The sequence below is a fragment of the Treponema sp. JC4 genome (assembly GCF_000260795.1).
Taxonomy (GTDB): domain Bacteria; phylum Spirochaetota; class Spirochaetia; order Treponematales; family Treponemataceae; genus Treponema_D.
Map to the genome: position 1 here is coordinate 1 of NZ_AJGU01000012.1, position 55,378 is coordinate 55,378.

Genomic DNA, 55,378 nt, shown 5'->3' on the forward strand with positions numbered 1-55,378 from the left:
AGCATAATTCAATACGGTTTTTCCACAATAGGCACCTTCCCTAATAAGAAGCTTTACAATATCGTATGCATTTGCCTCTACCGCTTTTGTAAGCAGTCCGCCTATTTTAACTCTTCCCATCGAGATTATTAGTTCAACTACATCTTTAGAATTATTTTTTACCGCAAAAGAAAGGGCTGTCTCACGAGAATATACGAGTTTGGAATCTATGTTTACACCTTTTGAAATTAAAAAAATTTGCAACATCTATAGAATTATATATAGCTGCTACCATCAATGGTGTTTTATTATTTACATAACAAACCCTTGTAGATGAAAAAGTCATTGCCTCTGCATCTATCACCGCGCCAGCTTCATATAATACCTTAGCAGCTTCAATACTATTATACCTTGCTGCTATCATCATCAATGTTTCGTCGTTCTCATATTGCTTATTAACATCATTTCCCTCTTCAATATATTTTCTGATAATATCGATTGTGTTTTCTTTTACAGCTGCAGCAAGAGGGATCAATAGATTTCTATAATGCGGTAAGTTTTTTCTTGCCACTTCATTTCTATTTTCTGCAGCTTTTTCAAACCATTCAAGTGCCTTTTCATAATTTTTTTCAACGCCATCGCCATTCAAATACATTTTTCCAAGAAGGTATTGTGCAGATGCAACATTATTTTCTGCAGATGCTTCCAGATATTTTTTTGCAGTCAGAGGGTCGTAATTTTCGAACTTTTTATTGTAATACAAGTTTCCAAGAAAATATTTTGCCTTAGGACTACCCTGTTCAGCAGCCTTCATATACCATTCGAATGCTTTTCTATAAGCCTGCGGATATCCCTGCTGATAAAGAAATTGAGCAATTTCTAATTGTGATTCTAAGTCATTTTTTTCAAGAGCATCTGATAAAACTGGTTTAAACAAACTGTCACCAAGAATACTATAAAAAAACTGAAACTCTTTGTTATTACCTGAGAAACCTTTTTTGTACAATTCTTTAGCTTTTGAAATATCCTGTTTTACACCTTCACCATAATAATACATTAAAGCTAAACATTGTTTCGCATATACGTTTCCTTTATCACTGGCTAATTTATAACACGCAAACGCTTTTGAATAATTCTGTTCGATTTCGTAACCATATTTGTACATATGTCCAAGTTCACATAAAGCTGCAGAATTACCCTCAAATGCTTTTATGTACCTGTTATATAAATCTGCTTTTATATCTACAGTTTTGTTATCATTTAGCACTGTATCTGACATAGAAAAACTCCCGTGGATAATTGTAACACAGTAATTGGAAAATGTTTAGCAATCCAGCTTCCCCTATATATTCCAGCTTTTCGGATTTTGCAATCTGACTTGGATTTGTTCCAGGCTTATCCAATGGAAGCGGAACTTTTGCAGTAAAGTTCATTGAACTGCTCGGCGCAAACTTCAAACGCCAGTTCGATTTTGAATCCTACAAGCAGTTCTTTGCCGACATGGGCTATTCCAACATCACTTACGAAATTGTTGATGGAAGAATGCCATGTGCTCTGGCGATTATTAAAAACTGATTTTATTCCGTTCTCTCAACCTGATTGCCTTCAATAGCCACGATACAGTTTTCTTACATTTCAGCAATCTTCCTCAAAGTATTTGCAGTTCTGATGGTAATCATTTCCCCAATTCCTGCCGCAGCCGTCTTTTTCCACCAGTTTGCCTTTGCATATAGCTTTCGGTCAAATGACCAGAATGCAGCATTCCCGCAGATTCCAACCTTTTCCAGTTCCGCTGTCGGTTCCCCGATTTTTTCTGCTACAGTTTCTATCCGGTGTGGTGGAATTACAAAAATCAGATTATCGTAAATGTCTTTGTTATCAGTTCCCCACCAGCCCGGAGCTTTGGTCAGTAGTGTTTTAAGTTCGCTCTGGGCAATTACAAAAACAGGAATATCAAGGGTAAACTTTTCCTGAATCAGAGTTTTGATTTTCTCGGACAGAACGATTGTATCAGCTTCATCATCCGAAAAAATGATGTTGCCACTGTTGAGATAAGTAGAAACTTCTGAAAAGCCCTTCTCTATCAAAGCAGCTTTCAGTTCCGGCATTGAGATTTTGTTTTTTCCGCTGATATTTATTCCGCGCAGGAGTGCGATGTGTCTGGTCATATTTTCCCCGTCCTTATCAAATGCCCTTCCTGAATTGCAGCAAAAGTTGTCACTGCACACACAGAAATTGCTGTATATTTGACTTCAACAAAAGGCAAAGTCATCGGTAAAATAAAAAGCAGAAAGCCTGCCACCTTATTCATGATTGTATGAAGCATAATAATCCGCTTCTGCATTATATAACCCGAGACGATATTGATTATGCGGATCAGCGCAATAATTCCAATCCACACATACAGCCATACCGGAATGTTTATGACAGGAAGCAATTTAATGAGGCAGACACCAACAAATACGATATCAGCAATAGAATCCAGCTTTGCTCCAAAATCACTCGCTTTTCCAGTCTTCCGCGCAACCGTTCCGTCTAGCATATCCGTTATACCAGCTGCAAGATACAGTGCATAAAACTCAGGCGAAAGAGCTGGAAAGAAAAGAAGTGCAATGCTGATTATGATTCTGCTTGCAGTTATGATGTTTGCCATTTTTTCATTTTTTTTCTTTATAAGCGTAGCCAAAGTTGATCGGCGGAGCGGTTACAGAAACGTAAATGAATTCTCCGTCGCCGTCATTTAAAAGACCGTGAACGTCTTTGTCGGCGAATCGTGCCACGTCTCCTGCCTTGAATTCCTTTTCTTCGTCGTCGGCAAGAAGAAGTTTTCCGCTGCCCTTGATGGCGTACCATATTTGCTCCGATGCATCGTGAGTGTGGCGGGGCTGGCTGGCTCCTGGAACAAGGTGAACTTCCGTAATCGTCACGCGTTTGCTTGTTGAATTTTCCGGGTTCAAAAGCTGTCGTGAAACAACGCCTGGATTGGATAATTCTTTAATTTCGTTTGCTTTTATAAATTCCATATATATTATTATAACTCGCGGTTATATGTAAGAAAACTATAAAATTTCCATATTATAATAACTGTATGGATCAGCAATTTATGAACGTAAAACGCGGCATCATCATAAAACGAAAGGACTCTGATTCAATTTTTAGTTTATCCTATAACCTACACCGCGTACAGTTTCGATGATTTTTTGATTATTTAATTTCTGTCTCAAAAGTCTGATATGCACGTCCAGGGTCCGGCTTTCGATTTCTTTGTCATAATTCCATACTGATTCAAGAATCTGTTCTCTGGTAACGAGCTCCCCTTTATTTTTCATCAGCAATTCCAGTAGTTCATATTCTTTTGCAGCCAGCTGGATTTCATTACCGGAGACAAAAACTTTCCTGCTTTTTTGATTAATGATTACATTCTGAGCACTTAAAAGATATTTTTCTGAACCATCAGACAAAACTGAATCGCTTAAATTAGGTTGAATTGCCTGTATTACACCAAAAACACAGTCGCCGGCTTTTTCAATTTTTCGGACGATGTCCATATAGCTGAGTTCCGCTTTAACATTGCTGCCGTTTTCAATTCTTTTACGGCTTTCTTTTTTAAGTTCTTTCTTTGATTTGTCAATCTGGTCTTCAACATCTGATAGAAGAACCTTATCAATTTCTGAAAGTCCCAGAACAATATAAGTACAGGTCTGCTCATAAAAAAAGTGAACTGTATCAAAATATGAAATCAGTTCTTTGCTCTGTTTTTTAAGCAGGGATTTGTCTGCTTCGTTTCTGAACTTGCATATTGCATGCATAAGTGAACAGCATTCGTCACTTAATTCTTCAAGATTCTGAACAATAGAAATCATGCGGGCAAAATTGTTGCGGTCATTATGATTTGCAGTTGGAAGACGGGAACATTTTTGCAGAAAAGAACTGATTTCGTGATTCATTTCATCAATATATTCTTCATGAAAATTAATTTGTTCAACAAAAGCGTCGAATCTGTCTGATTTTTGCCTGAAACTTTCTCCAAGTGCGTCCATCATTTCCATTACACGGCCGGACATTTTAGTAATTTCTTTTTGAATCTGAAATGTATACAGGTCTGCACTGATATGATTTGAAGGAAGAATAACCGGCATTTTGTAATGAGCATCCTTTTCCTTCTGACTTTCGGGAATAAATTTTTCTGCAAGAGCGGCTATCTGTTTTACAAACGGAAGGAATAAAAGTGTTGCAGAAATATTGAAAACTGTATGAAGCATCGCGATGTGCGTTGTGATATTTTCTGCAGGTGATCCCGGGACAATAATATCTATTAGGTGCAAAAACGGATGGAAAAAAATCAGTGCTAAAACAGAGCCTGCTATATTGAATGCAACGTGAACCGCGGCTGTCCGTCTTGCATTTACACTTGCTCCAATAGATGACATAACAGCATCAACTGTTGAACCGATGTTACTTCCAAGAACCATTGCCGCTCCCAAATTCCAGGGAAGACTGCCGTTTGCAGACATTGTTAATACGATTGCAGTTGTAGCTGATGAAGAATGAATCAGGGCCGTAAAAAAGATACCGATTAAAACACCAAGCAGAAGTCCTGTAACTCCAAGGTTCTGGAAGTTCTGCAAAAAGGCAACCGATTCTGGCTTAAGATTCATGGAAGTTTTCAGAAGTCCCAATGCCATAAACAGAAGTGCAAAACCCATAAAGCAATCTGAAAAATTGTGGACTTTCAGTTTCTTAAAATATTTCAGAATGAAGCCCAAGCCAAACAAGGGAATTGCGGCAGCTTCCATGCTGAATGAAAAACCAAAGAGCGAAACAATCCAGGCAGTTACTGTAGTACCAATATTTGCACCAAAAATAATTCCTATGGCCTGGGTAAGATTTATGATTTCTGCATTAACAAAACTTACAACCATTACAGTTGTTGCCCCCGAAGACTGAATGATTGCAGTTACAGCAAGACCGGTAAGCACCGCAGTAAATCTATTTCCGGAGATTTTTCGCAATAAAGACTGAAGACTGTTTCCAGCTCCTTTTTGAATACCATTGGAAAGCATTTCCATTCCAAAAAGCAGAAGACAAAGAGATCCGACAAAACCGAATATTTGACCAATTGCAGATATCATGATTTTTACTATAACTACGGACAAGGAAAAATGGTAGAGAATTTATGTTAATTGTATGTAAATTTTCAATTTCATTTGACAATTCAATTTTCCTGTCTTAAAATAAATTTATTATGTGGAAAACACCGGTTTTATTTTTGTCAATGGGATCCTTCTCTATCGCGCGATAGGGGTAGTGGGCCTTTTTCAGAAAACTGTGGTTTTTTAAGTCCTTTTTTCTAAAATCCAATTACATTTATATACTCACTTTCCCCTTTTTTACGTTTTTATTTTAAATTTTTTACCGTAAAAAGGTGGCATATTATGTTAAACATTAAAAAACAGATAGGACGATTATATTCATCTGCAATTTTAGGACAGATTTCGCTTTCTGGAGCATGGGTTGCGATTCTTGCTTCTCGCGGATTTTCGCTTGCTCAGATTGGCTTTGCCGAAACAATTTTTCACATCGTAAGCATTATGTTTGAGATTCCTTCGGGAGTTCTGGCAGATGTATTTGGTCGAAAAAAGACGCTCGTTATTTCCTGCCTCATGAGAATGGCCGGGGATATCGTTATGATTTTCTCCAACAATTTTGCCATGGTGTGTATTTCGATTGGACTTCATGCCCTGTGCTACAATTTTTCTTCCGGTTCCGGCGATGCACTTGCCTATGATTCATTAAAATCTGTGGGCGAAGAACAGCGTTTTGAAAAATATGCTTCGAATCAGCTTGTGATTTACCGTGCGTGCGAAGGTCTTTCGACTTTGACCGCAGGTTTTGCCCTGATTCTAGGCTACAAAATCGCTTATTCAACCGGCGTTTTTGCATCTTTCATTCAGCTTTTCCTGCTCGCAGGTCTTGTTGAAGTGCGGCTTGAAGCTCCGGCAACAGAATTCCACATCTGGAAGGAAATCTGCAGGTGTTTTAAGCAAAGCCTTTTTTTCTTGAAGGATGCCCGAAAAGCACTCGCGATGATGTTCATCAATTCCTTTGTGGGCGCCATGGATATTCTGCTGTTGTTTTTCTTACAGGCAAAGCTCCCGATGGCAGGAATTCCAAACTGGGCACTCGGAATTGCACTTCTGGTGCTGCAGGCAGGCGGTGTTATAGGTGCAAAAATGATTCTTTTTGCAAGGAATTTCCGTTACCGCACTGTTTTTGCACTTTCTACCATTATAATTCTTTCGGGAATTGCGCTTGAACATTCAGGTCTTTATGTCCTTATGACTTTGGGCGGATTTCTGGCAGCACTTGCAGACGATGCGCTCCAGGTTAGAACGAACACACGTCTTCAGGATATGTTCCCGTCCGAGCAGAGAGCGACTTTGATTTCCGTTGAGTCGTTCACATTCTCCTGCATCATGATTGTGCTTTCTCCGCTCGCAGGATTATTCTTTGAGTGGTGGTAATATGTTATAATGTATTTGAAATGAAACTTAAAGGCTTTTATTCTTCTCTTATAGCTATTGCAATCCCAATTTCTCTCCAGGCTCTTTTACAGAACTTTGTAAACATGCTCGATACCGTTATGATCGGGCGGCTTGGAAGTGTTGAGATTGCGGCCGTGGGGCTGGGAAATCAGATTTTCTTTATCCTCACTATGATTCTTTTTGGAATCACTTCTGGTGGCGGAGTTTTTATTGCGCAGTTCTGGGGTAAAAAGGATTTTGGCGGAATCAGAAGGTCTTTAGGTTTGATGACTTTGATTGCCACTTTTGTTGCTGTGGTTTTTACTGTACTCGGACTTTTTATTCCTCATCAGCTGATAAGAATTTATTCTCCAGATCCTGAGGTTGTGCGTGTTGGAGGAGAATACCTTCGTCTTGCCTGCTTGAGTTATATTCCTACAGCAATAAGTTTTTCTATTACCCTTGCTATGCGAAGTACCGAACGGGTAAAGCTTCCGCTTGTCTGTACATCAGTTTCGCTTCTTACAAATGCCGGTGCAAATTATCTTTTGATTTTTGTAGCAGGGCTTGGTGTAAAAGGAGCCGCAATTGCAACTGTTTTCTCCCGTGCTGTTGAACTTGCCATTCTTTTGAGCTGGTCTTATTCTCACAATTATGAAATCTGCGGAAAGCTTCGCCAGCTGCTCGGCTTTGACTGGAGTTTTGTTTTCAAATATCTGAAGATTGCCTTCCCGGTTATTATCAACGAAACTTTCTGGGGACTTGGAACTTCTGTTTATAATGGAATCTATGCGCATGCGGGAACAGATTCTTTTACCGCCTACAGTATTACAAGTACAATCAGTCAGCTTACCTGGGTATTCTGCATGGGCTTTGGAAATGGAATGTGCGTTCTGATTGGCAAGCGAATCGGCGAAAAGAAGCTTGATGAGGCCCGAGCTTATGCCCTGCGTTCTATGTGGTTTATGCCTCTGATAGGTGCCTGCGTTGGAATCTTCCTGCTGCCACTTTCTAAACTGCTGCCATTCCTCTTTAACGTTGAACCGGAAATCATAAAGATGGCAACTCAGATTCTTATGATTTTGATTTTAATTTATCCCTTTAATTCCTTCTGTATGGACTGGATTGTCGGAGTGTGCAGAGCTGGCGGAGATACTGTCTTTTCTGCGGCGGGAGAACTGATTGTTTTGTGGTGTGTTGCAATTCCTTTAGGCTACCTTGCAGCCTTTGTACTCCATCTTCCCGCCCCAATGATTTTCCTATTCCTTTCAAGCGAATCGATAGTAAAATCAATCGTCGGCGTAATAAGAGTTTTGAGCGGAAAGTGGCTGCACGAGGTTACATGATTTTTTTAGACTAGTCGTAAGCATAAAGCTGATATTACTATGCTTGCCTGCAAGTAATATCAGCTTTATACTTAAAAAAACACGTTTACCGGTATTAAATGAAGTCAAATATTTTATTAAACGGCGACCTGCTTTTTATGCGGGATCAGTCAGAATTCTCAAAGGCAATTGTTGAAGCCACAGAAACTTACAGTCATGTAGGAATATATTTTGACGGCTTTATTTATCATGCTTCCAGAAAGCTTGGCGTTGCAAAACAGAAACTTGCTGAATTTCTGATTGAAGAAAATCGTGATATCTTTATTTACCGTTATCCTCTGATTGCTGCCGAAATCATCAAGGAACGTGCTGAGCGCTATTTAGGCTGTGAATATAATCACACTTTTTATCCCGAAAACGGAAAGTTTTATTGTTCTCAATATATAGCTGAAATCCTCCCGATTTTTGATACAATCCCAATGAAGTTTGGCAATAGAGAAAATGAAGTTTCTGACTACTGGAAGCAATACTATGAAAAACTCGGGCTGCCGGTACCAGTAGGGCAGGCGGGTACAAATCCTGGTCAGCTTGCAAAATGTGAAAAATTGAAATACATTGGGAAGCTCGATTATTAAAAGGAATGAAAATGAATGACCTGACTCCAATCCAAAAAGAAATAACAAGCGCTCTTGAGCAGATGAAAGAAAAGGCTTTGATAACAGAAGCTGTCCTTGCAAAAAAAGTTCGTGAAAACGCAAAAATACAGGGAAAGAATAAGGCTGGTATCTGCCTGAAAGATCTGGAAATCTGCATTGAATATCTGGCAGAGAACAAGGATTTACCATTCGCTCTTCATCTGAACAGCGCAAATGATATTCTGATAAAAAAAGAAGATATCTTTAAGCTGCTTGATGCGGATGCCAAAAAGCGCCGCCAGTCCAGCGAAAAATCTATTTCAGTTTTAACCAACGGCGATTTAAGACAAAAAGCTTCCGGCGGCAAATTACCAAAAAAACGCAGCGACCGGAAGAAAATGAACGTTCGTGACCTTGATACAGATTTTAATCCAGAATTATAGGATCCATCTTGATTTCAGCTCCAATTACCTTACCATGACTCTTAATTACCTTTGAAATTTTTCCTTTATCTTGAGGGAACATTTCTTCGGCTTGTGCTACTGATTTATTCTGCCGAACCTTGTATATTCCATAACCTATACCAACTACCGCAATTGCCGCTACTGGTATGAGCCAGGCCTTGTTTTTGTTTAGCCAGCTGCCTACGCTTCCACCTGCAACAGCTTCAAGATCTTCATCTGAAAGATCCTGAGCCTCGTCTTCTGTTTTTTCATTTTCGGCAATGGCCTTTTTGAATTCAGCTTCATTAAAATCAGGGTAGTTTTCTTTTAAAACTTTGCAGAGTTCTTCTATACTGTTTGCGCTGTTGAAAATATTTTCCATCTTTGCAAAATCAACTTTGGCAATCTGCTCTTCGCTTGCACCTGCCGCAAGCAACTGATTTTTAAGTTCCTCTTCATTCATAATACGACTCCTTTGCCTTTGGTTTACACTTATTTATACTACTGAAATGGAAAAATGGCTAAAAAATCACATCTGAAATGATTATTTTATTGCCCCATGTGGACAGCCAGATTTGCAGTCGCCGCAACGGATACAGTCCATGCTGTTGGGATTTTTCCATACAGGAATGTTTAATTTGCAGATTTTCTGGCAGGTACCGCATTCCGTACATTTATCGCTGTCGATTTTAAAACGGTAGAAGGATATTTTGTTGAAGACTCCGTAAACAGCGCCAAGTGGACAAACATAGCGGCAGAATGGACGATATATAATAATAGAAGAAAAAAGCGTAATTATGAGGATTGAGACTTTCCAGCGGAAGATAAAGCCTGCAGCTTCCCTCATTCCTCTATTCAAAAGTACAAGCGGGATGCCACCCTCAAGAGTTCCCACCGGGCAAATCCACTTACAAAACCAGGGCTCTCCCAAACCCGTGATATCAATGATGAACATAGGAAGCAGAATTACGAAAATCCCCAGAAAGACAAAGCGTAGCCAGCGCAGAGCCTTCTCTCCCGGAAGGCTACGGATTTTTTTAACAAAGGGAATCTTAAAGAGCAAATCCTGAATAAGACCGAAGGGACACAAAAAGCCGCAGACGAAACGCCCCAGAATACTTCCGAAAATTACGAGTAAGCCCACCACATACATTGAAATACGGAACTGTCTATCATTGAGTGTTGCCTGCAAGGAACCAATCGGACACGCACCCAAAGCGCCAGGGCAGGAATAACAGTTCATGCCGGGTACGCAGAGGAATTTCGAACCACCTTCAAAAATCTTCCCCTTCGCAAAGCCCTTGATGTAGCCGTTTGAAAAAGCAGCAAAACAAGCCTGAAGAATGAGACGAATACGGGAGTGATTTTTCAGTTTTGAGCCGCCAGTCATACAATAAATCCTCTTCTACCCTATCCCGATACATTCCAGACAGATTCTGCTGGCTTTGTTGAAAACAATTTCTGCCTCTCCACGGAAGACACCCGCTATCATAAGGGCAATTCCAAGACAGAGAGAAATTATTGCAATGATTCTTCGTTTTTTGTCGGATAGTTTCATTGAAGTTTATTTAAAATCTCATCGATAATTTTCTGCCAGTCCTTCTGACTACGTGAACCAAGATAGGCATTTCCGATTTGCTTACCATTTGAATCTACGAAAATAGTTGTCGGAACAGCCTGAACGTTACGAAGAAGACCAGTGAACATCTCAATATTCGGAACAATGTGAGGATAATTTGCACCGGTATTTTCGATAATTTTTTCACCGGTGGTCTTTATTCTTGAACTAACCTGCCCCTTGTTATCAAGAATGTCTATTACAATTCCTATAACTTCAAAGCCCTTTGCCTTATTCTCTTCGTTAAGACGAGCAAGATCCGGCATTTCCCGGATGCAGGGACCGCAGAAAGTTCCCCAGATGTTTATCATAGTAAGCTTATTTTTTGCAAAAACCTCGCTTGTAACGGGATCCCCCTTCAGGTCAGTGGCAGTGAATGTAATTTTATCCCCCGCTTTTTGCGCAAATAAAAGCATTGAAAGTGTCAAAAGTGCGATTATCGTAAAGATTTTTTTCATGCGAATTCTCCTTGTGGAGGTGAGCTGGTCAGAGCTCGCCATGTTCTATACTTCTTATTTTAACAAAGACTTTCAGCTCTGTATGTGATTTTGTCACTTTATCGCCTATATTATTTTTACTTCTACTTGAATTGGTATTATAATATATTATATGAACACTCAAGACAAAGCAAACGATTACAACGAACGTGCAAAAAATCAAATTCGCACAAAAGCCTATTAAAAAGGTGTAGAAGAAACAGAAACAAACTACAAGGCCCAAATCAAAGAACTTAAAAAAGAAAACAAAGCCTTAAAGACTGTTCTTGCATCCACCCAGGAAGAACTTGAAAAACTAAAGAAAAAATATAACGTAAAATAAAAACGTTATAGACTACAAAATCTCTTCAATCTTATCCAGAATCAACTGATCTGCTGGCAGCCAGTCTACAGAACGCAGATTTTTGCGAGAAAGCCAGCGTGCCGCTTCATGCTCCAGCAGTTTCAACTCGCCAGAAACAATTGTGCACAAAATGCAATGCATAGTAAGATGAAAGTTTGGATAATCATAATCAACGACGCCTAGAATCTTTTCTGCGCGGACTTCTGTTGCAAGTTCCTCGCGAATTTCGCGCTCAATGCACTGCTGGGGAGTTTCGCCTGATTCAAGCTTTCCACCGGGGAATTCCCAGCCATCCTTGTAATCGCCGTAACCGCGCTGAGTTGCAAATATTTCTTTTTTGTTTGTTTCTGGATTTGTTCGGAGAATAATTGCTCCGCTGACAGTTATTTGTTTCATTTTAAATGATTATAGTTTTATATTTCTTCGAATCCAATACTTTTTGATTTTGGAATTTCTAAAGAAGCTTAAAATGATTCTTCCAGTAGTCAATCAGGCCGTCGGCTTTCATCTTGCTTAGTTCTGCGCTCAAAGCTGAACGATCTACCTGCAGATAATCCGCAAGCTGCTGGCGGTCAAAAGGAATATCAAATTCTGCAGCCGGATTTTTCGCAGGCACGCAGGAAGAAAGATAAGCTAGTAATCGTCCGCGGATTGTTTTTGCCGTAGTGTGAAAAATTCGCTGCGAAAGATGCAGGTTTTTATTCATCGAGATTTTCAGGATATTTTTTATCAAAATAGAAGAGATTTCTCCCCTACCCTCATTATGAGCAAAGAGTTTTTTAGGATTCAGAAGCAGGATTTTTGAATCTTCAACGGCAAGTACATCCACCATCAGAGGCTTTCCTGTCAGAGCATAGGTTTCGCCAAAAACTTTTCCGCTCCCAAGATTATCAATAATCGTTTTGTTTCCCCAATAATCTGTACTCTCAATCTGAATTCTGCCTTCAATAATAAAGCCCATTACTTCAGTGACAGTAGCAGCGTGAAAAATCTGCTCACCTTTTTTCAGTTCCTTTTCAAAGCTGTCAAAAAGTGCCAGAGCTGCAGGCAAATCATTTTCATCAATACCCTTAAAAAGAGGATGGTTCAGCAATTCCTGATTATTCATATTTTAAGTTTATGCGGATTTTGTTGTTTTAACAACATTATTTTTATTCTGGAGCTGATAAATTAAAGTCATAAAACAAAAGAAAACGAGGTTAATTATGATCAGAAAAATAGTAAAAATCGACGAAGAAAAATGCACAGGCTGCGGATTATGTGCTTCTGCCTGTCACGAAAATGCAATTGTTATGGAAAACGGAAAGGCTCATCTTTTACGTGATGATTATTGTGATGGTTTGGGTGACTGCCTTCCAGCCTGCCCTGCAGATGCAATTACAATTGAAGAGCGCGAAAGTGCGGCTTATGATCCACAGGCCGTAGAAATGAGAAAGCAGATTCTCGCCCAGCAAACTTCCGGAGGATGCCCAGGAAGTGCTATGCATACATTTAATAGAGCCCAGACTTCTGAATCAGAAAACGAATCATCAACAGTAAGAAGCGAACTTATGCAGTGGCCGGTTCAGATCAAACTGCTTCCTGTTCAGGCAGCTTTCTATGAAAATGCAAACCTCTTGATTGCCGCAGACTGTACAGCCTATGCTTATGCTGCCTTCCATCGCGATTTTATTAAGAATCATATTACACTGGTAGGCTGCCCAAAACTTGATGAAGGCGACTACACAGACAAACTTACAGCAATCATCAGCCAGAACAATATAAAAAGCATTACGATTGTGCGGATGGAAGTTCCCTGCTGCGGTGGTCTTGAGTACGCTGCCACAGAAGCCCTTAAAGCAAGCGGAAAATTCATTCCATGGCGTGTTGTTGTAATCAGCCGCAACGGGGAAATTCTGGAATAAGACAGATGATTATTTCAAAAGACCTTCGATAATTGATTTTGCACTTTTCATGTCAAAACCTTCGATTTCTTTGAGTTTTGGCATGATGTTTTTAAGATTGCGGTCAGCTTCTGGAAGTGAATCGATTACTTTTTTTGCAGCAGCAGTCATTTCATCTGCAGAAAGCATTTTTGGCATAAACTCTTCAATAATGCGGAGTTCTTCTTCAAGCTCATCAGTTGCGGCGCCACCTTTTTTATATTCGGCGATTGTATTCTGAGTTTCCTGATACATTTTAAGGGCACATTTTTTAAAGTCAGCCTCAGTTTCAGGACGACGTTCATCAATTGTGATAGATTTTACGGCATCAGCCAGCATAAGAAGAACATTTGAACGAACAGGATTCTCTTTGCGAATCTTAAGACGTTCCATAGTAAAAGCTTTAATTGTATATTCCATTTTTTTAAACCTCGTATAAACAGTTTTACATCATTTTTCTATTCTGAACAACCGACCTTATCATTATAAAGCCCAGAATCAAAACGCCACCAAGAATTGTTTTTACAGACGGAACTTCACCGGCAAAAATAATTACCCATACCGGATTCAAAAGCGGCTCCAGCATTGTGATAAAGGAAGCTGTAAGGGCACGAACTTTTTTGATACCCACCGAATAAAGTATGGATGGAATTCCGATTGAAACCGTACCAACCATAAGAAGAAAGAAGGTTGATTTAGGGCTTGGCATTCCGCTTTGAATTACAAAAGGCAGGCAGACTAAGGCTGTTATAAGATGAGAAAGTACCATTGCACCGCCAGAATTACCTTTACACCGGCGCATAAAAATTGTTGCAAGGGCATAAGAAAGTCCAGATAGAGCCGCAAGAATGTTTCCAAGCTGATTTCCACTTTCAAGACCGTCTGCAAAAAAGAGGATGATTCCAAGCATTACTCCTAAAACGGTGATGTAGTCAGAGCCGCGGTTCTTTTCACCGGTTAAAAGAGGCGCCAGAAGGATGATGTAAATCGGGCAGGTGTACTGCAAAAGAATTGCGTTAGCCGAGGTTGTAAGTTTATTTGCCACTACAAAAAGTATCATTGTAGAAGCGTAGGAAAGAGCTGCCAACCATAGCAAAATTGTACTCAGATTATCACGACGGCCATTCTGGTCCCGCACAAAGAACTGAATCCCCTGCCTTGTGACTAAAAGCATAAAAGTTCCGGAAATAAGGCTTCTGATTCCAGCAATTGCAAGGCCGTTCCATTCAATGTTTTTTATAAAGATTCCGCCGGTACTCCACAATACAGCGCAAATCACAAGAGCGAGAGGCCCGTCGATTAAACTTTTGATTTTCATATTATTCCCCTTGAGGGATCTGATTGTTAAGACTTTTATTACGATAGTTAAGATTTGTTCTTAAAGTATAGCCCTGTTTTTCCCAGAAGGCATTTGCTATATCATTTTCCTTAAAAACAAGCCCAAAGATTTTATTTATTCCTTCTTTTCGGATAGCTTCTTCTGCCGTTTTTACAAGAAGTCCTGCTATCCCTTCCCGTCTGAAAGAAGGATGAACGCAAAGATGATGAATCATAGCACGGCGGCCATCATGCCCGGTAAGAATTACACCGACAACTTCCGGCGCATCTCCACTTCCGTCTTTAGATTCCGCCAGAAAACAGGTAGTCGGATTTCTTTTTAGATAACGCTCAATTCCTTCACGGCTGTCATCAATAGGATTCAGCGCCTTTCGGCTCTGTTCCGTACTGTTCCAAAGCTGAAAGATAGCGTCATAATCTTCTATAGTTACTAATCGAATTGAAATGCTCATTTTCTTCTATATGTATCATTTTTAACGTGGAACTCAGGCAAGTCCCATTCCGCAACCAGATTTTCTTTCTTCAGGATGTGCAACTTCAAAGCCGCATTTAGCCTCTGCGTTCAGTTCGCGAAGTTCCTTTTTTCCGTCTATGTAAAGCTGATAGTTAATTCCAGTAGATTCATAACCACAGCCAACATCATAATCATCCCCAAGAGAATCTCGGATAATCTGTTCCCGCTGCTCGCGTGTTGTGTCTTTAATCAAAATACTTTGCATGAGGGTATTTTAGCAGAAAGAAGAATTGTGCGATAGATTATATATTGAAAACCTTACGTTTGTTCTATAAATTATAAAAAGAGGCACTCATCATGGATATGCTAACAGTAAACGGAAAAGAATATCAGATTATAAAACTTCTTGGTAAGGGAAAGGGTGGATATTCCTATCTTGCGCAAAAAGATGACAGACAATATGTGCTCAAGCAGATTCATCACGAGCCGTGTTCTTACTATCAGTTCGGGGATAAAATCCAGTCAGAAATGAATGATTATAAAAAGCTTTCTTCAATCGGTATAAGAATGCCTGCCATGCTGGAAGTTGATGTTCAGAATGAGCGGATTTTGAAGGAATACATAGAAGGCACAACAATTTACGACCTTGTGATCCAAGACTGCATGAAAGAAGATTATTTCAATCAGATTAAAGAGATGTGCAGCCTTTTATACCCTGCAAAAACTAATATCGATTATTTCCCGACCAATTTTGTAGTTAATAATGGTCAGATTTTTTACATCGACTACGAGTGCAACGAATACATGGAAGAATGGAATTTTGAAAACTGGGGAATTAAATACTGGTCAAAAACTCCTGAGTTTCTAAAATACGTGGAAGAGCATAAATAAAACTTCCCTATCTAATAAAATGCGTAGGCTTCCATTCTTCTCTTTCCGGGAGTCCAAACTTTTCTTTTCCAAGGGCAATGCTCTTAATCAAAAAGCTCATGTTACGGGCAAGGGTTCGCATTGTCTGTAAGCCTTCTTCGTCTTTTTCGGCATCGCCAGGGACGCGGCCGTGAACACTGTTCCAGTACTGGCTGGAAGCTACGGGCATTCCGCTGATTGTAAAATATTTGTTCAGCTGGTCAAAGGTTGCAGAACAGCCTCCGCGGCGGGCAACCGCAATAGAAGCGCCAACCTTCATAGTTAAATCGCAGTGACAGCTGTAAAAGAGTCTGTCGCACAGAGCTGTAAGAGTGCTGTTTGCAGAGGCATAATAAACCGGGCTTGCAAGCACAAGGCCATCAGCTTTTTCAAGAAGTTCGGCCGCCTTATTCACTTCATCATCAAAAGCGCACTTTCCGTTTTTTGCACAGGAACCACAGGCAATGCAGCCGCGAATATCCTTGTTTCCAACCTGCATAACAGTAGTTTCAATCCCCTGCTCTGCAAAAATCTTTTTCATTTCTTCAATCGCTATTGAAGTATTTCCGTGCGCGTGCGGACTTCCGTTAATAAAAAGAACCTTACTCATTTTGACACCTCCTGTAATTTCAGCTCATCACCCAACCCCTTAATATGGGCCGCATCATTAAAAAGTTCAACCCGTGGATGAACATATTCCCCCGGCACAGACGGAAAATCCACCGAAATAACCGAAGTATAAGTATAGGGAAAAACACAAAGAACATAAGGGAAAGGCAGCGACAAAATATGGGCCAATGCTGCACCCCCTGATCCACCGTGGCTGAAAACCGCTATTGTTTTATTGTTTTCCCGGCTGCACAAGAATCTTCTTCCTTCGTGAACATAGTCCTGCCCTTGCAGGAAGTCATCAATACCAGCTATAACTTTCTCATAGCAGGGTATAACAGAATTATTCTTAAAATAAGGATGCTGCCGCCAGTCCTGAGTGAAAAAATCAAAATTATCTTCATTAATCATTCTGTCAGAAAGTGTCCAGATATGACCGTCGTTGGGAATGCCTTCGCCGCCCCAGGTAACTTCGCGCATAAAATCAAGGATTTTGGTTTTTAGTCCCAGGGAATTTGCTGTGTATGCCGCGGTCTCCTGCGCCCGTCCTTTTGGAGAAGAATAAATCTCAGAAATATTTTCACAAGTCAGGCGTTTTGCAGCGGCCTGGGCCTGAAGACTTCCTGTCGCAGTAAGACAGTCATTCTTGTAATCCGGTTCTCCGTGCCTGATAAATAAAATCCTCATTTTAAAACCTCATTTAATTATATCAGAGCAATATGCTATAATACTAGCATGACTAAAAGCAAAGTACCTCATTTCACTTCTCTTGCCCGAGCCCTTGTTGACCTTTTTGGCTCTTCTGTGGCAATCACTCAGACTGACAGACTTCGTGGTGGTGATATAAACAAGGCCTATGCCCTTACCCTCAGCACCGGCGATAAGATTTTTATGAAGGCTAATGCAAAAAACAATGCCGATTTTTTTACTGCAGAAGCTGACGGACTTACTGCAATTGCAGAAACTCACACAATTGCAACTCCAAAAATAATCTGTACCGGAACTGATGATGGCGAAGATGTGGGCTACAGCTTTCTTCTGTTAAAATACATTGAAAGCGGAGAGAAAAACAAAATCTTCTGGGAAGCTTTTGCAAAGGATCTTGCAGAACTGCATAAGGCAGACACTTCAAATATACTCCCGGATAAAAGCGCCTCTTTCGGCTTCTTCCAGGATAATTTTATTGGCGCCCGCCCGCAGAAAAATACACCTACCCGCACCTGGATAGATTTTTTTAGAGACAATCGCCTTGCCCCTCAGTTCCGCGATGCAGACTCCTATTTTACCCCGTCAGACCGCGAAAAAATCACAAAGCTTCTTGATAATCTTGACCGCTTCCTGATTGAACCGGAAAAGCCTTCTCTTTTACACGGAGACCTTTGGGCAGGAAACGTCATGTGCAGTGCAGAAGGAAAACCGGTTCTTATAGACCCGGCCTGCTATATCGGTCACCGTGAAGCAGACCTTGCTATGACTCAGCTATTCGGCGGATTCCCGCAAGACTTTTACGACGCCTACAATCAGGCCTACCCTCTCCAGAGCGGCTACGAAGAGCGCCGCGACCTTTACAACCTCTACCAGCTTTTAAATCACCTGAACCTTTTTGGACCGACTTATCTAGAGCCGGTTTTGAGCATTGTAGGAGAGTATGTGTAATTAAAGCCTGGCAAAATCCGTTTTTACACCTTTTGCATCAACCTTGCAGGTAAAAAGGCAGCCGTCGTGTTTTCCATTAAGGCCGTTTCCAGAACTTGTGATAAAAAGAGTACTAAGATCATCTCCGAAAAAGCAGCATGAAGTAACATTTTTTGCATCCACTTTTACAGTTGCAAGAAGACTTCCATCCTTTGTGCTTCTCTGCTCAAGACGACTTCCTCCCCAGAAGGCTACCCAGAGATTATCATCCGCATCTATGCACATGCCGTCTGTATTCCCCTTGCCTTCTTCCGGTCTGAACAAAACCTTTTGGTTTGAAATTTCACCTGTGGCTAAATCATAATCATATTCAAAAACGGCATATTGCAAAGTATCAGAAAAATAAAACTTTTTGCGATCCCGACTCCAGGCCATGCCGTTAGAAATCTTTGTATCAGCCTGCCTTACGCTAATTTTTCCTCCAGCAAGCGGATCAAGACAGAAAAGATTACCGCTTGCCTCGTGAATATCATCATCAACAGAAGAACCAAAAAATAATCTTCCGGCAGGATCTGCCTTTGCGTCGTTTGAACGCTGATAACTTTCGTAATAATCTGAAAGATTTTTAATAAGACGGCTGCTTCCGTTTTCAAAAAGATACAATCCGTCACTTGCGGCTATAACATAGGAACCAGCTTTTTCGGCAGGGACAGCGGCTCCTATTGCCTGCTTAAAATCATATGCTTTTACTGGGCCCTTACCATCTTCTCCGACTGCATAAAACATTCCTTTTGTAATATCCACCCAGGAAAGAGTTTTTGTACGATGATCATAAAAAGGCGATTCACCAAGTAAATATTTTTCATCCGAAAAAACTTGTGCAATGTATTCTTTCATATTCTTATTACCTACCTTATTATAACAGAAGAAAATGCCATAACAAACAAAACTTTTAAAATATTCTTTTCCACAAATGAGATTTTATTCTCCTCTTCCAATTCCAACCAATTTCGTTTAGACTTCCACGCAACTATTACTATGAATACACATTGCTTAAAATTTGCACTCAGGACAACGATTCCAGTTTTCCTGGGTTACATTTCCTGCGGAACAGCCTTTGGATTGATTACAATTAATGCAGGCTTTCCCTGGTGGCTTTCTCCCGCTATGGGAATTTTGATTTTTGCAGGTGCCGGACAGTTTGTTGCCATTCCGCTTTTTGCTGCAAACGCTTCAATCCCTGTAATACTTGTCACAGAACTTCTATTGAATATACGCCACATTGTTTACGGACTCCCTCTGATTAATCAATATAAAAAATGCTGCAGATTTAAGCCCTATCTTATTTATGCCCTCACTGATGAAACTTTTTCAATTCTGACTACGACAAACATTCCGCCCGATATTCCTGCAGAAGAATATTATTTTTATGTTTCAATACTTAATCAGTTTTACTGGGTTACAGGAAGCTTGATTGGCGCTATTGCCGGCACAATGATTCCTTTTGACATGACTGGAGTTGATTTTGCACTCACCTCCCTCTTTGCCGTTCTAAGCATTGACCAGATTCAAAAGTTTTTCAGAGAAAGAAAGTCTTTAAATCAAGAAGATAAGGAGGCTGAACATGCCTGTAACTAAAGCTTTGCTTGCCTCATTATTAATCGGCCTCATCGTTTTTTTGGAACGCCTTTTCCCTTTTGCAGTTTTTTCAAAAAAGAAACCGGGTAAGCTTTTTCATATTTTTGAACGATATATTCCCCCGGTTGTCATGATTTTTCTTCTGATTTACAGTCTGCGCGGCATCCGTTTTGAAAGCCTGATTCTCTGGCTTCCTCACATAAGCGCAATCACCTTTACAATCGCAACTTATTTATGGAAGAAAAACAGCCTTATCAGCATTTTTGGCGGCACTATTATCTACATGATTTTAATCCGCGTGTTATAAATTAGAACTTTATCCTCAGGAATCGTACTGAATTTATAATCGCACGAAGCATTTCGTCTGTCAGGACTGCAACAAAAACACCCAGCATGCCAAGCTTAAAGACGAAAACGCACAAAAGGGCATAAGAAACTACGCAGACGGTTCCCATAATCTGGGTAAGGAGCATCCATTTTGTGTCGCCGTAACCGCGGATTCCGTTTCCAATTATGATATTTCCGGATTTTCCAAAGAGATTTACGGCAACCAGGATGATGTAAACAACCGACATTTCAATAACAGCCTTATCGGTAGTAAAGAGACTCAAAGTAAGGCGAGGGAAAATCGAAATAAAGATAAGAGCCGCTGCCGAAACCATAGCCGACCACTTAAAGGCAGTTCCAACAATTGAACGGTAGAGCTTGTGGTCTCTTGCACCGGTAGCCTCGCCCGATAAAGTCAGGGTTGCATTTCCAATAGAGCCGATTACAACGACAAAAATCACTTCCACAGTCAAAACCATAGAATAGATTCCCGCAGCCGTTTCGCTGATTGCATTCAATATTCGTATTATAGAAAGATTTCCGAGATTCCACAGAAAATCTTCCATTGCCGTATTCACGCCAAGTTTAACTGAGCGCAGATACGGAATAGGATTTGCCTTTAGAATCCGTTTAAAGCCAGGGCTTGTAAAAAACAGCTTTCGTTTTCTGATTGCAACATAGGCAAGATAGCCCGCACCTGAAAATTCCGCAATCGTAGTTCCCAGAGCCGCACCCGTAATTTCCAGCCGAGGAAATCCAAAATTACCAAAAATCAAAAGATAATCAAGGATGATATTCAAAACCGAACGGATAATTCCGTAAGTCACCAGGGGCTTTGTTAAATTTGATGTCTGAAAGATAACAGTGTAAGAAGCGCCAAAGCCCAAAAGTAAAAAAACAGGCGCATAGATTCTTGTGTATCTGACACACAAGCCCATTACATTATCCGAAACGCCCATCAGGGTAAAAACTGCCGGACTCAAAAAAGTCCAGAACAAAAAGAGCGCAACCGGAATAATGTTATGGAATTTTATCATCGAGGCAGCATAATCCTTTGCCTTTTCAATATCTTTTTCTCCAACCGACTGACTTATCAGGATTGAAGAACCGATTGAAAGAGAAAAAATAAATGACATACTTGTCCACACCGGTGCCGTAGCATTTCCAACCGCACTCATATAAAGAATGTTCATTCGCCCAAGGAAAATACGGTCAATGAACATCTGAATCTGCGAAATCAGATTGCTCAGCATGATGGGAACAAAGATTTTTAAAAGCTTGTGTTTATATTCTTTCATAAAGACAAAAGATTATAATTTTCCTCTACAGCAAAGATTTTATACAATCTTCAACTTTATTCATATCAGCTGTAGGCTCAAAACGTGCCACAACATTACCTTCACGGTCAATAATGAATTTTGTAAAGTTCCATTTAATATCAGATTTTTTACGCCAGTCAGGATCTGCAGCGTCAAACATCTTTTCAAGAAGAGATTTAAGTTCATGCTCATCAAAACCTTCAAATCCCTTCTGTGCTTTCAAATAGGTGTAAAGAGGAAGTTCATTTGCACCGTTTACATCAGATTTTTTCATCTGAGGGAATGTTGTGTTGTAGTGAACTGTACAGAACTCGTGAATTTCATCATCACTTCCAGGAGCCTGGCCGCCAAACTGATTACAAGGGATATCAAGAATTTCGAGTCCCTTTTCGTGATAGTCCTTATAAAGCTTTTCAATCGGCGCATACTGTGGAGTAAAGCCGCATCCTGTAGCAGTATTAACAATGAGAATTACCTTTCCCTTGTATTCAGAAAGCTTTAATGTCTCGCCTTTTCCACTTGTTACTTCGTAATCATAAATCATAGTTCTATTTCTCCTATTTAAATTGTTTTGCAAATTCAGCAGCTGCCTTCAAATCAGCTTCATTTGGACGACCTTTATGAAGAGCCTTGAACTCTCCCTTACAGTGGAATTCATTTTCATCCATAGGAATTCCAACTTTAGCAGCTTCCGCCTTAACCTTTTTAAAAGTTGAATTAAGAAGCGCTGCCGAACCAAAGTTTACAATCTTTCCAATCTTATCTTTAGAAAGGCCAGCTATAAAACTTTTAACTTCCGGGTCAATACTAAATGCATAGTAAGAATTGCCAAGAAAAAGAATATCAACCTTTTCATTTACAGGCTGGCTAAGAGGAAGTGCTTCAACTCCAAGTTCTTCAGCAATAGCACGAGCAAGCTTCTCTGTGTTTCCTGTCTTTGTATAAAATCTAACCGCAAACGACATATTACCTCCGCTTTTTATGTTGTATCAAATATTGTTGTCATAAATATATCTAAGAGAATGAAAAGTGTCAATGAAATTTTTCAAGACAAACTAAAAAATACAATTTATACTGAATTCATGTGTAAAAAATGTGGAAAACCAATAAATCAAACATCTATCACCCGTTCTTCGACCTGTGATTTTTGCGGCGCAGATTTGCATTCCTGCATCAACTGCAAATTTTATTCTAAGGGAAGTCATTATGACTGTCGCGAAACAGTGGATGAACTTGTAAAAGACAAAGAACGCGCAAACTTTTGTGATTATTTTTCTGTAGCAGCCATTACTTCTTCAGGCAGTATAGCCACAGACAATAAAGCTGCAAATGCAAAAGCAGCCTTCAATGCCCTTTTTGGCGACTAAAATAAGCTCGGCTGCAGAGAATCTTCCGGGAAGTCTTCTATCCACTTAAAGACAGAATCAATTCCCAGCATGATTTTATTCTTGCGGCAAAATTGCGAAATATAAGTCATAAGCTCGCGTTCACGCGGGCTTGAAACTTCGTAGCTATCCCCGTAAGTTTTAATATATCGTTCCTTGAGGCCCGCAAAACGACTGTCAGCTACTGCCGCTTTATCCAGGGCTGCATAAAAATATTCCCGGTTTCCTTCGCGCAGGGTAAGTCCGATTCCAAAACACAAAATCGCCTTTACCCCCGCCCTGGCACAGTAATCTAAAATTCCATCTACGTTTTCTTTTGTGTCGTTTATAAAAGGCAAAAGAGGGCTGAACCACACGACCGTCGGAATCCCGCGCGCGTGGCACTCTTTGAGAACTTCAAAACGGTGGCTTGTAGGACAAACTCCCGGCTCAAGGATTTTGCATAAATCATCATCAGCGGTAGTAAGCGTCATCTGAACAACGGCTTTCGTCTTACGGTTAATCCGCTCCAGAATATCAAGGTCGCGCAAAACAAGATCTGACTTTGTAAGAACAGCAGCTCCAAAATCATAGCGTTCAATTACTTCAAGGCAGCGGCGCATAAGGCAGAGTTCTTTTTCGGCAGGAATATAGGGGTCGCACATAGAGCCTGTTCCAATCATACATCGCTTGCGTTTTTTGCGGAGGGCTTCGGCTAAAAGTTCCGGCGCATTCTGCTTTACTTCGATATCTTCGAATGCATGTGTAAACTGGTAGCACTTGCTCCGCGAATCGCAGTAAATGCATCCGTGCGAGCATCCACGGTAGATGTTCATACTTTTGGGAGTAAGAATAGTTTTCGCGTTTACAAAGTGCATTTTTATTTCCCACAATTTTTGCGGTGAGCCTTAAGTTTTTTGAGAGCCCAATCGTAGTGGCTTGAAGTCGTGCTTACAAAATAAGAGCCTAGATCGGTTCCACCTGTCCAAGCAAAATGTTTTTTAGTAAAAAGCTCTTCGTCGCTGTATTTTTCGATCAGTGAAATAAGCTCAGCGTGGGTCTTTTCAAGATTTTTCTTTGCGTGTTCAAGCGAAGTTGACTGATTACGATTCCAGAACATCACATTCATAGCTCCGTAAGTCTTCCACGAATATTCAGACGGCAGAAAAGCAATCGCAGTTTTTGCGTCAGTTTTACCGGCATTATTTTCAACGAATTTAAGCAGAAGCTTTTGCCATTCGTAAAGATGAATCAGAAGGTCGCGTACATTTTTGTCGCGGCTCCAGTGGGCTTCCTTTTTACTTGCATCGGCAGAAAAATCAAAAGGCGCCTTCATTTCAGCATCACTCATTGAAGCGATAAAATCCATGAGCTTAGAATAATTTTCTTTTGCAGCAGTAAGCAGGTCTTCCTTGTTTCTTGGTCTTGGCATAGTTTCTCCTTATGAATTTATTATATCAGCAAATTCTTCAAGCAGGTTATGATTGTAAGTTTTTTCCCTTGTCGAATTGCGAACTTCCCGCCAGAGAATCGAAGCTGTTTTGAGCTTGTCGGGGAACTGATTTGTGGCAGGGTCTGAGCAGAAGTCCTGAACAAACTTATTCCATTGCAGGCAGGACTTGTCATATTTTGCGTAAGTTTTGCGTCCATAAAAGATTTCCAGCATATCGCCGAGCGTAAAACTTTTGTCGCCGTTCTCTTTCACTTTTTTAGCAGTAGCAACCATATCAGTATTGAACTTGAAGTTTTTGATTCCAGTCTGTGTAGAAAAGAAATCACGGAAGGACTGACTAAAACAGAACTTACATTCAATCAGGCTTGTTTCCAAAGTGAGCGGAACGTCTGTTTTTTGAGTGCTGGAAGATACAGTCTTTCTTTGCTTTTCACGAATCAAATTGCCCTTGAAATATTCTTCGATATTATGATTCAGTTCAAGCTTCATGCCACTGGAGTCAATTCCAAGCTGTTTACAGATTACCTGTAGTTCCTCGCGGTACCAGTAATATTTTGAGAATTCTTCGAAAGATTTTATCTGGCAAAATTGCGGACGTTTATCCATACTCAAGCCTTGTGTGCGGTGATAATTGTGTAACAGTAGGCGTTCACTGTGATTATTGCTCCATCAATCCTGCAGTACCAGTTTTTGCCGTTCCGTGTAATCTCTGCCCGTTCGTCACAAACCCGTTCCCGACACCATCCAACAACGTCAGCCACATCTTCTCCAAGATTCAGATTGCGTCGTATTCGGTCAACTCCCATTGGCGTGGTATGTAATTGTGAAATATTCTCTAAAAGTGCGTTTTTGTTTTCCATAAAAGCAATTCTATCACACAAAATATGACAACCTAATGTCATATTTTATTTATAAACTTGAACAGTTTGATTAGCCATATCAATAATTTTCTTGCGGATATTTTTTGGGGAAATAATCTGCAAATCTGGCCCAAAACTTAAAAGCATTCCTATAAGCCAAGTTTCATCTGGTGCAGAAAAACTTACAGAAAGGCTTCCGTCCTTGTGAGTTTTTATTTCAGAACATGCAAAAGAGTCTAAGAGATAAAATGCCATTTTTGCCGAAACTTTTGCCTTGATTTTGATAAGCGATTGAGCTTGAATAACAGGCGAATCCTCCATATTAGGGATAGCTCCAGTATCTTGAATTGTTACATTAGCAGCACGTCCTGTTTCTTTTACATTTACCATACGAGAAAGCTTAAAATATCGTTCGGACTTTCTTGATGTACACCATCCCAAAAGATACCAGGCCTGCCCGCGATAAACGAGTTTCCATGGATGAACAATACGATGTTCCGAATTACCACTTCCACTGAAATAATCAAACGAAACCTGACGTTTTTTCAGAATAGAGTCTCGAAGAAGTCCAAAAAGCTGTTTTACACCCTGACCTTCAGGACTCCAGGGAGAAAAATCCACTTCCAGCCAGTCAGTATCTTTTTGAACAAGTCTGGATAGTTTTTCAGCTGCTTTAATATTTGCATTTACAGCCGTAGCAGAATTCCCACTTAAACTATTTAATGCTTTTACACTAGAGAGAATTGCAAGTTTTTCTTCTTCTGAAAGTACAGTTTTATCGAGGGCATATTTTTCAGAAATTGCAATACCCCCACCCCGTCCTCGGAGTGCATAAACGGGAACTCCAGAAACAGAAAGTGCATCTATCCAGCGGTAAATAGTTCTTGTGGACACTCCAAAACGCTTTGCCATCTCAGCTGCAGTAACATTTTTTTTATCGATAAGAACATAAACAAATTCAAAAAGCTGATCGATTTGCATAGAAAAAAATTATAACAGAAGTATCTGCTATAACAAACAAAAGTTTTGTAATATAATTTTCCTATCTCAATTATAAAGGACCCTCTTATGGCAAAATTTATTTCCTGGAATATAGATTCATTGAACGCAGCACTCACATCAACCTCCGCAAGAGCCGTCATGTCGCAGGATGTACTCAGAAAAATCGCGGCTTATGATGCAGACATAATTGCAATTCAGGAAACAAAACTGCCGGCAGAAGGCCCGTCCGCCACACACGTCGAGCTCCTGAAATCTTACTTTACCGGATACCATTTTGAATGGGTTTCTTCTGTGCCCCCTGCCAAAAAAGGCTACGCTGGCACAATGATTTTATACAAGGAAGGACTGAAGGCTGAAAAAATCGTGCCAAAATTAGGCGCACCAGACACAATGGATGATGAAGGCCGCCTTATCGCCCTCGAATTTGATAATTTCTATTTTGTAAACGTATACACTCCGAATTCCGGCGACGGACTCAAACGCCTTAAGGAACGCCAGCTCTGGGATTCCCTCTACGCAGATTATCTTTCTTCCCTCGACCAGAAAAAAGCCGTCATTGCCTGTGGTGATTTCAACGTTGCCCACAAGGAAATTGACCTTGCAAATCCTGCCAGCAACCATTTTTCTGCCGGCTTTACAGACGAAGAGCGCGAAGGCTTTACAAATCTCCTGGCAAAAGGTTTTACAGATAGCTTCCGTTTTATTCACGGTGATGTAAAAGACATTTATTCCTGGTGGGGACAGCGAATCAAAACCAGCAAAATCAACAACTCGGGCTGGCGTATTGACTACTTTATCGTCAGCGACCGCATCAAAGACAAAATCCAGAAATCCGAAATGATTGATTCCGGCCCAAGACAGGATCACACACCTATCCTTCTGGAAATTGAACTCTAGTTTTTCTTACTTCAAATGCTGAATAAGAGCAATGTTTACTCCTGTTGGAGATTCAAGCATTGCAGATTTTGAAGTTTTAGTATCGACTGTCTCATCTTTGTAGATATTTTTGAAGCCTTTATTAAGAAGCATTGTGTAGGCTTCTTCAAAATTATCAACGTTTATACGGATTCCTGAAATATCACGGGTAATATTTTCTGTAGACTTCAACACATCAAGGTAAAAGCCGTTTGCGTCTTTCATGCGGAAAACAGTGTCCTTGCGGTCGGCGATTTCGATTCCTTCTTTTGTATGATGCTTTTCAAATCCAAGCTCTTCAAAAATCTTGATTACGTTTTCCGGCTGGGAACTTGCAATAAATGGATTAAAGGTTGTAATTTTCATTAGTTTTATCCTCCGTTTAAAATTATAACACAGGAAAATAAAAACAAAAGAGGGAGAAGTCTCCCCCTCGCTCCAGCCCGCATACGGTCTTCCGCTACCCCCTCTGCGGGGGTGTGGAGGCTTACTGGTAAGCCATGTGTTATAGCAAAGCGTTAAAAAAATTGCAAAAGCAATTTTTAGCTTTACCTATCTCCCCCGCAACGCCCCCGGTTGCCGAGGACATTGCAGAAAGCATATACAGAATATATTCTTAACTCAGAATCCCTTCTAAAGATTCTGAATCAAATTTTGTTAATTACTGGTTATTAGGTGATATTTTATAAACATGACTAAGTATAGACTCTTTTGATTCAAAAACAAGCGAATAAGCATAATACTGATATTTATCAGATAGATGTATCTTATATTCACACTTATTTATATCGGAATAGTATTCCAAATTTGAGACTGTTTCCACATAAGAAAGAAGAGAAGTATCCATATATGTTTCGTCGAAATTAGCACTTGTTTCATACTTATAGATTTTATAAGATGCTCCGCTTTCATACGGCAGCATTAAAGCTTTAACAATAGGTGAACCATTTTCAAAATCGTCTACAAAAGGTACTATATCAGCAATTGAATTTACTATTTCGTATACATAGCTCATTAAAGAGCTTTCACCATTAATAATCGTTTTAATTGCATAATACTGATATTCAAAAGAATTCGGTGTAACTGCATATTCATGCACATCTTTAGAAATGCTTGCCTTTTTAGTTAATAATGAAGTGTCAAAATAAGATACATTAATTCTTCTTTTGCTTGAATAAGACCATACTTCATATGAATCAGCCGCATCATCTGAATCCCAGCGAATACTATTCAGTAATTTAGAAATATATGGAGCTTTAAACACCTTAATTATATTACTAAAACTGCTGTAGCCATCAGAATTCATAACGGCATAATACGCATATTTAGCATTCATATATCTGGACGATAAATCATATGTTGATTCAGATATTTCATCTTGATAGTTCAGTTCTGAAATATCAAAATTGCTTACATCAATATTTTCATTGCTTGAATATGAGTATAATTTTACAGAATCACAGTTCCAGGAAAGTTTTGAACCTGTAAGGGTAAGCACAGGTGTCGGACATATTTTTATGATATTACTAAAATCAGTTTCATAACCATTTAATTTGCCTTTAATTGCATAATAAATGTAGTTATTGCTTTTATTTTCTGCAATTGCATAAGAACAAGTAGTAACATTTTCTTCTGGAGACATCAAAGATGTATCAACATTGGAAGATTCAAGGTTACTTTCGCTTGTATAAGAATATACATCAAATGAATCATAACTATTGTAGTTATCCCAATCAATTTTATTTGAGGAATAATTTATATATGGAGCCTCCCCAGTAAAAGTCTTTATAACATTACTGAAACCAGAAGTATTTCCATTATCATAAACAGCCTTAACAGCATAATATGTATACATATAGTAACTACTAGAAAGTGAATAAGAGTTATTTGATGTTGTATAAGGATAATCATCAAATAATCCAGTATCAAAATCATCTTCACTCAAATCGTTATCAGTTTTATAGGAATAAACTTTATAAGTAGTAGCATCATTAATGATATCCCATGTTATTGAAGATCCTGATTGTGAAATTACTGGTGCCGGGAAATACACTTTTATTACATTACTTACAGTAAATTCTTCATTTGAATCTGTTGTTTTTACAGCATAGTATCTGATTTTGTTACTATTGCTGTTAGGAAGTGTAATACAACATGACTGTGTTGGCAAAGAAGCCTTTGTCATTTTTGTAATATCAAATGTGTTTGTATCAAGATTTTCGCTTGATTCATAAGAATAAAGTACGTAAGAAAGACCTTTTATTTTTTCCCAGGTAATTTTGGAATCTGAATCTGAATAAGAAATAACAGGTTTCGGAACAATTTTTATAACATTACTGTAACGAGATGATTCATCGTTTTCAAAATTAGCTTTTACGGCATAATATTCATACATAACTGAACTTGTTTCAGAAATACTAAATTTTGTAGAAGTTTGTGTTTCAAGCGCATCTTTGAAATTTCCAGTATTAAAAAACCCTTCAAGACCTTCTACAGGAAGATTTTCTTTACTTGAATATTTATATACAGAATATGATAGAGCATCAGTTATGCTGTCCCAGGTAATCTTGGAATCTGAGTAATCAATTACAGGAACTTTGGCTGGAGAAATGCGTACAATTTCGCTAAAGCCTGTTTTATCACTATATACTGCAAAATAGGTATATTTATCGGCAGCAATATCGGCTGTAACATCGTATTCTGTAACATTCCCTACATCTACAGAATCTCCGCCACTAACTAAAGTCATAGTATATTCATTATTTACAGACAATAAATCATTATCTGCTTTTTTATAAACTTTATATGAACTTACACCTGAAACACTTTCCCAGGTAATTTTTGAAACAGAGTCAGCATAAGAGTAGTTAAGTGCTAATTTCTTAGGCAAGATTTTTATTACATTACTAAAATCTGATTCATAGCCATTTGCTTTTACGGCTACATACAAATAATCTTTATAACTTTTGTAATCGTAATAGCTAAAGCTTGATATATCATAAGATGTTTCATTATAGACATATTTCTTTTTCTCAAACAAACTTGTATCAAAAACACCATTATTATCATTTATATCAGATGAATAGTAATAAACGTAATAGGTGCTTACATCTGGAATAGCATTCCAAAGGATTTTATCACCATCTTTGTAGATTGTAACATAGTTTCCGTCTTTTATAGTTTCTTCACTTTTGCTTGTGCTGCCGCTGCAGATTTTTACAAAAAGACTGTAGGTAATTTTTGCAGCTTCACCATCATTTTGATAAACTGCAACATTCACAGTGTAATAACCGCTTGGAATATTTTTTTCCTTAAAAGTAACAGCAGAATATGCAATGTCATTTTCAGTTTTTGAGTCAGAAAAATCTTCTGGTGTAAATGATTTAGAATAAGATGTATTTAAAGAAGAATCATCAGAAGTCATAGTTATGACAACTTTTCCGGAATTTTTTGCAGGGAACCATAGTTTTAATTCAATTGCACCAGTTCCAGTAAATTCCTTTAAGTTAAAACTAAGATAATTTTTTCCATAAGTTACATTATGTTCAATTGTATCTTCCAGCACCTGAGTATTTTCTTTAAAAGCCTTAAGTGTAAAAGTCCATTTACCAGCAGTAACTTCAAGGCTGTTATAATTGCTAATATCGCTGTAAGAAACCCAGGTATAGAGTTTTATTTCTTTACCATCTTTCGGCTGTCCCCACAATTCATAAGAAAGGTCTTCTTTTGCATGAGCCTCTGGTAGAATTGTTCTTTCTGAATCCAAGGCTATAGAAATATATGCTTTTGAATTATTGTCTGCTTCTGTGCTTTCGTTTAAAAGATTTGAACATGAGAAGAAAGCAAAGAGGCTTAATATTACTAAAATTTGAAATGTAAAAAACTTTTTCATAAACTTTATCTCCTATCTGATTCTAAACTCTGCTGTCTGTGAATATTTGTAGCCTTCTTCATCAGTAACAACCAGCATGACTACATGGTTCTGGTTATATTCTGTTGTTTCCGGGTCAATAATATCTTTTGTAAGTACAAAAAAGCCGTTTGTAATATCTGTTCTTTTAGTTCCATCAAGATACCATTCATATTTGACATAAGTATCTTTTGCTACAAAAGTTTTTGCTTCAGATTTGTAAGAGAATAATTTATTTAAATCCGTCTGAGATATGATTGTAATATCTAAATCAAAACTCTGATTATTTGACACATATACATCATAAGTAACAGACTTGTTGCCATAGGTAAGAGTTATTTTTTGAAATCCATTTTCAAACAGAGTTTTTGGAGAATAAGAAAAATCTTTAACCTCTTTTGTTATACTGTCCGAATAGTTTGCTTCAAGCACAAGACCAGTTAAATCTACATCATCTCCTAACTGGTATGAAGTTTTTCTAGCCGTTTTTTTTATGCTAATTGATTCAAGAGTGGTTAATAAAACTTCGACAGGAATCTTTACAACCTGGTCTTTATATGTAATGTATAAATTCTGGGAACCAGCTTCTGTAAATGCTTCAGGTGAAACTGTAAGTTCTGAAACCGCAATTTTTTCTTCCCTACCACTCTTGTAAACAGCCACAAGTGACAGGCCATCTAAATCAGGTTTTTCATATTTGTAATATTCTGTTTTTGTAAGAGAATTAGTAACTTTTAATGATGTAATAGCATCATCAGAAAAATCATCTGTCTTTACACTGATAGAACTTCCTGTAGATTTATTACCATTTTTATCATATGCATAGATTGTAAATACATAATTAGTGCCTGCTGTAAGGCCTGTTACTTCATAACTGCTTTCTGTAGTCTCTTTTGGTTCTTTAAGAGAACCGTTTGCTGGAGAGGCAGAAATAACAAGTTTTGCAAAGTTTTCTGTATTTGGGTTAGACCATGACAGTAAAACTGAATCAGTTCCTGTTGCTCTACCAGAAAAGGCCGAAACATTTTTATAGTCCCATACTACATTTACTGCAGACTTTACTTCTGGTGCCTCCTGAGCACACGACATGATTAATAGAGAAAAAGAACACAAAGCTGTTAGCAGATGTGTAATTTTTTTGAGAAGCAGATTGCTCCTGACTGAAACTTTCATAAATGGTCCTCCGATTAAGACTTTTTTTTAAAGATTTGAGAAGAATTCTCTTAGTGATTTCTTACTTTGAAATCACTATACAGATTACCCCCCCCGAATACCTTAGTCAATACAATACACTGTAATAGGAGAACCTTTTTTATAAAAAGAGAGTTAGAAGAGTTTACAACACATGCTTTCTTAAGAAATCTGCAATGCCGTCTTCGTTGTTATTTTTTTCTGTGACAAAATCAGCAATTTTCTTAATTTCGGGAAGGCCGTTACACATGGCAACACCGTAACCGGCCATTCTGATAAGGGATTCATCATTCATGCTGTCGCCAAAACCCATAGCTTTGGATATTGGAAATCCAAGATGCTCACAAAGCCATTTTACAGATTCACCCTTTCCGCACTCTGGAGGAAGCACTTCAAGAAAGAAGGGTTTGCTGGTAAAAATAACAGCTTTATCACCGAATTCGCCGCGGAGTGTATCCTGAAGTTTCAGAAGATCAGAAGGCTCACCTGGAATCAGCATTTTGGTAAAACCCTGCTGCAGGAAGTCCTCATAATTTTCGACAGCAGCACCTTTAAGGCCGCACAAATCAACATCGAGTTTTGTCCATTTTGTTTCCTGGGCATAGTAAATCGTATCAGGAGTGTAAACTTCTGTTTTATATCCGGCTTCTTCTGCAAGCTGATTTGCTCGGATTAAAACTTCAGGTGCGACTTTTTTGCAGAAAATCTGCTGACGCTTATGCAGGTCAAAAATACTGCAGCCGTTAATTGCAATCAAAAATCTTCCGGCTTCCTTTCCTGCAATTTCAAGCTGGCGAACAAAAGGAAGAATTGCATCTTCTGCACGGCCGGAACAAAGAACAATATAAATACCACGTTCTGCACATTCTCGCAAAGCTAAAACTGTAGCATCTGTAATTTTTCTGTCATCATTAAGAAGTGTATCATCAAGGTCTAAAGCAATAAGCTTTACATCTAATTTTTCCATAAATTTCTATTCCTTAAATAAATCTGTTACGTGGAATTGAGTTAAATCTTTTATAACTTCGGCAGCAATCATCATTCCTGCGGCAGAAGGAACAAAGGCATTACTTCCAGGAGTCTGTTTTTTTGGAGCCCCTTTGCGTTCAACTCCTGAGCTATCCACAAAATCAGAGGCACTCTCATCAGCTTTTGGAGGAATTGCTGTTTCCGTAGAAAAAACAACCTTCAATCTTTTAATCCGGCGCTTTTTCAACTCATTACGCATAACACGGGCAAGCGGGCAGACAGAGGTTCTTGTGATATCTGCAACCTTAAGTTTAGAAGGGTCAACCTTATTACCCGCACCCATGCAGCTGATAACCGGCTTTTTTAGAGCTTTAGCTCGCGTGATAATTTCAAGCTTTCCCGTAACGGTATCAATGCAATCTACAATATAATCATACTGAGAAAAATCAAACTGGTCAGCGGTTTCTGGCATGTAAAAAGTCTTCCATTTAGTAACCTTGCAGTCCGGATTAATATCGTGAATACGATCTTCGGCAACATCAACCTTATCTTTTCCGATTGTAGAATGAAGGGCATAAAGCTGGCGGTTCAGATTTGAAAGACAGATTTTATCATCATCAACAATATCAATTGCACCGATTCCCGAACGAACAAGTGCCTCTACAACATAGCTGCCTACCCCTCCAATGCCAAATACAATTACCCTGGCATTGTAGATTTTTTCCATATTCTCTTTTCCAAAGGTGAGGCTTGTTCTTGTAAACTGATTCTTATTCATAAAAATATCTTTTACCACCATTTAAATTCCGAACAGCTTCTGGAAATTTGAATCTACAATTTCGCTGAGTTTTCGGCTGGTGATATTTCTTTTTGAAGCAATATATTCGTAAACGTATTTGATATTTTCAGGAATATTAGAACCGCTTTTTACCGGTACAGGAGGATAAAATGGACAATCTGTTTCTATTAAAAGACGGTCTTTTGGCACATAGTTGAGTAAGTCAGACATATCGCTGAAGGATTTTTTTCCGGCATAGGTAACAGTTCCGCTAAAACTAACATACCAGCCCAAATCAAGGAAAAATTCCAGCTCAGACTGACTGTAAGAAAATCCGTGAATCACTCCCCTATTCCATTTTACAGCTTTTAAAACATCAGAAGTTTCCTTAAAACCCTTGCGGCTGTGCAGAACAAAAGGCATATTCAGTTTTTTAGCCAGAGTAAGCTGAAGGGCAAACAAATCCTTTTCGTCTTTTACAGTATCATAGTCAAAATATTCGTGATCGCGTCCCTTGTATTCAACTGAATCCCAGTCATGATCAATTCCACCAGGCCCGATTCCTACAAGATGACTGGCAAAAATACTGTCGCTTTCCTTAAAATCATTAATTACATTTTCAAGATTTTCGATAACTTCAAAGCGGTTATCAACAGAATCTGAATCAGGCATAACTCCGGCTGTAAAATACATCATATCCTGAATGTGCTTTTTTTGAATATTATCTTCTATTAAATCAAGACATTCTTCCACACGTCCGGTTCGAGCCCAGATATCATCAACACGAATACCACAGTCCAGGGCAAAGGAAACATCATTTCCTTCCATCTCCATAAGACTGTCCACTCCCTGCTGCAGGCCGAGTTCTTCCGTAATTTGAAAAAAATTAATTAATGAATCAGAATACATAAATCTTCTATAATATAACACGCATTACGGTTCAGAGCAAACGATTTTACAAAGCAAAACCACCTTAAAACTTCTTTAATAAAATGATAGTATTAGTCCTGTAATTTCTGTGATTAGGAGTGCGCTTTATGACATTACCGGAAAAACCTGATTTTGACCACGAAAAGATAAAGCAGGCAGTAAAACTGATGTTCGAAGCCATTGGTGAAGATACTAACCGTCCTGGCATTGCCGAAACTCCTGACCGCGTAGCAAGAGCCTTTGAAGAAATTTTTGAAGGCTGCAAATATACAAATGAAGAAATTGCTGAATACAATAAAGTTCTTTTTGATAATCCTGCAACCGGAATTGTAGTTGAAAAAATTACAGGACCAGGCTTAAACGGAATGTGCGAGCATCACCTTCTTCCAATGTATGACATGACAGTTTATATCGGTTATATTCCAAAGGGAAAAGTAATCGGACTTTCGAAACTTGCAAGAATTGCTGAGCTTTGCGCAAAACGCCCTAGTCTTCAGGAAAAAATTGGAATGGATATTGCTGAATGTGTTCGCCTGGCAACCGGTGCAGAAGACGTTGCCGTTGTTATTACTGCCAAGCATGGCTGCATTCAGTTCCGCGGTGCAAAAAAAGACGTAGTTACAAAAACCGCTGAACTCACAGGAAAATTCCTGAGCGGAAGCAAATTGCGCGCAGAGTTCTATCAGTTAATTCAGAGTCAGCTCTAAAATCTTTTAATAACTACCTAAACAGCGTACTTAGGTAGTTATTAAAACAGGAAAATTCAAACTTTTTTGCGTACTTTAGTAGTCATATCCTTTAAAAAAATATGCATTTCAGGTAGTTATAAAACGTACTTTGGTAGTCATATTTTCTGCGTACCTTGGTAGTTAAATCTGAAAAAGTCTGAAAATTCGCGTACCTTAGTAGTTATAATAGAAGAAAATTCAACAAATTGGCGTACTTCGGTAGTTATTTGCTTAGAAAAAAGCGTACTTTAGTAGTCATGTGTGTCATTTTAACCCCTACCTAAATTCGTACTTTGGTAGTTGTTAAAAAAAGTTAACGTTTTCCTATAAGAATTGAAGAGTTTCTTTCTATATGAAATTAGTGATTTTTGCGTACCTTGGTAGTCATTAGAATTTCTGACTGCGTACTTTAGTAGTCATATCGTTAAGCGTACTTTGGTAGTTATTTCAAGCCCTGCTTTTTCAAAATTTCCACAGCGTCTGCTTCGTAAGCAATTTCAAAAGAATCGCCGAATGGAAGTTCATTCTGCTGTCTTGCAATCTTTAAGGCCTCGGCAAATTCTTCAGGATATCGGTTTTTAAAATATGCAAGTTCGGCCTGTTCTTCATTTATGACTTTTATTTCATCAAGCTGCTGCTTATCAGTATCTTTTGAGATTTGAACAGAGGTAGCTTTTTCCGAACAGTTAAATCTGAAGCCGACTACATTTTTTCCGTCTTTAATTTTATCAAAGGAAACTGTCAGATTTGTTTTTTCATTTACTTCATCAAGAGGATTTTTTACAACCTTGGTAATGAAGTTTGTCATGCGGCCGGAATATTCGTTGTCTCCCAGCTGGAAAGTTTTTCTTAATTCATCAACGGTATATTCAAAATACCAGCAGCCTTTTTTGTTGCCCTCTTTTCCCTTTTTTCCAATCCAGGAAAGGGCAATCTCGTAATAGCGCATGGCATAAAAACTCTGAAGGCGGCCAAGCTCAATTAACTGAAGGGTTGTAAAACCATGTTTGTATTCTACAAGAGCCTGGCCAAGATGATGATTGATTTCAATATTGATTTTGTGATCAACATCAGAAAAAACTGCATGAGTTACCCAGCTGAAGGTTTCGAATTTTTTTCCAGTATCAATAGCAATGTAGGATTTTTGAAGTTCAACAAGAGCTGATTTAATTAAGTCTTTCTGTTTTGAACCGATTCTTGATTTTCCCAATGCCTTTACAAAATCAGAGGTTTTGAAGGTTGTTTCATAGGTCTCAATATTGAGGTTAGACCATTTCATGATTTTTAAATCTGCAATAACGTAAGCAAGAAGCTGTTTAGCTAAAGGAGAGCATTTATATAAGCCTTGAGAGATTTGATTTGGCTGAAGAAGTTCACTGTTTAACTTTTTTGAATACTCCAGAGTTCCCTGCTCTGAAGTTATAAGTTCATTCATTTTATGCCCTATTACTTATATTATTGTTATTTAATATATTGGGGCTTCGTAAATCTTTATATTATTAAGGTTTAGAAGAAGATAAAGCTACTTAAGTACGAGATATGAACTACTCAAGTACGTTTTATAACTACCAATATACGAGGAAATAACTACTTCTCTACGAATTCATCATTCCGCTACTAGTATATTATAGCTGGTAGTTATAAAAAAATCCACTACTTTATTTCTCTTCAGGTAGTTATTTTGTAATTCCGCCTTTAGAAAGCTTGATGTTGTTTTTCTTAACTTCACTCATCAGATATTCTACGGCAGTTTCAATTCCCTGTGTCATTGAAAGGTCGTGTTCCAGGAAGAACATTTTCCATTCCTTTTTTGTAGTTTCTCGGATGCTGATATTCATCAGGATTTTTTTGATTTCTTCAGGCTTCTGGGCTTCCTGGGGCGCTGTTACTTCCTGCTGAACTGCAGAAACAGTTTTTTCCTGAGGAATTGACTGAAAGATTGCAGTAGCATCATTTTTTGCGGCTTCTTCCTGCTTTGCTTTTTCAAGAATTGCCATTACAGGGTTTTCGTCATTGTATTTTGAAAAATCCTTAGCCATTGATTAACTCCTTAATGAAATTTGCATAGTCAATTGCCGCATTAGATTTTGAATTATATTCAAAGATATTCTGGCGTGCTAACTGAGATTCCTGAACGGCGATTGCATCACGGATTTTTGTTTCAAAAACCTTTGTATTAAACATCTGGGCAAATTTGATGAACTGATCATTCATATGCTGAGCAAGTCCTGCCCTACCCTTGTATCTTACAAGAAGAACTCCCGCAATTTCCAAAGCCTGGTTTACATCGCGGATTCCCTGAATTGTTTCTGCCAGAGCTTCTGCTCCCTGCATTGAAAAAGAATCTGCCTGAACAGGTATAACTACCGAAGTACTTGCAACAAGTGCGTTGATTGTAAGAGGTGAAAGAGCCGGCGGAGTATCGATGATTACATAATCATATACGTCTGCAACTTCCTTCAAAACTTTAGAAAGCTTATATACCTGGTCAATTGCATTCATTTCCTGCATGACATTATTAAGGCCTTTGTCCGCCATTACAAAATCTCCGGACGGTGTAGATTTGATAGCATCCTTCAGGCTTACTTCATTCTTGAAAACGTTTTTGATTGAAGGGCCGGCAGGGTCTGCCCGATAGCAGTAAGAGAGGTTGCACTGAGGATCAAGGTCGATTGCAAGAGTCTTTTTACCCAGCAGGGAAAGACCTGAAAAAAGGGAGCTGGCAGTTGTTGTTTTTCCAACGCCGCCTTTCTGATTTGTAACGGTGATGATTTTCATACTTTTTCCTATTCTTTAATTAAAGAAATAAATATCTAAATATATAAATATTATATCTTGAAATAAATAATATGTAAAGAAAAATAAAATAAAAAATGTAATAAAATATAAAGATACAAAGAAACGTAGAATTAAAGATATAAAGAAATATATAATATATATATAATAATTAAAGAAATTATAAATAAAAATAAAGAGCCTTGAAAAGGCCCCTAGGATTCGCGTAGACGCGTCGAATTTGAAAAATCGAGTAATTTATCGATTCAACCTTTTTGACGCGTTTTTAACGCATTTTTGGCTTTTAATCTTTCCCCTCAGAAAAGATGCTTTCAATCGGTTTTATGCCGAAATTTTTTGCATAATCACGGGCTTTCTGGGCGTGGGCAATTACGTCCTTTGGATCGTGAGCATCGGCATTGCAGATTACTTTTGCAGAGCTTTCTGCGACCATCTGCCAGAACTCGCCAACAGGGTAAGCATAGCGAAATCCCTTTTCTGTGCGGCACATAGGCTTGTGCATACCAAGTCCGTTTACTTCAAGAGGCATGTCTAAATCTATGGCGGCATCAAGGATTGCCTTCATACAGGAAGCAACTTCCTTATCCCATTTTCGCTCGTGAGCCATGCACAAATCTGGATGGGCAAGGAATGCAAAAAGACCGGACTTCATTCCTTCAATTGTCTGGTTTGTGTGGTTAATCAAATCTTCTGTTGAATGGCAGTCTGGAATATAATCGTGAATATCGCCCTTTGTGATCCAGTGAGAACCGAGTACAAGATAGTCTGCACCGAACTGACCTTTTAGTCCGTCGCGGTACCAGCTTTCAAGGCGCTTATCCCATTCACATTCAAAGCCCAGGTAAATAGGGAATGGTGAATCCTTCTGCAGGCTGCGAACCCAGGAAACATATTCTGGAGCCTGTTCTACAGACATCCGGATATTAGGCCAGTAATCAGGAGTGTCGGCAGGGTAGGGGCAATGATCAGAAAATCCAAGAGCTGAACAGCCGTCTTTTAAGGCCTGCTTAAAATAATCTTCAGGCTTTCCAATGGCATGATTACATAAAAGAGAATGAGTATGAAAGTTTGATATCGGAGTCATAAGGCTATTATATAGAGAATTATGAAAATTTTATATAAGGTGCTTTTTCTTAAAGCAGGGCTTCCGGATTAAGTTCCCTCTGGCTTCTAAGTTTTTCAGGAGTCATACCGAAGGTCTTTTTGAATTCACGGATAAAAACCTTGTAGTTTGTAATTCCACATTCTTCAAGAATTACAGAAATCTTCTGATTTGTATTTTGCAACATCTGATAAAAGGCAGAAATCCTCAGCGACATCAGGTATTCATTGAAGGTCATATCCGTGTATTTTTTGAAAAGGCGGCACATGTGCTCCGGAGAAACATTCAGAATCTCAGAAACTTCCTTCAGCGAGATTTTATTGCGGAATTCCTTTTCCACATAAGCCATTACCGGTGAGATTCTGTTTATTCCATAATAGGAAGCTGCGCTGCTCTTTTTATTTTCCAGCTGATAATTGCAAAAAAAGCTGATAAAAAAAATCATAGAAAAGGGAAATGAACTTAACCCGGTTCTCCTGTTTCTGGTCGTCAACAAACTTAAGCATTTTCTGCAGGTATGAAAAAAGTTCTTCTGCCTCAGCGGAAGAAAGTTTTTCCTTAAAAACGACATTTTCAATGTCTTCATAAACACCTTCAAAGGCACTCAGGGGAACCTGAAGAAGAATGTATTTTGCATGACCGCAGAGTTTTGATGAATGAATAACTTCAGAGTTTACGATTATCATATCTCCTTCTGTCAGAAGGTATTTACGCTGCTCAACCTTGAAATCAATCTTTCCTTCAAGCAGGTAAAGTAATTCGATGTGGTTATGCCAGTGGAAGGGCGAATAAAAATTTACATCATCTACTACTTCAAAGCGGATTGAAAACTGAAGGGCAAAATGGCGCTTGTGCAGGATGTTTTCGTGTTTGTATTCATTCATATCAATAATATATAGGATAACTCGCAAATTAGCCACTTTTATTAGCTAAAATATCAAAATCGACATAAATAATGTCATATTCGTCCGTTGAAGAATCCAGACTTCGTGATAGAGTGGAAACTACAAGAATAACAGGAGGCGTTATATGATAAAAAGTAATCAGACAAAAGTTGTAGTTCTGCTGCTCGGAATTATGGGCACATTATTATCCTGCTCAGGAAAAGGACAGAAACTGAAGCTGGAAAGCGGCGTTGAACTTGGCGCTGTTTCAATTCCTGACAATAATTTCTGTATTGCAAAAACAGAAGTAACTCAGGAATTTTATGAGGCTGTAATGGGAGAAAATCCGTCGCAGGCAAAAGGGGCAAAACTCCCGGTTGAATCTGTCAGCTGGTATGACAGCCTTGTTTTCTGTAATAAACTGAGCCTGCTTTTAGGAAAGACTCCTTGTTATAAGGTAAAGGGAAGTACAAATCCGGCGGACTGGGGCTATACTCCTCACCAGGGAACAATAATTGAATCAGAAATAGAATTTAATCCTGACTCAGATGGTTTCAGAATTCCTACAATGGAAGAATGGGACATTGCAATCAAGGGCGGCGAAAATTATATGTATTCTGGAAGTGATGATCTGGATTCTGTTGCCTGGACAGACTGCAACAGTGGTGGCAAGCTTCACGAAGTTGCACAGTTAAAACCTAATGCTTTTGGTATTTATGATATGTCTGGAAATGTGTTTGAGTGGGTATGGAGTGTTCGTGCAGATTCAAGCCGATACCTTCGCGGTGGAAGCTTCTTTGATGCTGCCCGTGCCGGAAAATGTACTAATAAAGAATTGAATTATGCTTCACGTCAGTTGAAAAGTGCCGGTTTCAGAATTACCTGGAACAAGTCTGAAGCTGATGTATAAAAAGTCTAAAAAAACTGTCTGTCTTGTCCACTATTGCTGAAAAATTACTGCCTCTTGCTGTATAATTCGCTTGAGGCAAAAAATGAATTATAAAATCAGAATGGCAACAGAAAAGGACGCACAGGCAGTTCACGATATTTACGGAACTTATGTTCCGCTTGATTATGTAACCTTTACGGTTGAAAATCCTGATGTAGAATCTTACCGGCAGAAAATTATTCACACGCTGGAAAAATATCCTTTTCTTATTGCAGAAGATCCTGATGGAAAAATCCTGGGATATGCCTGCGGATCTCCTCTCCGTCCTCACGATGCTTATCAGTGGAATGTTGAATGGACAATTGTTCTTTCTCCTGATGCTCCAAAAAGGGCTGGAATTGCCACAGCCCTTTACAATGAGTTTGCCCGCCTTCTGACAAAACAGGGCTACCGCTATATTTACGGAGTTCTTGTTGATACAAACCAGGCCAGTATTGCTTTACACAAGGCACTGGGTTTTACGGAAGTAGGTCACTTTGAAAACGCAGGTTTTAAACTTGGCGCATGGCGGGGCATTGTCTGGTATGTAAAACAGATTGGAAACATGGCTGAAGAACCTCATAAGCCCTTTCCGCTTTCACAAGTAATTTAATTAAGATAATAATCATATATATAGAAGAAACTGGAGCTGAAAATGTCTGACTCGACTTTTACTAAATGGGTTGCCTGCTGGGGAAATGCAACTTCAATTACAGACCGCAAGGAAGCGGTTTATGCAAAGGATTTGACCCTGCGCTATCCGGTAAGGGTAGTTTTTTCTGGAAGCAAGTTTCGTTTTCATTTTTCAAATTTAACAGGAACTGAAGAGGTAAAAATCACAAAGGCTTTTGTGGCCCTGAAAGGGAGCGACTACAAAGCTCTTGGAATTACGCTGAATGGCGAAAAGGAGCTTCGCATCCCTGCGGGAAAGGAAATAACTTCTGATGAAATTGACTTTGCGGTAAAGGCAGGTGAACAGGTTGAAGTTTCCATGTATCTTGCTGATTTTACCCAGATGAATGCAGGCACTCTGGTAACAGGTCCTCTTTCAAAAGGCAGTTACGCTTACGGCGATTTTGCAGATAAGGAAAAATTCCCTGACGATTTAAGCCGCAGCACAAACTGGTTTTACTTTTTGAATACAATTGATGTTTTTACAGAAGAAAAAAATCATGCCCTTGTCTGCTATGGTGATTCAATAACTGCCCAGTCCTGGCCTGATTACCTTGCCCAGAAAGCCTGGGATAAGGGATTTCATAATGTTGCAATTATCCGCCGAGCTGTCTGTGGAACAAGAATTCTCCGCCAGTATGACTGCATTACTTATGCGGCTTACGGTTTGAAAGGCGAGACCCGCTTTCCGATTGAAATGCAGGTGGCCGGTGCTTCTGCGGTAATTATTCAGCATGGAATTAACGATATTATTCATCCGGTTGGGGTTGAAGTAAATAAATTCCGTCCCTGGTCGGACATGCCTACAGCCCAGGATATGGAAAAGGGTGTTGAAGACTTTTATATTTCCTATGCCCGTAAGCTTGGAATAAAAGTCTGGTCTGGAACTCTTCTTCCGATTTTTGGCTGGCGAACCTATGCGCCTTTCCGAAATGATTTAAGAAATGAATTTAACGATTGGCTCAGAACTTCTGATAAATTTGACGGTTGCGTAGATTTTGATAAAGCTGTCAGAAATCCTGAAAAACCTGAAGCCTTTGCCCAGGGATTTGACAGCGGAGATCATCTGCATCCGAGCGAAGCTGCTTACAAGGCAATGGCAGAAGCAGTTCCTGAAAGTTTACTAAGCTGATTCTTAACTTAAGTTTGCTAAAATACGTATAAATGTACCTTTTATTTTGAATGAGATGGTGTTATAATTCTATTTTGCTGATAGTAAGACTATCAAGTTAAAAGTATAAATATCATTTCAGGAAGAAAAAAAGTATGGCGGACGTTCGCGTTATTGAGGTTAAGGAAAATATCCTGGCCGACAACGACAAAGAAGCAGAAATTCTGCGTCAGAAACTCAAAAGCAAAAAGACCTTTTTAATGAATCTCATGTCTTCTCCGGGAAGCGGAAAAACTACAACTCTTATGCGCACGGTTGAAGCTCTTAAAGACAAAATCAAAATTGGAATTATGGAAGCAGATATTGATTCTTCCGTTGATGCCGAGACTATGGCAAAGGCGGGGGTAAAATCTATTCAGCTTCACACGGGCGGAATGTGCCACCTGGATGCGGCAATGACTGAGCAGGGACTGAATGAACTTGGCTCTGACGGGCTTGACCTTGTTGTGCTTGAAAATGTGGGCAATCTGATTTGTCCGGCTGAGTTCGACACTGGGGCTGCAAAAAACGTAATGATTCTTTCGGTTCCGGAAGGTCACGACAAACCGCTTAAGTATCCGCTGATGTTCAGCAAGGTGGATGCCCTTATTATCAATAAAATCGACGTACTTCCATATTTTGATTTTGATATGGAAAAAGTGCGTGAATATGTTCTTAAGCTTAATCCGGATGTAAAAATTTTCCCGATCAGTGCAAAGACCGGCGAGGGAGTTTGGGATTGGACAGAGTGGCTTGAAGGAGAAGTAAAAGCATGGCAGAAGTAAGACCGTTAATTTTACAGCTTGGTCAGAAAATTACGGACCGGCTTGGACGAAAAATAAACGAAAATGACCCGGAATACTGGGGTCTGAACGAAATTGTTACTGATGAGATGGCAGAAGTTGCTCTCAAGATGGATGTGAGAAAGCCTGTGACTTTGCCTCAGCTTGTTAAGAAGACTGGCAAAAGTGCGGAATATCTTGAGAAACTGATGATGGATATGGCTATGGCCGGCCTGATTGAGTACAACTGGGAAAATCCTAAGCACGAAAAGCAGTATATCCTTCCTATGTATGTTCCTGGAAGCGCCGAGTTTACAAATATGAATCAGAAGCAGCTGGAAGAGCATCCGAAACTGGGACGTTTTTTTGAGCGTATGTCTTTTGAGCCTTTGACTAAGGTTGTTCCTATGGTGCCGGAGGGGGGGGCGGGCATTGGTATGCACGTTATTCCGGTTGAAAAGGCCATTGAAGCGGAAAATCAGAGTGTCAGCGTGGAGCATATTTCTCACTGGCTTGATAAATATGAAGGAAAATATGCGGCTTCTCCTTGTTCCTGCCGTCTTAGCCGCCGTACTTTTGATGAAGGTTGTGCGGACGATCCTGAGGACTGGTGTATCGGCGTTGGCGATATGGCTGATTACCTTGTTGAGACTAAGCGCGGTCATTATGTTACCCGTGAAAAGGTAATGGAGATTTTGAAGCACGCTGAGGACAACGGTTTTGTTCATCAGATTACAAACATTGACGGCGAAAACAAGATTTTTGCAATCTGTAACTGTAACGTGAATGTCTGCTATGCTTTGCGAACTTCTCAGCTTTTTAATACGCCTAACTTGTCGCGCTCGGCTTATGTTGCCAGAACTGAAAGTGATAAGTGTGTTGCCTGCGGACGCTGTGTTGAATACTGCCCGGCTGGAGCGGTAAAGCTTGGTCAGAAGCTTTGTAAAAGAGACGGAAGTAAGGTTAAGTATCCTAAGCACATTCTGCCTGATAACCACAAGTGGAGCGAGAAAAACTGGGATATGAATTACCGCGATACCAACCGCACAAACTGTTATGCGACTGGTACTGCTCCTTGTAAAACTGCCTGCCCGGCTCACATTGGTATTCAGGGTTATTTGAAGATGGCCAGCGAAGGTCGTTACACTGAGGCGCTTGAGCTGATTAAAAAGGAAAATCCTTTCCCGGCTGTTTGCGGTCGAATCTGTAATAAGCGCTGCGAGTCGGCTTGTACCCGCGGTACCATCGACCAGGCTATTGCCATTGATGAAGTAAAGAAATTTATTGCCCAGAAAGACCTTGATGCTAAGGTTCGCTTTATTCCGAAAAAAGTTATTCCTTCTAACCGCGGCGAGTTTGAACAGAAGATTGCAATTATCGGTGGTGGTCCTGCAGGTTTGAGCTGTGCCTTCTACCTGGCTGAAAAGGGCTACCGTCCTACTGTTTTTGAGCGCAATAAGGTTGCAGGCGGTATGCTTGTCTATGGTATTCCAAGCTTTAAGCTTGAAAAAGACGTTGTTGCTGCAGAAATTGATGTGATGCGCGAAATGGGCGTTGAAATTAAAACCGGCGTAGAAGTTGGTAAGGATGTGACAATCCAGCAGCTTCGTGACCAGGGCTACAAGGCCTTCTATATTGCTATCGGATGTCAGGTCGGAAGAAAGGCTGGCGTTCCTGGTGAGGATGCGGCAGGCGTTATGACTGCAGTGGACTTCCTCCGAACTGTTGCTGATAACCACGATTATAAAGTTAGCGGAAAGACTGTTGTTGTTGGCGGCGGTAACGTTGCAATTGATGTCAGCCGTACAGCATGGCGCTGTGGTGGCACAGAAGTTCAGCAGTTCTGTCTTGAACAGCGCAACGAAATGCCTGCTACAGTAGAAGAGATTGAAGAAGCTGAAGAAGAAGGAATTAAGATTAACTGCGGCTGGGGTCCTAAAGAGATTCTGACTGAAGGCGGAAAGGTTCGAGGAATCGTATTCAAGAAGTGTCTTTCTGTAAAAGACGAAACAGGCCGCTTTAATCCTAAATATGATGAAAATGACACAATGACTGTCGAGTGCGAAAACGTATTCCTGTCTATTGGTCAGGCAATTGTCTGGGGCGATATGCTTGCCGGTACTAATGTTCAGCTTGGCCGCGGAAACGGCGTTGTTGCAGACGGCGTAACTTACCAGACTGCAGAGCCTGATATTTTTGCGGGCGGCGATGTTTACACAGGTCCAAAGTTTGCAATTGATGCTATTGCGGCTGGTAAAAAGGCAGCGGTATCAATTCACCGATTTGTTCAGCCTCATTCAAGCATGACAATTGGTCGTGATAAACGCGAATTTATTGAACTCAATAAAGAAGATATTTTTGTACAGGGCTATGATGATACTCCTCGTCAGGTTCCAGGCAAGAAAACTGCAAAAGAGGTTGGAAGCGACTTTAAGGAAACTAAGGTTTGCTTTACTGAAGAGCAGATTAAAAAAGAAACTGCCCGCTGTCTCAGCTGCGGTCAGAGCGTGGTTGATGAGAACAAGTGTATCGGCTGCGGTGTCTGCACGACAAAGTGTGCCTTTGATGCAATTCATCTGCACCGCGAGCACCCTAAGGCTAGCCGTATGATTCCAAGTGAAGATAAATTGAAGGCAATTCTGCCTAATATTTTGAAGCGGGAGATTAAGGTGCTTTTAAACCCTAATAGGAACTCTTTAGATAAGTAGAATGGGGGAGTTGCGGGGGCTTCCCCCGCTAGAAGGGGTAGCGTAAGACAGCTTGCTGGCTGAAGCGAGGGGAAGTCTTTCCCCTCCCCGAGAATGCACATGCACGAATTAGGAATTGTATTTCATGTAATTAAACGTCTCGAGCGGCTGTCGGAAGAACAGGGGCTTTCTCAAATCCAGAGTGTGACGCTGGAGCTTGGGGAAGTGAGCGGTGTAGTGCCGGATTTTCTGCTGGACGGCTGGAAGTGGGCGGTAAAAAAATCTCCGGTCATGGAAAGTGCCGCCCTCAAGATTGAGACTCTGCCGGCGGTGACGATTTGTAATGCCTGCGGGAAAACTTATCCTACGGTTGAAAACGGGAAAACTTGCCCGCATTGTAAGAGCGATGATACGGTTTTGCAATGCGGCAACGAGATGAATATAAAGGAAATAGAAGCGTGCTGATATCCGCCCGAAAGGGGAACTTTCCGGCACGCAAGGAGAATTCAAAATGTTGTTTCAACTTTATGGATCAACAGTAGCAACTCAGTTGCTTGGTTGGTGTTTAGTATTTTTAGGACTTATTCTTTTGAATGAGTTTGGTAGAACAAAGATTGGTGGACTCACTATTTTCTTTGTTGTTCCTGCTGCATTAACAGTTTACTTTATTGTAGCTGCAATCGGTAAGAATTCATTTGCAGCTGAATGGTATGTAATTAAGTATATGGGCGGATGGTTCCATTATGCTAAATTGTATGCCGCAACAATCGGATGTATTGGTTTTATTTTTCTTGCAAGAAAATGGACTGCACTTGGAAAGGCTGAATGGTTCAAATGCTGGCCATTTATTATAGTTGGTATCAATATTCTTATTGCTGTAGCTTCTGATTTTGAATCTGCTGTCAAAGGTGGAATCACTGGTGGCTGGTGGGTATCTAATGAAGGTGTATTCCTCTATGGTGGATGGTGGAACCTCCTCAACGGTATTGCCGGTATTATCAACATTGCCTGTATGACTGGCTGGTGGGGAATCTACTCTTCAAAGAAGGGAAGCCTTGAAAAGCAGGATATGCTCTGGCCTGATATGACCTGGATGTTCATTCTTGCTTATGACGTTTGGAACTTCGAATATACATACCTCAACCTGCCAACTCACTCTTGGTACTGCGGTCTTGCTCTTCTTCTTGCTCCTACCTTTGCCGCTAGCTTCTGGAATAAGGGTGGCTGGATTCAGAACCGCGCATTTACACTTTCAATCTGGTGTATGTTCGCTCAGGTTGTGCCATTCCAGCTGACAAGACCATTCTCTGTACTCCCTTCAGTTTATGGCGGAGCTCCACAGGACGGAACTGGTGCTCAGGCTTTGTATGATGCTTCTATGGCTATCTACAATAACCCTGCTCTTGCTAATAACGGTCCGGAAGTTCAGCAGGCCATCGCTAACATGGGAATTACTGCAGAGCCAAAAGCTCAGGGTGTAATTGCTGTTCTTGCTCTTGCTATCAACGTTCTTGTTCTTGCTGCAATCATTAAGAAGGCTTGCGCTACTAAGACAAATCCATATAAGAATGAGATTTGGGCTGGGACTAAAGATTTTGAAGAGGCTATGGAAAGAGCGGAGGCATAATATGGCATGTTTTACTGTACCATTGGCAGAGGCTGTAATTGTTTCTGCCGTAAAAGCTGTGGCTTTCAAACGAAATGCAGACAGCGTAATCAGCGAGTCTAAAAAAGAAAAGCTTGCTGAAATTAAAGAGAACATTAAGAATCTTGAAAAAATGCTTTACGGCGGAAGTTTTCTTCTTGCCATCGAGCATATTTACCACGGAGAGGTTGTTTTGTACCCGCCGTTTTTGACAGCAATGAACAATCCGGAAGATATTCCGGAGATGCTTCACGAAATGGCAACCGTTGGAGTTGGAATGGCTGTGCTTGTTACCGCAGTCTGGTGTGCAGCTGTCGGCGTAAGAGCCCTTTTCAGAAAACTATCAAAAAGAAGCGGCGCTGTGCTTCAGGGGGCACTCTGATGTGTTTGATTCTGACAATTTTAAGTGCAATTGTTTTTTCGCTGATTTATCTGCTGGGCGGAAAAAATACTAAAAACGCTGCCGCCCTCAAAACTACAACCCTTATGTTCTGGGCTGCCGCTTTGATGTGGAGTGTTGACGGCATTGCAAGCGTGCTTGGCGGCGAATCATTTTTTGATATCAGCATTGAAGATTCAATTCTTGGTGCAATTATCGTAGCTGCCGGCTGCGCTTTCTTTGGCCTGATTTCAATTCTGCATTTGAAAAAGGCTAAGAACTAGAGTTCGTTTAGAGCGATAAAATCCCGTCCGATTGGGCGGGATTTTTTTTTAGAAAGAGTGAAATTATTTCCATTCCAGCCGCATTTTGTAAGCTGCTTCAAAACAGCCGGTCTCTTCAATTTCTAGAAACTTTTGTTATGTATGTTTCGTTGTAAAATCTGGTTTGTTATATTTTTGTAATATGACAGAGAATTTTATGACGGGCAGACAAATCCTTTTTTCAAAGAAATCTTTTCTTTTTGGGCTATTGGCTCTTTTTTGTGTAAGGTCATTTTGTCTTTCAAAATATTCTACGACTGAACTTTTTTATTCCTATTTGAAAAATGACCCGGATCTTAAAAATTACATGCTGGAACTTGAAAAAGCAAAATTGGAATACGATGGAACCGCAATAGAGAAGGGTGTTGACCTGACTCTAAGTACTGGAACGGTTACCCTTAAAACTGCGGATGGTGGAACAAAACTTGAGGCAAAGCCAAGCCTTTCAGTCAGCATACCGGCGGCGAGCGGACTCACTTTAAGTGCCAGCGGGACTGAAACTGTTACAGAAAATTCTTCGAGTACAAAAGATCTTTCGCTCGCCGTCGGAATCAGCCTGATTTCAGAAGAGACTGCCCAGAGAAAGCTTGCACTGGAAAAAGCCCGCCGGTCTGTCCTGGAAGCAGAGCGCAATTTGAAGAATGAAGGTATTAACAGTGAAAATGAATTTTACTCTTATCTGAAAGATATTCTGGAAGAAAGCAGAGAGCTTGTGGAACTTCAGCTGACTCTTTACGATGACACGATTGATTTTGAGAAAAAAAAGGCTCAGGGCTATGCGGAAACTTCTTCAACTTACCGCCTTGCCCAGCTTAAGGTTGTCAGCGACGAGCATGATATAGAAACCGCCCGACGTGAACTTTTGCGCGACTACATGATTTTTTACAAGGAATGTGGTCTGGAATGCGATTTTACAGTTGAAACGGATTTTTTGTCTCTTGTTCCTGAGGATATTCAGACTGTGACTGCACTTGATATCGAAAGTTTTTCTCCTGATTCCTACGATGAAACCGAAGAAGCCATCTGGAATCATAAAATCAATAAAATGGAACGGGCTGCATCAAAAACTTTTACACTTGGACTTAGCGGCGGCTACACTTTTGACAATTCAAATACCGGAAGTGACACTGCTGATGCAGGGCTTTCTTCTACAATCGGCGGACTTAGTCTTTACGGCGGTGTCAGTCTTCCTGTGGACGGCAGTGCAAATCCTTCTTATACCGCGAGCGCAACCTTAAAGCCAAATACCTTCCGCAAGAATAAAATTACAAAAAAGAAGAATTCGGTGAGCGAAGAAATTGAGCTTCTGGCGATTGAAACTTCGCGGAAAAATCTTGGAACGACAATTCTTGCTTCAAAACAGACTCTTTCTGATATTCAATGGGAAAAAGAAAGCAACCGTCAGAATTACGAGATGTATGAAAAGCTTGAAAAAGAACTTGCTGTCTGGTATGAGCAGGGGCTGATTACCGAAAGTGAATATCTGAGTGCAAAAACTAATGCTCAGAAATATAAACTCAGCCTGGTAATCAATGATATAGAAATGATTATTTACAATGATGATGTTAGTGTTATGTTTACGGAGCAGTTATGAAAAAAATTAATTTAAAGAGATTCTTGAAAGGACGACTGAGCCGGCGGGTAAAAATTGCACTTTGTTCGGCAGGCGGATTAATTCTGATAATTTTGATTTTAGGCCTCCTGCGCGCCTTTGTAGCGTCACAAAAAAATGACAATACAACTTATCGCGTAAAAACAGAAACCTACGAAAATGTAATAGAGATTTCCGGCACAATTGAAGCAGCCCATGAGCAGACTCTTCAGGCTTTGAGCGATGGAACTGTTCTCGGAGTGTTTGTTGAAGCTGGGGATCAGGTAAAAAAAGGAGATATCATCATTCAGCTGGATGATACGACCGAGCAGTATAATCTTGCCAAGCAGGATTATGATATGGCAACCAAAAAGATTACAGGCTCTTCCAAAGAATTGAAGCTGATGGAAACCCAGCGGCTCAGCCTTGTTCAGAAAGTTGCAGACCGCAAGGTTGTTGCAACTTTTGACGGCCTGATTGCTGACCTTGATGTAAATGTGGGCGATTCACTTGAAGCAAAGGACGAGGTTGGAACTCTTGTAAACGTTGATTATCTTACCGCCGAAGTTGAGGTTGCAGAAACAGATGTGGGTAAGCTTAAGGTTGGGCAGAAGGTTTTGTTCACATTTCCTGCTTATACGGAAGGTACTGTTGAAGGCTATGTTGTCAGCTGGCCTGCGATCGGGGAGGTTACCAGCCGGGGAGCAACGGTTGTTAAGGCAAAAGTCCGCATAGATGATTATCCCAAGGAAATCTTGCCAAACTTTTCTTTTACCGGAAAAATTGAAATCAGTCCTACAGTTGAAAATCTTGTTGTAGAACGATATGCAGTTGCCTATGAAGATGGTCAGGCATATGTTGAACTTGCAAGAAGCGGCGAAAAGCGGAATGTTACTGTTCAGCGCTATGGAAGTGAATACGTAAAGATTGTTGAAGGTCTTAGCGGCGGTGAACTTTTAAAGCAGTTGACGGTACCTAAAAAATCTGGCTTTAAGCGGAATAAAAATAAAGGCGGAATGCCGAATGGTGGATTCCCGGGTGGTGATTTTGCTGGTCCTCCTCCGTCTGGTGGGGGAAGTGGTGGTGCTCCGGGTGGCGGGGTATGACGGTCGTAATGCTTTTTGAAATTTGCAATCTTTCGTACCGTCATTTAACTTCTACTTCGTAGAAGTTGTTGCAAGGAGTTGTAAAAATGAAAACTGTTGTCAGGCTTGAAAATGTCGTAAAAACATACTTTATGGGCGAAAACCAGGTTCATGCCCTGCAAGGGGTAAGTTTTAACATTGAGCAGGGGGAATTCATTTCGATTATGGGGCCTTCCGGTTCCGGAAAATCCACCTGCATGAATATGATTGGCTGCCTTGACCGCCCGACAAGCGGAATTGTTGAAATCAATGGAAAACTCACTGCAAAAATGACTGAAAAAGAGCTTGCCGCCCTTAGAAGTCATACCGTAGGCTTTATTTTTCAACAGTATCATCTGATTCCTTCAATGAATGTGCTGGAAAATGTAATGCTGCCCCTCAAATATCAGAAGGTTGAAAAATCAGAAAGAATTGAAAGGGCAAAAATTGCCCTGGAAGCTGTTGGTCTTACAGATCGTATAAAACACCGTCCTCACGAACTGAGTGGCGGACAAAAGCAGCGTGTCGCAATTGCGCGTGCAATGGTTACAAATCCCAAAATACTTCTGGCAGATGAACCTACCGGTGCACTGGACAGCGAAACGGGAAATCAGGTGATGGAACTCTTCAGAAAAATCAATGAAGAAAGTAAAACAACCGTAATTATTGTAACTCATGACCCAAGAATCGGGGCGGCTACAAAACGCTGCATTAAGATTTTGGACGGAAGACTTTGCGGCGGGGAAGAGGACTCTACGGGGAAAGGGAATCTTCCCGAGGCAGGTGTATAATGTGGGAAGATTTTCTTAATTCACTACAGAATTTCCGCCGCAATAAAACCCGTACCTTGCTTTCTCTTCTTGGCGTAATAATTGGTGTTGCAAGTGTTATCGTAATCACAAGTCTGGGAAAGGCTTCTACCAAAGAAGTAGAAAAGACCTTCGGCAGTGCAGGCCTTGATGTTGTCAGCATTTCATCAGGCTTTTTCCGTCGCCGCCGTGATGCTGTTACCCTTCAGTTTGACGAAAGTTTTAGGGAGAATATGTTTGAAAGCGTAAAAGATATCAAAAAAATCTGGTACAAAAACAGTCTTTCTACAACCATGACTTATGGAGAACTTTCTTCCACCGTCAGCTGCAGTGCCATAGAGCCGGGCTATCTTGAAATGTATAAGCTCAAGCTGGAAGCCGGCTCCTTTTTTACGGTCACCGACGATCAGGAGGGCCTTCAGAAAATCATTTTGAGCCACGATACGGCAGAAAGTTTTTTCCCTGCAGGCGATGCAGTCGGAAAAAAGGTGATTTTAGTAACAAACAATGTAACCTTCGGCTTTGAAATTACCGGAGTTCTTGCCGAGCAGACAACCGGAATGGAAAATTCCTCTGCCTATATTCCCCGCGGATTTTATTCAAAAAAAATTACGCCAAATCCTAAGGCGGCAACCGTTCTGGTTCAGGCAGCTTCGCCTCAAAAGGCAGTAGCTTTGACTTCAACTCTTTCGACCTACTGTACAAATCTTAGCGGAACGGAAGGTTCTGTAAGCGTGACAAGCATGCAGTCTATGCTGGAACAGATGAGTGAAATCACAAAAACCATGAGCATAATGCTGAGTGCCATTGCGGCAATTTCCCTTCTGGTAGGTGGAATCGGTATTATGAATATTATGATTGTAACGGTTACCGAGCGCAGGCAGGAAATCGGAATCAGAAAGGCTCTGGGAGCGGCCCCTTCGGATATCCGCCAGCAGTTCCTTGTGGAATCAGCAAGTATTACCCTGATTGGTGGTCTTGTAGGAATAGCGGCCGGAGTATTAGTGAGCCTCGCCGCCGAATACGTTCAGTCTCAGTCTTTTGTAATCAGCACAGGAGCCTGCATAATTGCCTTTTTCTTTTCGGTATTTGTGGGAATCTTCTTCGGACTGAATCCTGCCAGCCGGGCCGCAAAACTGGATCCTGTAATTGCATTGAGCGCAGAGTAGGCTTATCTTGTAACCGGGCAAGTTGCCATAAGGAAAAGTTACATGTTATCCTTTGCTGATTAAAGCACACATTTTCTGGAGATTTTATGGCAAAAAAACGATATTTATTCTTTGATATTGATGGAACTTTAGCCGCAGGGGGATACGGAAATACTTATATTCCTGAATCTACAAAACTGGCGCTCCAAAAACTTAGGGAAGCTGGGCATTTTTTGTGCATTGCAACCGGACGTGCGCAGGCAATGGCTGTTTCCTTTATGAAAGATCTTGGATTTGAAAATATGATTAGCGATGGCGGTTACGGACTTACGCTTAACGGAGAACTGATTGATATTACTCCTCTTCCAAAAGATAAAATGGTTAGCCTTATCCGCGAATGTCAAACTAAAAATATTCCCTGGGGAATTCAGGTTGATAATTCTGATACTCGTCTTGTTCCTGATGAACGATTTGAAGAAATTACCCATGACATTTATATGAAAAGCCACATCGTGCCTAATCTTAATCCTGAAGATTACGAGAAACTTTACAAGGCATATATTGTTTGCCCTTATCCGGAAGAATTTACAATTGAAGGTCTTAAAAACTTGCCCTGGTGCCGGTTTTTTAAGGAATATCTTTATGTTGAACCGGCTGATAAAGCCTTTGGAATTAACAAGATGCTGAATCATTTGGGGGCAAAAGCTGAGGATGCAGTTGTTTTTGGTGATGCTGCAAATGACCTTTCGATGTTCACAGATGACGGTTGGATAAAAGTTGCAATGGGAAACGCAATTCCAGAACTAAAAGCTAAAGCCGATTACGTTACTACTGACGTTGACAAAGACGGTATTTATAATGCCTGCGTTCACCTTGGCCTTTTTGCTTCTGTCTGAATATCTTCAACGAATATACAAAAGAAATTGGCTGGCTAAAGACAATCGCAGCTTTCGCAAATACTTTTGGTAGTACTCTATTAAGACAATGGAAATAACTTACGTAATCCAGAAATCCAGACGACGCTCAATGAGTATCCATGTGGCAGATGATAAAAAAGTCATCGTAAAAGTGCCGCTTGGAACTCCTAATTTTGTCGCTGAAAACTTCATCCGGGAAAAGAAAGACTGGATTATCAAGCAGATGTCAAAGGTAGAAAGGCAGACTGTACTCGCTGATTCCATGGGCCCGCTCACTGAAGAAGACATAAAACAGATTAAGAAAAAGGCGAAGAAAGTGATTCCCGAACGGGTAGAGCATTACGCGAAACTTGCTGGTATTTCTTATAAGCGCATCTTTATTCGACTTCAAAAGTCCCGCTGGGGAAGCTGTTCGCTAGACGGGAACCTCAATTTCAACTGCCTGCTTGTACTCATGCCACCGGAAGTTCTGGACAGCGTAGTAGTTCACGAACTCTGCCACCGTCGTCATATGAATCATTCCCGCGACTTCTACGATGAAGTACTGCGCATCTTTCCGGATTATAAACGCTGCAGCAAGTGGCTCAAACAGAACGGCGGCGTGTATTTTAAGAGGGTAGTGAAAGAGGAATAAATCTCTACGACTCATTCACCAGCTTGCCGGTCATGTGTTCGATTGTCAGGACAAAACACTGAACGCGGCTTAAGGCGTTGGCAAGTTCCTTTTCCAGATATTCTGGATCATCCGTAAACTTCTGAACCAGGTGAGTGCAGATTTCTTTTGCCTGTTCGATGTCAGTAATCAGTTCAATCTTACCAAAAGCGA

The 55,378-nt window shown here is 40.1% G+C and carries 67 protein-coding genes (1 of these 67 cut by a window edge); 27 read left to right on the plus strand and 40 right to left on the minus strand.

What is annotated here, in order from left to right; genetic code table 11:
* The 6 genes from MSI_RS15185 to MSI_RS06620 all read right to left on the minus strand — a co-directional run.
* Positions 1-246: ankyrin repeat domain-containing protein (locus tag MSI_RS15185; RefSeq protein ID WP_155815517.1), on the minus strand; the 246-nt coding region annotated here is incomplete at its 3' end.
* Entirely contained in the window at positions 182-1,258 is a 1,077-nt protein-coding gene (locus MSI_RS06600) for an ankyrin repeat domain-containing protein (protein WP_009105029.1), read from the minus strand. The genes MSI_RS15185 and MSI_RS06600, both read right to left, overlap by 65 nt.
* A 349-nt stretch (positions 1,259-1,607) precedes the next feature.
* A complete protein-coding gene (locus MSI_RS06605) occupies positions 1,608-2,147 on the minus strand; it encodes a DUF1697 domain-containing protein (RefSeq protein ID WP_009105032.1) in 540 nt (179 codons plus the stop codon).
* On the minus strand, positions 2,144-2,632 hold the full coding sequence (locus MSI_RS06610; RefSeq protein WP_009105034.1) for a CDP-alcohol phosphatidyltransferase family protein: 489 nt from the start codon (positions 2,630-2,632) through the stop codon (positions 2,144-2,146). The genes MSI_RS06605 and MSI_RS06610 overlap by 4 nt, the downstream gene beginning before the upstream one ends.
* A gap of 4 nt (positions 2,633-2,636) precedes the next feature.
* Positions 2,637-3,002, minus strand: a complete 366-nt coding sequence (locus MSI_RS06615) for a cupin domain-containing protein (RefSeq protein ID WP_009105036.1) — start codon at positions 3,000-3,002, stop codon at positions 2,637-2,639.
* Positions 3,003-3,134: 132 nt separating this feature from the next.
* Positions 3,135-5,111 (minus strand): Na/Pi symporter, encoded by a 1,977-nt coding sequence (locus tag MSI_RS06620; RefSeq protein ID WP_009105038.1) that lies wholly within the window; start codon positions 5,109-5,111, stop codon positions 3,135-3,137.
* A 303-nt stretch (positions 5,112-5,414) separates the two neighbouring features.
* Here MSI_RS06620 and MSI_RS06625 point away from each other — a divergent pair, with 303 nt between their 5' ends.
* From MSI_RS06625 to MSI_RS06640, 4 genes are all read left to right on the plus strand, one after another.
* Positions 5,415-6,503, plus strand: a complete 1,089-nt coding sequence (locus MSI_RS06625; protein ID WP_009105041.1) for an MFS transporter — start codon at positions 5,415-5,417, stop codon at positions 6,501-6,503.
* 20 nt (positions 6,504-6,523) lie between these two features.
* Positions 6,524-7,849 carry an MATE family efflux transporter gene (locus MSI_RS06630; RefSeq protein WP_009105044.1) on the plus strand — a complete coding sequence of 442 codons (1,326 nt, stop codon included), beginning with the start codon at positions 6,524-6,526 and terminating at the stop codon, positions 7,847-7,849.
* 98 nt (positions 7,850-7,947) lie between these two features.
* Entirely contained in the window at positions 7,948-8,463 is a 516-nt protein-coding gene (locus MSI_RS06635; protein ID WP_009105046.1) for a YiiX/YebB-like N1pC/P60 family cysteine hydrolase, read from the plus strand.
* 5 nt (positions 8,464-8,468) lie between these two features.
* The gene (locus MSI_RS06640) at positions 8,469-8,906 is read left to right on the plus strand and encodes a hypothetical protein (RefSeq protein WP_155815521.1); all 438 of its coding nucleotides are present in this window, start codon (positions 8,469-8,471) and stop codon (positions 8,904-8,906) included.
* Here MSI_RS06640 and MSI_RS06645 read toward each other — a convergent pair.
* The 6 genes from MSI_RS06645 to MSI_RS06665 form a co-directional block, all read right to left on the minus strand.
* On the minus strand, positions 8,890-9,369 hold the full coding sequence (locus tag MSI_RS06645) for a hypothetical protein (RefSeq protein WP_009105050.1): 480 nt from the start codon (positions 9,367-9,369) through the stop codon (positions 8,890-8,892). The genes MSI_RS06640 and MSI_RS06645 overlap by 17 nt on opposite strands.
* An 81-nt stretch (positions 9,370-9,450) precedes the next feature.
* Positions 9,451-10,296, minus strand: coding sequence for a 4Fe-4S binding protein (locus MSI_RS06650; RefSeq protein ID WP_009105052.1), 846 nt, complete (start codon positions 10,294-10,296; stop codon positions 9,451-9,453).
* Positions 10,297-10,311: 15 nt separating this feature from the next.
* Positions 10,312-10,464, minus strand: a complete 153-nt coding sequence (locus MSI_RS14680) for a CD1871A family CXXC motif-containing protein (RefSeq protein WP_009105054.1) — start codon at positions 10,462-10,464, stop codon at positions 10,312-10,314.
* Positions 10,461-10,982: a TlpA disulfide reductase family protein gene (locus MSI_RS06655; protein WP_009105056.1), complete on the minus strand. Its 522-nt coding sequence runs from the start codon at positions 10,980-10,982 to the stop codon at positions 10,461-10,463. Before MSI_RS06655 ends, MSI_RS14680 begins: the two co-directional genes overlap by 4 nt.
* A 373-nt stretch (positions 10,983-11,355) precedes the next feature.
* Positions 11,356-11,760, minus strand: coding sequence for a (deoxy)nucleoside triphosphate pyrophosphohydrolase (locus MSI_RS06660; RefSeq protein WP_009105058.1), 405 nt, complete (start codon positions 11,758-11,760; stop codon positions 11,356-11,358).
* Between the two features lie 58 nt (positions 11,761-11,818).
* Positions 11,819-12,472 (minus strand): Crp/Fnr family transcriptional regulator, encoded by a 654-nt coding sequence (locus tag MSI_RS06665; RefSeq protein WP_009105059.1) that lies wholly within the window; start codon positions 12,470-12,472, stop codon positions 11,819-11,821.
* Between the two features lie 97 nt (positions 12,473-12,569).
* Here MSI_RS06665 and MSI_RS06670 point away from each other — a divergent pair, with 97 nt between their 5' ends.
* Positions 12,570-13,268 (plus strand): ATP-binding protein, encoded by a 699-nt coding sequence (locus MSI_RS06670; protein ID WP_009105061.1) that lies wholly within the window; start codon positions 12,570-12,572, stop codon positions 13,266-13,268.
* Positions 13,269-13,277: 9 nt separating this feature from the next.
* On the opposite strand, the gene MSI_RS06675 is transcribed toward MSI_RS06670, so the two are convergent.
* From MSI_RS06675 to MSI_RS06690, 4 genes are read right to left on the minus strand one after another with little or no spacing between them, the layout of a single operon-like run.
* A complete protein-coding gene (locus MSI_RS06675; RefSeq protein WP_009105064.1) occupies positions 13,278-13,706 on the minus strand; it encodes a GatB/YqeY domain-containing protein in 429 nt (142 codons plus the stop codon).
* A gap of 25 nt (positions 13,707-13,731) precedes the next feature.
* Positions 13,732-14,604, minus strand: coding sequence for a DMT family transporter (locus tag MSI_RS06680; RefSeq protein ID WP_009105066.1), 873 nt, complete (start codon positions 14,602-14,604; stop codon positions 13,732-13,734).
* 1 nt (position 14,605) lies between these two features.
* Positions 14,606-15,076 (minus strand): GNAT family N-acetyltransferase, encoded by a 471-nt coding sequence (locus tag MSI_RS06685; protein ID WP_009105069.1) that lies wholly within the window; start codon positions 15,074-15,076, stop codon positions 14,606-14,608.
* 33 nt (positions 15,077-15,109) lie between these two features.
* A complete protein-coding gene (locus MSI_RS06690; protein ID WP_009105071.1) occupies positions 15,110-15,343 on the minus strand; it encodes a hypothetical protein in 234 nt (77 codons plus the stop codon).
* A 92-nt stretch (positions 15,344-15,435) separates the two neighbouring features.
* On the opposite strand from MSI_RS06690, the gene MSI_RS06695 reads away from it, so the two are divergent.
* Positions 15,436-15,969 (plus strand): hypothetical protein, encoded by a 534-nt coding sequence (locus MSI_RS06695; protein ID WP_009105073.1) that lies wholly within the window; start codon positions 15,436-15,438, stop codon positions 15,967-15,969.
* Positions 15,970-15,976: 7 nt separating this feature from the next.
* Here MSI_RS06695 and MSI_RS06700 read toward each other — a convergent pair whose 3' ends face one another.
* Both MSI_RS06700 and MSI_RS13950 read right to left on the minus strand, forming a co-directional pair.
* Positions 15,977-16,597 carry a flavodoxin family protein gene (locus MSI_RS06700; RefSeq protein ID WP_009105075.1) on the minus strand — a complete coding sequence of 207 codons (621 nt, stop codon included), beginning with the start codon at positions 16,595-16,597 and terminating at the stop codon, positions 15,977-15,979.
* Positions 16,594-17,283: a histidine phosphatase family protein gene (locus tag MSI_RS13950; RefSeq protein ID WP_009105077.1), complete on the minus strand. Its 690-nt coding sequence runs from the start codon at positions 17,281-17,283 to the stop codon at positions 16,594-16,596. Before MSI_RS13950 ends, MSI_RS06700 begins: the two co-directional genes overlap by 4 nt.
* 48 nt (positions 17,284-17,331) lie before the next feature.
* Here MSI_RS13950 and MSI_RS06710 point away from each other — a divergent pair, with 48 nt between their 5' ends.
* The gene (locus tag MSI_RS06710; RefSeq protein WP_009105080.1) at positions 17,332-18,252 is read left to right on the plus strand and encodes a fructosamine kinase family protein; all 921 of its coding nucleotides are present in this window, start codon (positions 17,332-17,334) and stop codon (positions 18,250-18,252) included.
* Here MSI_RS06710 and MSI_RS06715 read toward each other — a convergent pair whose 3' ends face one another.
* Entirely contained in the window at positions 18,253-19,128 is an 876-nt protein-coding gene (locus MSI_RS06715) for an SMP-30/gluconolactonase/LRE family protein (RefSeq protein WP_009105082.1), read from the minus strand.
* A gap of 141 nt (positions 19,129-19,269) precedes the next feature.
* On the opposite strand from MSI_RS06715, the gene MSI_RS06720 reads away from it, so the two are divergent.
* Together MSI_RS06720 and MSI_RS06725 are read left to right on the plus strand one after the other, a co-directional pair.
* Complete coding sequence (locus tag MSI_RS06720; protein WP_009105084.1) at positions 19,270-19,869, plus strand: AzlC family ABC transporter permease; 600 nt, start codon at positions 19,270-19,272, stop codon at positions 19,867-19,869.
* Entirely contained in the window at positions 19,856-20,176 is a 321-nt protein-coding gene (locus tag MSI_RS06725) for a branched-chain amino acid transporter permease (RefSeq protein ID WP_009105087.1), read from the plus strand. The genes MSI_RS06720 and MSI_RS06725 overlap by 14 nt, the downstream gene beginning before the upstream one ends.
* A gap of 1 nt (position 20,177) precedes the next feature.
* Here MSI_RS06725 and MSI_RS06730 read toward each other — a convergent pair whose 3' ends face one another.
* The 3 genes from MSI_RS06730 to MSI_RS06740 are packed head-to-tail and all read right to left on the minus strand — an operon-like array spanning position 20,178 to position 22,480.
* On the minus strand, positions 20,178-21,494 hold the full coding sequence (locus MSI_RS06730; protein WP_009105089.1) for an MATE family efflux transporter: 1,317 nt from the start codon (positions 21,492-21,494) through the stop codon (positions 20,178-20,180).
* Between the two features lie 25 nt (positions 21,495-21,519).
* The gene (locus MSI_RS06735) at positions 21,520-22,059 is read right to left on the minus strand and encodes a glutathione peroxidase (protein WP_009105091.1); all 540 of its coding nucleotides are present in this window, start codon (positions 22,057-22,059) and stop codon (positions 21,520-21,522) included.
* Positions 22,060-22,072: 13 nt separating this feature from the next.
* A complete protein-coding gene (locus MSI_RS06740) occupies positions 22,073-22,480 on the minus strand; it encodes a flavodoxin family protein (RefSeq protein ID WP_009105093.1) in 408 nt (135 codons plus the stop codon).
* A 117-nt stretch (positions 22,481-22,597) separates the two neighbouring features.
* Here MSI_RS06740 and MSI_RS06745 point away from each other — a divergent pair, with 117 nt between their 5' ends.
* Entirely contained in the window at positions 22,598-22,882 is a 285-nt protein-coding gene (locus MSI_RS06745) for a hypothetical protein (RefSeq protein WP_039924496.1), read from the plus strand.
* Here the strand turns inward: MSI_RS06745 and MSI_RS06750 are convergent.
* Genes MSI_RS06750 through MSI_RS06770 form a run of 5 tightly spaced genes read right to left on the minus strand, consistent with a single transcriptional unit; the run spans position 22,879 to position 26,173 of the window.
* Positions 22,879-23,757 carry a radical SAM protein gene (locus tag MSI_RS06750; protein WP_009105098.1) on the minus strand — a complete coding sequence of 293 codons (879 nt, stop codon included), beginning with the start codon at positions 23,755-23,757 and terminating at the stop codon, positions 22,879-22,881. The genes MSI_RS06745 and MSI_RS06750 overlap by 4 nt on opposite strands.
* A 2-nt stretch (positions 23,758-23,759) precedes the next feature.
* Complete coding sequence (locus MSI_RS06755; protein ID WP_009105100.1) at positions 23,760-24,311, minus strand: ClbS/DfsB family four-helix bundle protein; 552 nt, start codon at positions 24,309-24,311, stop codon at positions 23,760-23,762.
* Between the two features lie 9 nt (positions 24,312-24,320).
* Positions 24,321-24,938, minus strand: a complete 618-nt coding sequence (locus MSI_RS06760) for an SAP domain-containing protein (protein ID WP_009105102.1) — start codon at positions 24,936-24,938, stop codon at positions 24,321-24,323.
* A 2-nt stretch (positions 24,939-24,940) separates the two neighbouring features.
* A complete protein-coding gene (locus MSI_RS06765; RefSeq protein ID WP_009105103.1) occupies positions 24,941-25,234 on the minus strand; it encodes a DUF3781 domain-containing protein in 294 nt (97 codons plus the stop codon).
* 3 nt (positions 25,235-25,237) lie between these two features.
* Entirely contained in the window at positions 25,238-26,173 is a 936-nt protein-coding gene (locus MSI_RS06770; protein ID WP_009105105.1) for a YafY family protein, read from the minus strand.
* Between the two features lie 87 nt (positions 26,174-26,260).
* Here MSI_RS06770 and MSI_RS06775 point away from each other — a divergent pair, with 87 nt between their 5' ends.
* Positions 26,261-27,091, plus strand: a complete 831-nt coding sequence (locus MSI_RS06775; protein ID WP_009105107.1) for an exodeoxyribonuclease III — start codon at positions 26,261-26,263, stop codon at positions 27,089-27,091.
* 6 nt (positions 27,092-27,097) lie between these two features.
* On the opposite strand, the gene MSI_RS06780 is transcribed toward MSI_RS06775, so the two are convergent.
* From MSI_RS06780 to MSI_RS06805, 6 genes are all read right to left on the minus strand, one after another.
* On the minus strand, positions 27,098-27,475 hold the full coding sequence (locus tag MSI_RS06780) for a hypothetical protein (RefSeq protein ID WP_009105108.1): 378 nt from the start codon (positions 27,473-27,475) through the stop codon (positions 27,098-27,100).
* Positions 27,476-27,770: 295 nt separating this feature from the next.
* Positions 27,771-31,001 (minus strand): hypothetical protein, encoded by a 3,231-nt coding sequence (locus tag MSI_RS06785; RefSeq protein ID WP_009105110.1) that lies wholly within the window; start codon positions 30,999-31,001, stop codon positions 27,771-27,773.
* 12 nt (positions 31,002-31,013) lie between these two features.
* Positions 31,014-32,192 carry a bacterial Ig-like domain-containing protein gene (locus MSI_RS06790; RefSeq protein ID WP_009105111.1) on the minus strand — a complete coding sequence of 393 codons (1,179 nt, stop codon included), beginning with the start codon at positions 32,190-32,192 and terminating at the stop codon, positions 31,014-31,016.
* A gap of 163 nt (positions 32,193-32,355) precedes the next feature.
* Positions 32,356-33,177, minus strand: a complete 822-nt coding sequence (locus tag MSI_RS06795; protein ID WP_009105114.1) for a Cof-type HAD-IIB family hydrolase — start codon at positions 33,175-33,177, stop codon at positions 32,356-32,358.
* A gap of 6 nt (positions 33,178-33,183) precedes the next feature.
* The gene (locus MSI_RS06800; protein ID WP_039924498.1) at positions 33,184-33,957 is read right to left on the minus strand and encodes a ThiF family adenylyltransferase; all 774 of its coding nucleotides are present in this window, start codon (positions 33,955-33,957) and stop codon (positions 33,184-33,186) included.
* A gap of 21 nt (positions 33,958-33,978) precedes the next feature.
* Complete coding sequence (locus MSI_RS06805) at positions 33,979-34,866, minus strand: TatD family hydrolase (protein WP_009105118.1); 888 nt, start codon at positions 34,864-34,866, stop codon at positions 33,979-33,981.
* A gap of 128 nt (positions 34,867-34,994) precedes the next feature.
* Between MSI_RS06805 and folE the strand changes: the two genes are divergently transcribed.
* Positions 34,995-35,594 (plus strand): GTP cyclohydrolase I, encoded by a 600-nt coding sequence (gene folE / locus MSI_RS06810; RefSeq protein WP_009105120.1) that lies wholly within the window; start codon positions 34,995-34,997, stop codon positions 35,592-35,594.
* Positions 35,595-36,057: 463 nt separating this feature from the next.
* Here the strand turns inward: folE and MSI_RS06815 are convergent, their stop codons facing one another.
* From MSI_RS06815 to MSI_RS06840, 6 genes are all read right to left on the minus strand, one after another.
* Positions 36,058-37,050 carry a replication initiation protein gene (locus MSI_RS06815; protein ID WP_009105122.1) on the minus strand — a complete coding sequence of 331 codons (993 nt, stop codon included), beginning with the start codon at positions 37,048-37,050 and terminating at the stop codon, positions 36,058-36,060.
* Between the two features lie 241 nt (positions 37,051-37,291).
* Positions 37,292-37,654, minus strand: coding sequence for a hypothetical protein (locus tag MSI_RS06820; RefSeq protein ID WP_009105124.1), 363 nt, complete (start codon positions 37,652-37,654; stop codon positions 37,292-37,294).
* Positions 37,647-38,393 (minus strand): ParA family protein, encoded by a 747-nt coding sequence (locus MSI_RS06825; RefSeq protein ID WP_009105126.1) that lies wholly within the window; start codon positions 38,391-38,393, stop codon positions 37,647-37,649. Before MSI_RS06825 ends, MSI_RS06820 begins: the two co-directional genes overlap by 8 nt.
* A 301-nt stretch (positions 38,394-38,694) precedes the next feature.
* Entirely contained in the window at positions 38,695-39,495 is an 801-nt protein-coding gene (locus MSI_RS06830; RefSeq protein ID WP_009105128.1) for a histidinol-phosphatase, read from the minus strand.
* Between the two features lie 49 nt (positions 39,496-39,544).
* Positions 39,545-39,862, minus strand: a complete 318-nt coding sequence (locus MSI_RS06835) for a helix-turn-helix transcriptional regulator (RefSeq protein ID WP_009105130.1) — start codon at positions 39,860-39,862, stop codon at positions 39,545-39,547.
* A 49-nt stretch (positions 39,863-39,911) separates the two neighbouring features.
* Positions 39,912-40,397: a cupin domain-containing protein gene (locus MSI_RS06840; protein WP_009105133.1), complete on the minus strand. Its 486-nt coding sequence runs from the start codon at positions 40,395-40,397 to the stop codon at positions 39,912-39,914.
* Positions 40,398-40,542: 145 nt separating this feature from the next.
* Here MSI_RS06840 and MSI_RS13955 point away from each other — a divergent pair, with 145 nt between their 5' ends.
* The 15 genes from MSI_RS13955 to MSI_RS06915 all read left to right on the plus strand — a co-directional run bounded on the left by MSI_RS13955 (position 40,543) and on the right by MSI_RS06915 (position 55,186).
* Positions 40,543-41,307 (plus strand): SUMF1/EgtB/PvdO family nonheme iron enzyme, encoded by a 765-nt coding sequence (locus MSI_RS13955; protein WP_009105135.1) that lies wholly within the window; start codon positions 40,543-40,545, stop codon positions 41,305-41,307.
* Between the two features lie 82 nt (positions 41,308-41,389).
* Entirely contained in the window at positions 41,390-41,938 is a 549-nt protein-coding gene (locus MSI_RS06850; protein ID WP_009105137.1) for a GNAT family N-acetyltransferase, read from the plus strand.
* A gap of 42 nt (positions 41,939-41,980) precedes the next feature.
* A complete protein-coding gene (locus MSI_RS06855; protein WP_009105139.1) occupies positions 41,981-43,129 on the plus strand; it encodes a GDSL-type esterase/lipase family protein in 1,149 nt (382 codons plus the stop codon).
* Positions 43,130-43,263: 134 nt separating this feature from the next.
* Complete coding sequence (gene hypB / locus MSI_RS06860; RefSeq protein ID WP_009105141.1) at positions 43,264-43,932, plus strand: hydrogenase nickel incorporation protein HypB; 669 nt, start codon at positions 43,264-43,266, stop codon at positions 43,930-43,932.
* Positions 43,920-46,637: an FAD-dependent oxidoreductase gene (locus tag MSI_RS06865; protein WP_009105143.1), complete on the plus strand. Its 2,718-nt coding sequence runs from the start codon at positions 43,920-43,922 to the stop codon at positions 46,635-46,637. Before hypB ends, MSI_RS06865 begins: the two co-directional genes overlap by 13 nt.
* Before the next feature lie 99 nt (positions 46,638-46,736).
* Complete coding sequence (locus tag MSI_RS06870; protein ID WP_009105145.1) at positions 46,737-47,081, plus strand: hydrogenase maturation nickel metallochaperone HypA; 345 nt, start codon at positions 46,737-46,739, stop codon at positions 47,079-47,081.
* Positions 47,082-47,127: 46 nt separating this feature from the next.
* Positions 47,128-48,243 (plus strand): DUF5692 family protein, encoded by a 1,116-nt coding sequence (locus tag MSI_RS06875; protein WP_009105148.1) that lies wholly within the window; start codon positions 47,128-47,130, stop codon positions 48,241-48,243.
* Position 48,244: 1 nt separating this feature from the next.
* Complete coding sequence (locus MSI_RS06880; RefSeq protein ID WP_009105149.1) at positions 48,245-48,643, plus strand: hypothetical protein; 399 nt, start codon at positions 48,245-48,247, stop codon at positions 48,641-48,643.
* A complete protein-coding gene (locus tag MSI_RS06885) occupies positions 48,643-48,924 on the plus strand; it encodes a hypothetical protein (protein WP_009105151.1) in 282 nt (93 codons plus the stop codon). Before MSI_RS06880 ends, MSI_RS06885 begins: the two co-directional genes overlap by 1 nt.
* A gap of 316 nt (positions 48,925-49,240) precedes the next feature.
* Positions 49,241-50,557: a TolC family protein gene (locus MSI_RS13960; protein WP_192807744.1), complete on the plus strand. Its 1,317-nt coding sequence runs from the start codon at positions 49,241-49,243 to the stop codon at positions 50,555-50,557.
* On the plus strand, positions 50,554-51,660 hold the full coding sequence (locus MSI_RS06895) for an efflux RND transporter periplasmic adaptor subunit (RefSeq protein WP_009105155.1): 1,107 nt from the start codon (positions 50,554-50,556) through the stop codon (positions 51,658-51,660). The genes MSI_RS13960 and MSI_RS06895 overlap by 4 nt, the downstream gene beginning before the upstream one ends.
* An 86-nt stretch (positions 51,661-51,746) precedes the next feature.
* The gene (locus MSI_RS06900) at positions 51,747-52,469 is read left to right on the plus strand and encodes an ABC transporter ATP-binding protein (RefSeq protein WP_009105157.1); all 723 of its coding nucleotides are present in this window, start codon (positions 51,747-51,749) and stop codon (positions 52,467-52,469) included.
* Positions 52,469-53,656: an ABC transporter permease gene (locus tag MSI_RS06905; RefSeq protein ID WP_009105159.1), complete on the plus strand. Its 1,188-nt coding sequence runs from the start codon at positions 52,469-52,471 to the stop codon at positions 53,654-53,656. Before MSI_RS06900 ends, MSI_RS06905 begins: the two co-directional genes overlap by 1 nt.
* An 86-nt stretch (positions 53,657-53,742) precedes the next feature.
* Positions 53,743-54,531 carry an HAD-IIB family hydrolase gene (locus tag MSI_RS06910; RefSeq protein WP_009105161.1) on the plus strand — a complete coding sequence of 263 codons (789 nt, stop codon included), beginning with the start codon at positions 53,743-53,745 and terminating at the stop codon, positions 54,529-54,531.
* An 88-nt stretch (positions 54,532-54,619) separates the two neighbouring features.
* Positions 54,620-55,186 carry a M48 family metallopeptidase gene (locus MSI_RS06915; protein WP_039924486.1) on the plus strand — a complete coding sequence of 189 codons (567 nt, stop codon included), beginning with the start codon at positions 54,620-54,622 and terminating at the stop codon, positions 55,184-55,186.
* A 4-nt stretch (positions 55,187-55,190) separates the two neighbouring features.
* Here MSI_RS06915 and MSI_RS06920 read toward each other — a convergent pair whose 3' ends face one another.
* Positions 55,191-55,378, minus strand: partial view of a pyridoxamine 5'-phosphate oxidase family protein gene (locus MSI_RS06920; RefSeq protein ID WP_009105166.1) — the final stretch only. 289 nt of this gene lie beyond the right edge of the window; the window shows 188 of its 477 coding nt (coding positions 290-477); the start codon falls outside the window, past its right edge; it ends in the stop codon at positions 55,191-55,193.

Bases quoted from the DNA above. Each gene is read 5' to 3' on its own strand.
- MSI_RS06600 (WP_009105029.1), bottom strand. From the start codon at position 1,258: ATGTCAGATACAGTGCTAAATGATAACAAAACTGTAGATATAAAAGCA.
- MSI_RS06605 (WP_009105032.1), bottom strand. From the start codon at position 2,147: ATGACCAGACACATCGCACTCCTGCGCGGAATAAATATCAGCGGAAAA.
- MSI_RS06610 (WP_009105034.1), bottom strand. From the start codon at position 2,632: ATGGCAAACATCATAACTGCAAGCAGAATCATAATCAGCATTGCACTT.
- MSI_RS06615 (WP_009105036.1), bottom strand. From the start codon at position 3,002: ATGGAATTTATAAAAGCAAACGAAATTAAAGAATTATCCAATCCAGGC.
- MSI_RS06620 (WP_009105038.1), bottom strand. From the start codon at position 5,111: ATGATATCTGCAATTGGTCAAATATTCGGTTTTGTCGGATCTCTTTGT.
- MSI_RS06625 (WP_009105041.1), top strand. From the start codon at position 5,415: ATGTTAAACATTAAAAAACAGATAGGACGATTATATTCATCTGCAATT.
- MSI_RS06630 (WP_009105044.1), top strand. From the start codon at position 6,524: ATGAAACTTAAAGGCTTTTATTCTTCTCTTATAGCTATTGCAATCCCA.
- MSI_RS06635 (WP_009105046.1), top strand. From the start codon at position 7,948: ATGAAGTCAAATATTTTATTAAACGGCGACCTGCTTTTTATGCGGGAT.
- MSI_RS06640 (WP_155815521.1), top strand. From the start codon at position 8,469: ATGAAAATGAATGACCTGACTCCAATCCAAAAAGAAATAACAAGCGCT.
- MSI_RS06645 (WP_009105050.1), bottom strand. From the start codon at position 9,369: ATGAATGAAGAGGAACTTAAAAATCAGTTGCTTGCGGCAGGTGCAAGC.
- MSI_RS06650 (WP_009105052.1), bottom strand. From the start codon at position 10,296: ATGACTGGCGGCTCAAAACTGAAAAATCACTCCCGTATTCGTCTCATT.
- MSI_RS14680 (WP_009105054.1), bottom strand. From the start codon at position 10,464: ATGAAACTATCCGACAAAAAACGAAGAATCATTGCAATAATTTCTCTC.
- MSI_RS06655 (WP_009105056.1), bottom strand. From the start codon at position 10,982: ATGAAAAAAATCTTTACGATAATCGCACTTTTGACACTTTCAATGCTT.
- MSI_RS06660 (WP_009105058.1), bottom strand. From the start codon at position 11,760: ATGAAACAAATAACTGTCAGCGGAGCAATTATTCTCCGAACAAATCCA.
- MSI_RS06665 (WP_009105059.1), bottom strand. From the start codon at position 12,472: ATGAATAATCAGGAATTGCTGAACCATCCTCTTTTTAAGGGTATTGAT.
- MSI_RS06670 (WP_009105061.1), top strand. From the start codon at position 12,570: ATGATCAGAAAAATAGTAAAAATCGACGAAGAAAAATGCACAGGCTGC.
- MSI_RS06675 (WP_009105064.1), bottom strand. From the start codon at position 13,706: ATGGAATATACAATTAAAGCTTTTACTATGGAACGTCTTAAGATTCGC.
- MSI_RS06680 (WP_009105066.1), bottom strand. From the start codon at position 14,604: ATGAAAATCAAAAGTTTAATCGACGGGCCTCTCGCTCTTGTGATTTGC.
- MSI_RS06685 (WP_009105069.1), bottom strand. From the start codon at position 15,076: ATGAGCATTTCAATTCGATTAGTAACTATAGAAGATTATGACGCTATC.
- MSI_RS06690 (WP_009105071.1), bottom strand. From the start codon at position 15,343: ATGCAAAGTATTTTGATTAAAGACACAACACGCGAGCAGCGGGAACAG.
- MSI_RS06695 (WP_009105073.1), top strand. From the start codon at position 15,436: ATGGATATGCTAACAGTAAACGGAAAAGAATATCAGATTATAAAACTT.
- MSI_RS06700 (WP_009105075.1), bottom strand. From the start codon at position 16,597: ATGAGTAAGGTTCTTTTTATTAACGGAAGTCCGCACGCGCACGGAAAT.
- MSI_RS13950 (WP_009105077.1), bottom strand. From the start codon at position 17,283: ATGAGGATTTTATTTATCAGGCACGGAGAACCGGATTACAAGAATGAC.
- MSI_RS06710 (WP_009105080.1), top strand. From the start codon at position 17,332: ATGACTAAAAGCAAAGTACCTCATTTCACTTCTCTTGCCCGAGCCCTT.
- MSI_RS06715 (WP_009105082.1), bottom strand. From the start codon at position 19,128: ATGAAAGAATACATTGCACAAGTTTTTTCGGATGAAAAATATTTACTT.
- MSI_RS06720 (WP_009105084.1), top strand. From the start codon at position 19,270: ATGAATACACATTGCTTAAAATTTGCACTCAGGACAACGATTCCAGTT.
- MSI_RS06725 (WP_009105087.1), top strand. From the start codon at position 19,856: ATGCCTGTAACTAAAGCTTTGCTTGCCTCATTATTAATCGGCCTCATC.
- MSI_RS06730 (WP_009105089.1), bottom strand. From the start codon at position 21,494: ATGAAAGAATATAAACACAAGCTTTTAAAAATCTTTGTTCCCATCATG.
- MSI_RS06735 (WP_009105091.1), bottom strand. From the start codon at position 22,059: ATGATTTATGATTACGAAGTAACAAGTGGAAAAGGCGAGACATTAAAG.
- MSI_RS06740 (WP_009105093.1), bottom strand. From the start codon at position 22,480: ATGTCGTTTGCGGTTAGATTTTATACAAAGACAGGAAACACAGAGAAG.
- MSI_RS06745 (WP_039924496.1), top strand. From the start codon at position 22,598: ATGTGTAAAAAATGTGGAAAACCAATAAATCAAACATCTATCACCCGT.
- MSI_RS06750 (WP_009105098.1), bottom strand. From the start codon at position 23,757: ATGCACTTTGTAAACGCGAAAACTATTCTTACTCCCAAAAGTATGAAC.
- MSI_RS06755 (WP_009105100.1), bottom strand. From the start codon at position 24,311: ATGCCAAGACCAAGAAACAAGGAAGACCTGCTTACTGCTGCAAAAGAA.
- MSI_RS06760 (WP_009105102.1), bottom strand. From the start codon at position 24,938: ATGGATAAACGTCCGCAATTTTGCCAGATAAAATCTTTCGAAGAATTC.
- MSI_RS06765 (WP_009105103.1), bottom strand. From the start codon at position 25,234: ATGACATTAGGTTGTCATATTTTGTGTGATAGAATTGCTTTTATGGAA.
- MSI_RS06770 (WP_009105105.1), bottom strand. From the start codon at position 26,173: ATGCAAATCGATCAGCTTTTTGAATTTGTTTATGTTCTTATCGATAAA.
- MSI_RS06775 (WP_009105107.1), top strand. From the start codon at position 26,261: ATGGCAAAATTTATTTCCTGGAATATAGATTCATTGAACGCAGCACTC.
- MSI_RS06780 (WP_009105108.1), bottom strand. From the start codon at position 27,475: ATGAAAATTACAACCTTTAATCCATTTATTGCAAGTTCCCAGCCGGAA.
- MSI_RS06785 (WP_009105110.1), bottom strand. From the start codon at position 31,001: ATGAAAAAGTTTTTTACATTTCAAATTTTAGTAATATTAAGCCTCTTT.
- MSI_RS06790 (WP_009105111.1), bottom strand. From the start codon at position 32,192: ATGAAAGTTTCAGTCAGGAGCAATCTGCTTCTCAAAAAAATTACACAT.
- MSI_RS06795 (WP_009105114.1), bottom strand. From the start codon at position 33,177: ATGGAAAAATTAGATGTAAAGCTTATTGCTTTAGACCTTGATGATACA.
- MSI_RS06800 (WP_039924498.1), bottom strand. From the start codon at position 33,957: ATGAATAAGAATCAGTTTACAAGAACAAGCCTCACCTTTGGAAAAGAG.
- MSI_RS06805 (WP_009105118.1), bottom strand. From the start codon at position 34,866: ATGTATTCTGATTCATTAATTAATTTTTTTCAAATTACGGAAGAACTC.
- folE (WP_009105120.1), top strand. From the start codon at position 34,995: ATGACATTACCGGAAAAACCTGATTTTGACCACGAAAAGATAAAGCAG.
- MSI_RS06815 (WP_009105122.1), bottom strand. From the start codon at position 37,050: ATGAATGAACTTATAACTTCAGAGCAGGGAACTCTGGAGTATTCAAAA.
- MSI_RS06820 (WP_009105124.1), bottom strand. From the start codon at position 37,654: ATGGCTAAGGATTTTTCAAAATACAATGACGAAAACCCTGTAATGGCA.
- MSI_RS06825 (WP_009105126.1), bottom strand. From the start codon at position 38,393: ATGAAAATCATCACCGTTACAAATCAGAAAGGCGGCGTTGGAAAAACA.
- MSI_RS06830 (WP_009105128.1), bottom strand. From the start codon at position 39,495: ATGACTCCGATATCAAACTTTCATACTCATTCTCTTTTATGTAATCAT.
- MSI_RS06835 (WP_009105130.1), bottom strand. From the start codon at position 39,862: ATGGCTTATGTGGAAAAGGAATTCCGCAATAAAATCTCGCTGAAGGAA.
- MSI_RS06840 (WP_009105133.1), bottom strand. From the start codon at position 40,397: ATGAATGAATACAAACACGAAAACATCCTGCACAAGCGCCATTTTGCC.
- MSI_RS13955 (WP_009105135.1), top strand. From the start codon at position 40,543: ATGATAAAAAGTAATCAGACAAAAGTTGTAGTTCTGCTGCTCGGAATT.
- MSI_RS06850 (WP_009105137.1), top strand. From the start codon at position 41,390: ATGAATTATAAAATCAGAATGGCAACAGAAAAGGACGCACAGGCAGTT.
- MSI_RS06855 (WP_009105139.1), top strand. From the start codon at position 41,981: ATGTCTGACTCGACTTTTACTAAATGGGTTGCCTGCTGGGGAAATGCA.
- hypB (WP_009105141.1), top strand. From the start codon at position 43,264: ATGGCGGACGTTCGCGTTATTGAGGTTAAGGAAAATATCCTGGCCGAC.
- MSI_RS06865 (WP_009105143.1), top strand. From the start codon at position 43,920: ATGGCAGAAGTAAGACCGTTAATTTTACAGCTTGGTCAGAAAATTACG.
- MSI_RS06870 (WP_009105145.1), top strand. From the start codon at position 46,737: ATGCACGAATTAGGAATTGTATTTCATGTAATTAAACGTCTCGAGCGG.
- MSI_RS06875 (WP_009105148.1), top strand. From the start codon at position 47,128: ATGTTGTTTCAACTTTATGGATCAACAGTAGCAACTCAGTTGCTTGGT.
- MSI_RS06880 (WP_009105149.1), top strand. From the start codon at position 48,245: ATGGCATGTTTTACTGTACCATTGGCAGAGGCTGTAATTGTTTCTGCC.
- MSI_RS06885 (WP_009105151.1), top strand. From the start codon at position 48,643: ATGTGTTTGATTCTGACAATTTTAAGTGCAATTGTTTTTTCGCTGATT.
- MSI_RS06895 (WP_009105155.1), top strand. From the start codon at position 50,554: ATGAAAAAAATTAATTTAAAGAGATTCTTGAAAGGACGACTGAGCCGG.
- MSI_RS06900 (WP_009105157.1), top strand. From the start codon at position 51,747: ATGAAAACTGTTGTCAGGCTTGAAAATGTCGTAAAAACATACTTTATG.
- MSI_RS06905 (WP_009105159.1), top strand. From the start codon at position 52,469: ATGTGGGAAGATTTTCTTAATTCACTACAGAATTTCCGCCGCAATAAA.
- MSI_RS06910 (WP_009105161.1), top strand. From the start codon at position 53,743: ATGGCAAAAAAACGATATTTATTCTTTGATATTGATGGAACTTTAGCC.
- MSI_RS06915 (WP_039924486.1), top strand. From the start codon at position 54,620: ATGGAAATAACTTACGTAATCCAGAAATCCAGACGACGCTCAATGAGT.